The organism is Corallococcus sicarius, from assembly GCF_003611735.1.
In the GTDB taxonomy this organism is placed as follows: Bacteria; Myxococcota; Myxococcia; order Myxococcales; family Myxococcaceae; genus Corallococcus; species Corallococcus sicarius.
In genome coordinates, this window is the sequence record NZ_RAWG01000026.1 from 1 (window position 1) to 52,725 (window position 52,725).

Genomic DNA, 52,725 nt, shown 5'->3' on the forward strand with positions numbered 1-52,725 from the left:
GCAGGGCCCGTGGGCGCGGGGGGGACCGCGGCCGGTGCCCGGCCGGCGAGGGCGCCTCCTTCAATCCACTTGAGCAGCGTCGCGTACTCCGCGGACTCCGCCGCGAAGGCCTTCTTGCCTCCGTGAAACGTCGCTCCGGTGCCCTTCTTGAGCAGCGGGCTCTGCGCCGCGTCGGCGGTCTTCACGAAGCGCAGGGTGGACTCGTAGTCCTCCGGTCCGCCCCGCAGCACCCACTTGGACCTGCCCGCGTTGCCCTCGGGGCGGTGGCAGGAGGCGCACTGCTTCTCGAGGACCGGCCGTGCGTCCTCCGTGAAGGTCAGCGCGCGCGGCCTGGCCGTGCCGGGCACGGGTCTGGACGGCGGCGGGGCGGGAGCCCGGGGCGTCCCCGGGGGCGCGGCGGTGGCTTCGGCCGGCTCGGTGACGCCCGCGTCGGGAGCCGCCTCCACGCGGGCCGGTGGCGCCGCGGGCTTCTTGACCCCCAGCCGTTCCTGGAGCTGTCGCCGCTTCTCCTCCTGCGACTGCGCCTGCGCGGGACGGGGCACGGCCAGCAGCAGCGCGCAGAGGCACAGCGTCCAGCGGCCCAGGTCAGCGAGGCGCATGGCAGGCCTCGCAGCTCAGGGTGCGCACGGCCTTGGCGGCCTGTCCGTCGTGGCAGCTCCCACAGTAGCGGCCCTCCCGCATGTCCTGATGGGTGAAGCCCAGCGGCGCCTGGGGAAACGCACCGGGGTGGCAGCTGTAGCAGTGCTGGGCGTTGTGGGCCCAATGCGAGAACAGGGCCGGCGCGGGCGTGGTGCGCTCCTTGAGCGGAGGGATGCGGACGTCCTGGGGCGCGTTCACGGCGAAGATGGGCGTCGTGACCAGGAGGAGGGCGCAGAGCCCCACCTGCCACCGCCACCTTCGTAGGAGGACGAGGCTCATAGGGCCTTCTTCTCCTTCAGGACCCGCCAGACGGTGACCGCATAGAGCAGGACGCCCACCAGCACGAGCGGCACGCCCACCGCGGCGAACACCACGAAGGTCAGCGGGGTCCAGAACACGGTGGCGAACAACTGCACCAGCAGTCCCGCGAGGACGAAGAGTGCTGCGATCCGGATGCGTTTCGCGTGTCCCATGGTCACTCCGGCTGCCAGAAGTTCTGGGCCTTCACGCCCTCCAGGTCGTGCGCGAGGTCATGGCAGGTCAGGCACGAGCGTGCCCCGCTCTGGAGCTCCGCCCGGTGCTCCCGGTGCGGCTCCACCTCCAGGAAGGGACGCGCATCGTTGTGGCAGTGGAGGCAGTTGTAGTTGGGATACGGCTGGTAGAGCCGGGGCTGCGGAGGAATGGTCCCGAAGTAGTGGACCCAGACGTGGCGCAGGCCGTTGAGCTTGGCCTTCGCGTCTCCGAAGAGCGCGTAGTCGGTGTGGCAGGCGTAGCAGGTGGCGTCGCGGCTGATGAGCCGCTTCTGGTAGTGGACCGCCGCCAGCGCGTTGGCGTTGTCCACGAACAGGCTCTTCCCGTACGGCTCCATCTCATGACAGTCCATGCAGAACTGCGTCTGGCTGGATTCGCTCACGCCCACCGCGACGCCCGCGCCGCTGACGACCAGCGGGAGGAGGCCCAGCCCTCCGAGCAGCACGAGGTGACCCAGGCGGCTCTCGGTGAGGAACCCGGCGGAGTAGGCGATCAGCGCCACCAGCACGACCACCGCGATGACTATGGGAATCAGGATGGCGAGCAGGTGGGTCTCCTTGCGCAAAGCCTACTGCAATCCTCATGACGTACGGCTCCGAAATCAGGACTTCATGATCCCAGCGCAAGGATTGCGCGGCCCCGGGGGAAGACGCGCAAGGATTGCGCCCTCCGGTGTGCTCCAGGGGCTGCCGCGCCCGTCACCGGGTAACAGATGTGCCGGGCTCCGGTGCTTGGTGCGCACACCGCGAATCTTCCTGGAGGACTTCAGATGTTCACCCATCGCTTGGGTCGACGTGTGCTTGGCGCAACGCTGTTGCTGTGGTTTTCGGGTTGCGAGAAGGATGACGGCCCGCTCTGTGATCGGCTCGCGCCCCAGTTGCAGGACGCGCTCGAGGAGGCCGCCTCGGCCGGGGATCTCCCCGGGGTCACGGCATCACTGCGTCTCCAGGACTGTGCGTGGCGGGGCTCGGCGGGCGTCTCCAGGGTGGAGCCCGCCACCGGGATGAAGGTCGAGGACCGGTTGCGCGTGGGCAGCATCACCAAGAGCTTCGTCGCCGTGGTGGCACTGCAGCTCCAGGCCGAAGGGAGGCTGTCCCTGGATGCGCCGCTGGCGACCTGGGTGCCGGACTTTCCCCGCGCGGACCGCATCTCCGTGCGCCAGCTCCTCAACCACACGAGCGGTGCGTTCAACTACACCCAGAGCCAGGACTTCCTCGCCCAGGTCGAGGCGAGCCCCGGCAAGACGTGGACCTCCGAGGAGCTCATCGCCTACGGCGCCGCGAAGTCCCCCTCCTTCGAGCCAGGGGCGCGCTGGGAGTACTCCAATACCAACTACATCCTCCTCGGCCACATCCTCGAGTCGGTGACGGGGACGCCGCTGGCGCAGCAGCTTCGCGCGCGCATCCTCGAGCCCCTGGACCTGGACAGCACGGGGCTGGACGGCGCCGAGCCGCTGCCGCCCCTCGCCGCGCGGGGCTATTCGCGGGACCCGGGCGATGGCGCCTGGAGGGACTTCACGGACTTCATCCATCCGTCCGCGGCCGGCGGGGCCGGTGCCCTGGTCTCCAGCGCCGACGACCTCAGCGCCTTCTACCAGGCCCTCTTCGAGCGCTCGCTGCTCGCCCCGGCGCAGCTCGCGGAGATGACGGACTGGGTGGCGACACCCATCCCCACCCTGCCCGGGTATGGCCTGGGCCTGGTGCGGGCCGTCACTCCCGTGGGGGCTGGCCATGGCCATGACGGCGAAATCCCCGGGTTCTCCGCCCTGGCCTTCTACCTGCCCGAGCGCAAGGCCTCCCTCGCGGTGCTGACCAACCGCGAGAGGGCCGACGTGTCGGCTGTCACCGGGAGGCTGCTGGAGGTGCTCGCCAGGGAGTGAGGCGCGGCGCTCGCCACGGCTCTTCCTCCCGGTGGAGGAATCGGGTCCACTTGGTGCCCCTCCACGAACGGGTGCCTGCTCCATGACGAAGAAGACGGCTGCTTCCGATGTGAACCCGATGGGCCTCTCCCGCCGCACGCTCCTCGGGGCCGCGGCGGCCGTGACGGGAGTGCTGTCCGCCCGGGATGCGCGCGCCGCCGCGCCGACCGCCGCCGCGCCCGGGGCCTTCGCGCTCGAGGAGGCGACGGTGGCGGAGCTGCGCGCGGGCCTGGAGTCCGGCAAGCACACCGCGCGTGGGCTGACGGAGGCCTACCTCGCGCGCATCCGTGCGCTCGACCGCACCGGGGAGCTGCCGCTGTGCTCGGTCATCGAACTGAACCCCGAAGCGCTCACGCTGGCCGACGCGCTGGATGCCGAGCGCAAGGCGAAGGGTTCGCGCGGGCCGCTGCACGGCATCCCCGTGCTCATCAAGGACAACATCGCCACGGCGGACAAGATGCAGACCACCGCGGGTTCGCTCGCGCTGGTGGGTGCCGTGCCCTCGCGCGACGCCTTCATCGTGGAGCGGCTGCGCGCCGCGGGCGCCGTCCTCCTGGGCAAGACGAACCTCAGCGAGTGGGCCAACTTCCGCTCCACGCACTCGACCAGCGGCTGGAGCGGGCGTGGCGGTCTGTGCCGCAACCCCTACGCACTCGACCGGACCCCTTCCGGTTCCAGCTCCGGCTCGGGCGCGGCCACCGCGGCCAACTTCTGCGCCGTGTCGGTGGGCACGGAGACGGACGGCTCCATTGTCTCGCCCGCGTCCGCGTGTTCGCTGGTGGGCTTGAAGCCCACGGTGGGGCTCGTCAGCCGCGCGGGCATCATCCCCATCTCTTCGACCCAGGACACCGCGGGCCCCATGACGCGCACCGTGGCGGACGCCGCGGCGCTGCTCAGCGTGCTCGCGGGCGAGGACCCACGCGACGCGGCCACCGCCGCGGGCAGGGGCCGCGCCCATCCGGACTACACGAAGTTCCTCGACCCCAAGGGGCTCGCGGGTGCGCGCATCGGTGTGCCGCGTGAGCGCTTCTTCGGCTACCACCCGGCCACGGACGCCGTCGTGGAGCGCGCGCTCGAACTGATGAAGGCGCAGGGGGCCGTGCTGGTGGACCCCGTGATGATGCCCAACGCGGCGAAGCTCGACGAGCCGGAGCTGGAGGTGCTGCTGTATGAGTTCAAGGCGGGCCTGGAGGCCTGGCTCGCACAGCTGGGGGAGGGCGCCCCCGTGCGGACGCTCGCGGACCTCATCGCCTTCAACGAGAAGAACCGCGAGCGCGAGATGCCCTACTTCGGCCAGGAGCTGCTGCTCCAGGCGCAGAAGAAGGGCCCGCTCACCGACGCCGCCTACAAGAAGGCGCTCGCCGCATGCCGCCGCTACTCCCGCGCCGAGGGCCTGGACGCGGTGATGGACAAGCACAAGCTGGATGCGCTCGTGGCCCCGACCCAGGCCCCGGCGGGTCCCATCGACCTGGTGCTGGGCGACCACTGGCTGGGCAGCAGCTCCACGCCCGCCGCCGTGTCCGGCTACCCGACCCTCACCGTGCCCGCGGGCGACGTGCACGGGCTGCCGGTGGGCGTGTCCTTCATTGGCCGCGCCTGGAGCGAGCCCGTGTTGCTCAAGCTCGCGTACTCCTATGAGCAGGCCTCGCACGCGCGGCGCAAGCCGACGTTCGCCCGGAGCGTGGACCTGCGCGGCGCGTAGCGGAAGGGGGCCGGCCCGTGTCGCGCGGATGCAAGGCCTGCGCGGCCCTGGCTCGGGAGCGCAACGGTTGCGGCCCTTGAGGAGGGCGCCCAGGCGGGGGAGGGCGCGGCATGAGCGTTGCTTTTGCCCCGGCGCAAGATGGACGCGCTCTTCCTTCACCGCCTGCAGTTCGCCAGCACCACGCTGTACCACTTCCTCTTCGTCCCGCTGACCCTCGGGCTGTCGCTGCTGGTCGCGGTGATGCAGACGCTCTGGTTCCGGACCGGAGATGACACCTACCGGCAGATGGTGAAGTTCTGGGGGAAGCTCTTCCTCCTCAACTTCGCGATGGGAGTGGTCACCGGCATCGTCCAGGAGTTCCAGTTCGGGATGAACTGGTCGGAGTACTCGCGCTTCGTCGGCGACATCTTCGGGGGACCGCTGGCCATCGAAGCGCTGATGGCCTTCTTCGTGGAGTCCACGTTCATCGGGCTGTGGATCTTCGGCTGGGAGCGGCTGTCCAGGCGCGTGCACCTCGCGTGCATCTGGATGGTCGCCATCGCGTCGAACATCTCCGCGTTCTGGATCCTCACGGCGAACTCCTTCATGCAGGAGCCCACGGGCTACGTGCTGCGCAACGGCCGCGCGGAGATGGTGGACTTCTTCGCGCTGGTGACCAACCCGCACCTCTGGGTGCAGGTGCCCCACGTCTTCTTCTCCGGCCTCTGCACCGGGGCGTTCGTCGTGATGGGCGTGAGCGCCTTCCACCTGGCGCGGAGGACGGAGCGGCACGACGTCTTTGCCCGCTCGCTGCGGATGGGCGTGGTGGCAGGGTGCGTGGGCACCGTGATGGTGATGATGGCGGGCCACACGCAGGCGCAGCACATGGTGAAGGCACAGCCGATGAAGATGGCGGCGGCCGAAGCGCTGTGGACGAGCGAGGACCCGGCGTCCTTCTCCCTCTTCACCGTGGGCAACGAGCGCGAGCAGCGGGACGTCTTCTCCGTGCGCATCCCGTCGCTGTTGAGCGTCCTCGCCTACAACCGGACCGACGGGCGGGTGGAGGGGCTGCATGAACTCCAGGCGCAGTACGTCGCGAAGTATGGCCCGGGGGACTACGTGCCGCCGGTGGCCATCACCTACTGGAGCTTCCGCGCCATGGTCGGAGGCGGCGTGGCGATGCTGGCGCTGGCCTTCCTGGGGCTCTTCCGGTTCTACCGGGGCCGGCTGGACGAGCCCGGGCGCTACCTGCGCCTGCTGCCCTGGTGCATCCCGCTGCCCTTCATCGCGAACAGCGCGGGCTGGCTGATGACGGAGGTGGGCCGTCAGCCGTGGATCGTCTTCGGCCTGCTGCGCGTGGAGCAGGGGATGTCGCCCACGGTGTCCTCCGGGATGGTGCTCACGTCGCTCATCGCGTTCACGGCGCTCTACACGGCCCTGCTCGTGCCCTTCTTGTTCCTGATGCGGAAGTTCGCGTTCGGCCCGGCCGCTCCAGCCCATGAGCCCGCGACCGGGCCCGTGCTTGCCCCCTTCTGAAGTCCTCCCTCCGCCTTCCGCAGAGACCTCCGCCTCATGGACCTCAACACCCTCTGGTTCGTCCTCATCGCCGTGCTCTTCGTCGGGTTCCTCGTGCTCGAGGGCTTCGACTACGGCGTCGGCATCCTCCTGCCCATCCTGGGGCGGACCGATGACGAGCGCCGCGGCATCATCAACACGATTGGCCCCTTCTGGGATGGCAACGAGGTCTGGCTGCTCACCGCCGGAGGCGCGCTCTTCGCGGCCTTCCCGCACTGGTACGCCACCCTGTTCAGCGGCTTCTACCTGGCGCTGCTGGTCATCCTCGTCGCGCTCATCCTCCGGGGCGTGGCGTTCGAGTTCCGCAGCAAGCACGAGTCGACGCGCTGGCGGTCCTTCTGGGACGGCGCGCTCTTCTTCGGAAGCGTCGTGCCCGCGCTGCTCTTCGGGGTGGCCCTGAGCAACCTCGCGCGTGGGGTGCCCATCGACGCGAGCAAGAACTTCGTCGGGAGCTTCTTCGACCTGGTGAGCCCGTACGCGCTGCTCTCCGGCGTCACCGCGGTGGCGGTCTTCACGCTGCACGGCGCCCTGTTCCTCTGCCTGAAGTCCGAAGCGCCGCTCCAGGAGCGCGCCCACGCGCTGAGCTTGCGCCTGTGGCCCGTCACGGTCGGGCTCGTGCTGGCCTTCGTGGGGGCAAGCTACGTGAGCACGGACCTCTTCCAGCGGCTGGGCGTCAACCCGGGCGTGGCGCCGGTGGGCGCGGCGGCGGCGCTGCTGTCGGTGGGGTGGCTGCTCCGCGCAGGGCGGCACGGCTGGGCGTTCCTCATGTCCGCCGCGACCATCACCCTGTCGGTCGCCACCCTCTTCGCCGGGCTCTACCCGCGCGTGATGGTGTCCAGCATCGACCCGGCCTTCAGCCTCACCATCTACACGGCCTCCTCGAGCCCCTACACGCTGAAGGTGATGAGCTTCGTCGCGCTGACGTTCGTGCCGCTCGTGCTCGTCTACCAGGCCTGGAGCTACTGGGTGTTCCGTGCGCGGGTCACCCGCGCCCACCTGGAGTACTGAGTGCGCCCCGAACGCCGCCTGGGGGCCCTGGCCCGGGCCCACCGGGGCGCCTTCCTGGCCGCGCTGTCGGTGAGCGCGGTGACGGGCGTGTTCGCGGTGGTGCAGGCCGCGGTCCTGGCCCACCTGCTGGCCCGTGCGTTCCTTGAACGCCCGGAGTGGGAGGCGCTGGGGCCCGGGGTCGGGGCCTTCGCGGCGCTCGTCGTCGCCCGGGCGGTGCTCACGTGGGCCGGGCGGCGGCTGTCGCATCACCTGGCGGCGCGTGTGAAGGCGGCGCTGCATGGGGAACTCCACGCGAAGCTGCTTGCCCTGGGGCCGGCCTTCACGCGGGGCGAGCGCAGCGGGGAGTTGATCGCCACCGCCACGGAGGGCATCGAGCAGCTTGACGCCTTCTTCAGCCGGGTGCTCCCCCAGCGGGTGGTCGCGGGGCTCGTGCCGCTCGGGGTCATCGTGGCGGTGGCGCTGAAGGACGGCGCCTCGGGTGCGCTGCTGGCGGTGGCGGCTCCGTGGGTGCCCGTCTTCATGATCTTGATTGGCAAGCAGGCCCAGGCTCGCAACGAGCGGCAGTGGGTGGAGCTGCGTCGCATGGCGGCGCACTTCCTGGATGTCATCCAGGGCCTGCCGACGCTGAAGCTCGTGGGCCGGAGCAGGTACCAGCTGGAGGTCATCGGACGGATGACGGAGCGCTTCGCGAGCACGACGCTGGGCGTGCTGCGGGTGGCGTTCCTCTCCGCGCTCGTGCTGGAGCTGGTCGCGACGCTGAGCACGGCGCTGCTCGCGGTGACGCTGGGCGTGCGGCTGGTGTCCGGCACGGTGGGCTTCGAGGTGGCGCTGCTCGTCCTGTTGCTCGCGCCGGAGCTCTTCGCGCCGCTGCGGGCGCTGGGAGCGCAGCATCACGCCGGGATGGCGGCGGCCACGGCGGCGGAGCGCATCTTCGCGCTCCTGGACGAACCGTTGACGCGCGCGGAGCGGGCGGCTCCGAGGGCCGTGCCTTCGCGCATGCAGGTCCGCTTCGAGGACGTGACCTGCCAGCCTCCGGGCAGCCCGGTGCCCACGCTCGAAGGCTTCGAACTCACCGTGAGCCCGGGTGAGCGCGTGGCGCTCGTGGGGCCGAGCGGGGTGGGGAAGTCGACCGTCCTCGACCTGCTCCTCGGCTTCCGCGAGCCCAGCCGGGGGCGCATCCTCGTGGACGGCGTGCCGCTCGCGGCGCTGCCGCTGGAGGCCTGGCGCAAGCAGGTGGCCTGGGTCTCACAGTGCCCGTACTTCTTCGACACGACGCTGCGAGACAACCTCCTGCTTGCGCAACCGGGCGCAGCCGATGCGGAGCTGATGCGCATCCTGCGAGAGGTCGAGCTGGGGCCGGTGATTGCACGGCTCCCCCAGGGACTCGATACGCCGCTCGGCGAGCGGGGGCTGCGACTGAGTGGTGGCCAGCGCCAGCGGCTCGCCCTGGCGCGGGCGCTGCTCCAGGACGCGCCGCTGCTGCTGCTGGATGAGCCGACCTCACAGCTCGACGACGTCACCGAGGCGGCGGTGTTGCAGGGCGTGAAGCGGCTCCTTGGCCGTGAGAAGACCCTCTTGCTGGTGACCCACCGGCCCGCGCCGCTGCGGCTCGCGGACCGGGTGGTGGTGCTGTCAGGCAGGGCGCCACGGACCCCGGCGCACACGGCTTCGGCGCTGCTGCACCGCGCTCCGCTCGTGGGGCATTCGTGATGCAAGACACGGGTTCCGGCATGGGCTTGCTCTGGAGCTGGATGCGGGTGACGTGGCCCCGACTCGCGGTCGCGGCGCTGCTCGGGACGCTGACGATTGCCAGCAGCGTGGCGTTGACGGCGGTCTCCGCGGGGTTGATCTGCCACGCGGCCTTGCGGGTGCCGCTCGCGGAGTTGCAGCTCGCCATCGTGGGCGTGCGCTTCTTCGGTCTCTGCCGGGCCGGGCTTCGCTACCTGGAGCGGCTCGTCTCGCATTCGGCCACGTTCGCCCTGCTCGCGAAGATGCGGACGGGCTGCTACCGGGCGCTCGAAGCCATGAGGCCCGCGCAGCTGCGTTCACTCGGACGCGGCGACGTGCTGTCGCGGGTCGTGTCCGACGTGGAGACACTCGAGCACTTCTACCTGCGTGTCGTGGCGCCTCCCGTCATCGCGCTCGCCATCACGCTGCTGACCTCCGCGTTGCTCGCGGGCTGGAGCCCGGCGCTCGGGCTCCGGTCGCTGGCCGTGCTGGGCGTGGGACTCGTGCTCGCGCCGCTCTTGACCTGGCGCTTGAGCCGGGGCGCGGGCGCCGCCGAAGTGCAGGCCCGCGCGAGCCTCAAGGCGGCGTGGGTCGACACGCTTCAGGGGGCCGGGGACCTCCTCCTGCTCGGAGCCCAGGAGCGCATGCGCGCCCGCACCGGCCAGGAGCTGAAGCGGGTCCAGGCCGCCCAGTCCCGGATCGCGAGCGCGGAAGGGGCCGGCAACGCGGTGGGGGTCCTCGTCGGCGGGCTCATCCCCCTGGTGCTCCTGCCCGTCGCGCTGGACCTGGTGCGACGCGGCGACCTGGGCGTCGCGGACCTGGTGATGATGGTGCTCGTGCCCATCGCCGCGCTCGAAGCCCTCGCGGGCCTCCCGCTCGCGGTGCAGTCGCTGGGACACAGCCTGGCTGCCGCGCGCCGGCTCCAGGCGCTCGGACTCGGCGCCGGGGGAGCAGAGGCGGAGCGGACGCTGACGCATGCGGAGGGCGCACCCGGGCCCTTCGCGCTCGAGGCCTGCGAGCTCCGCTTCCGCTACGACGCGGAGCAGCCGTGGGTCCTGGAGGGCACGTCGTTCGCCGTGCGCACCGGCACGTTCGCGGTCCTCACGGGCGAGAGCGGAGCGGGGAAGTCCACCCTGCTGCACCTGCTCGCCGAAGCCCAGGCGGGCCATGAGGGCGAACTCCAGCTCGCGGGCCAGGACGTGCGCGACCTGGACGAGGAGACGCGGCGCCGCAAGGTCGCGCTCGTCACGCAGTCCCCCCACCTCTTCAATGCGACCCTGCGCGACAACCTCCGCCTGGCGCGGCCCGGCGCGACGGACGCGGAGCTTCACCGTGCTGCGGACGCGGCGTGCCTCACCGGATGGATCGCCTCCCTGCCGGACGGGCTCGATTCGTGGATGGGAGAGGAGGGGCTGCGGCTGAGCGGGGGAGAGCGTCAGCGCGTGGCCCTCGCGCGTGCGCTGCTGCAGGACACGCCGCTGCTGCTCCTGGATGAGCCCACCGCGGAGCTCGACACGGAGACGGAGCAGCACGTCCTCGCGCACCTCAAGGCCCTGTGCCCCCAGCGGACCGTGTTGATGGTGACGCACCGTCCAGCGGCCCTGGCCTGCGCGGACGTGACCTTCCGGATGGAGCTGGGCGGCGGCGTCCGCATGGACTGCCTCCCGGTTGAATCCCACCGGCCCCTTGAAGACCCGCCTGGACGCCACGAAGGCGCGACGCCCAGGCAGTCGCCGCGGACCTTCTACTCGTAGGTCGGGCTGCAGCGGTTGTAGGCCCAGACACACCGGCGCAGCTGCGCCGTGCGACACGTGTCGGCAGTCTTGAACGTGGCGCAGTAACACGCCCAGCTGTCCCCCGAAGTACACGTGGGCGTCGCGCTCTGCGCTTCCGGACCGGTCTCCTCGGCCATCGGGGGCTGCTCGACGGGAGCCTCCGCTTCGGTCGGCTGACCACCACAGGCGCTCAGGGCCACCAGCGACATCATCACGAAGAAACGACGCATGTTTGACTCCAGGTCAGGGGGAAATGCCATGCGAGACATGGCGCCCTGACGCTGCGACAGGGACTCCTTGAATGTCCAGGAGCCCACGGGTCTCCAACCCTCCGGGATGTGCGCCCGCGCCCCTCCTGGCCGCGGTGACTTGAATCTTGCGAGCGCGCCGGAACGACAGTGTTTTCATGCGACATCGGCCGGCGGGGCGGCCGTCCCTCCCGTCACCTGCCGTGGGATGTGGCCGCATGGCCTCCGGCGGAGCACCTTGCGAGGGATGCGATGCCAATAGCCCCGGGCTTGCGCGGTTGTGATTTCAAGAATCGCAGTGGTCAAACGCAAGCCTTCCGAAGGGAGAGCGTGGTGCCAGCGAGCCCACCTGACATGACGAGCCCTCCGTCGCCCGGGGGCGCCCAGGCTGCGCCCCTGCTCTGGATTGGCGAGCCAGAGCCCGCCCGGCTGCGCTGGGTGAGCCCTCGGCTCGCCACGTCCTTCGGGCATCCGCCAGGCGTGTGGCGGGAGCCGGACTTCCTCCGCCGTCTGGTGGACTCGAGGGACTTCCCGAGCCTGCAGCGGGCCTGGCGGGGCGTCGCCAGCACGGGCGCCCCGGAGTCCGTGGACTTTCGCGCGGTCTCCGCCAGGGGAGGCCTGGTCCGCTGGACGGTCGACCTGAGTGCCATGGAGTCCTCGGAAGGGGCCTGGCAGGTGCTCGGCACCCTCCACACCCGCACCCATCACGAGCGGGAAGAGCTCATCAACAGCATCGACGGCATCGTCTGGGAGGCGGACTGCCTGGTCCGCTTCCGCTTTGTCAGCAAGCAGGGGGAGCGGCTGCTCGGGTACCCGTTGCGACAGTGGTACGAGGAGCCGGACTTCTGGGTCCAGCACGTCCACCCGGAGGACCGGGGCTGGGCCGCCGAATACTGCCGCGCCGCCGTGGAGCAGGGCCAGTCCCACGAGTTCGAGTACCGGATGGTCGCCGCCGACGGGCGCGTGGTGTGGCTGCGGGACATCGTGACGGTGGTGCTCCAGGATGGGCAGGCCCAGGGGCTGCGCGGCATCATGGTGGACGTCACCGCCCAGCATGGCGTCCAGGAGCACCTGGAGCGCACCATCTCCCTGCTGGAGGCCTCGTTCGACTCGACGGCGGACGGCCTGCTGGTGGTGGGCCGCGACGGGCGCGTGACGGCGTGCAACCGCCGCTTCCAGCAGATCTGGGGCATCCCGGACGCGCTGGTGGAGCAGCACCTGGACGCACCGCTGCTCGAGGCGGTGCGCGAGCGGCTCGTGGATCCGGAGCAGTTCAACGCGCGGGTGCGCGAGCTGTACATGAAGCCGGAGGAGGAGAGCTTCGAGACCATCGAGCTGCGCGATGGGCGCGTCCTGGAGCGCTACTCCCTGCCCCAGCGCCTGGGCGGCGCCATCATCGGGCGCGTGTGGAGCTTCCGGGATGTCTCCCAGCGCGTGCGCGCGGAGCGCGAGCGGGAGCGACTGCTGCGCGAGGCCCACGAGGCCATCCAGGTGCGCGACGACTTCCTCTCCATCGCGTCGCACGAGCTGAAGACGCCGTTGACGCCGCTGCGGCTCTCCCTGCAGCTGCTGCGGCACGTGTTGGAGTCGCGTCAGCCCGGCACGCTCGGGCAGGTGGACCGCGCGCTCGGCCAGGTGCGGCGCCTGTCCTCGCTCGTCAATGATCTGCTGGACGCGTCCTGCGTGGGCATGTGCCGGCTGCAGCTGCAGCGCGCGCCGGTGTCACTCCGGGAGCTGGCGCTCGAGGTGTCCTCGGACTTCCACGCCGTCAGCGAGCGGCACCCCATCACCGTCGAGGCCCCGGACGAAGAGCTCTTCATCCTGGGTGACAGCGGCCGGCTGTCGCAGGTGCTGACGAACCTGGTGGAGAACGCCCTCAAGTACAGCCCGCAGGGCGGCGCGGTGCGCATGTCACTCGCCCGGAGCGGGGCGGCGGCCGTCCTGTCGGTGACGGACTCCGGCATCGGCATTCCCAAGGAGGAGCAGGAGCACCTCTTCGAGCGGTTCTTCCGCGCGCGCAACGCCCCCGTCTCGGGCTTTGGCGGACTGGGCCTGGGCCTCTACATCTGCCGCGACATCGTCGAGCGGCACGGCGGCCACATCTGGGTGGAGAGCGAGCAGGGACGGGGCTCCACCTTCCACGTCTCGCTGCCGCTCCTGGCCGCGCACACACGCCAGGAACAGCCCGCGGCCCCGGGGTGATGGTCCGCGCCCACCCACCGCGCGCTACATGCTGCTCGCGGGGGGCCGGGCCCGCGGCGCCACCTGACGTCAGGCGGCGCCGGGAGGCTCAGGGCTTCGCGCCGAGCTTCTGGAGCATCTCCACCGCGCGGGTGTTGCTCGGGTTCAGCGCGAGCGACTTCTGGTAGTGGAGGATGGCCTCCGCCTTCTGCCCGGCCTCCATGTAGCCCTCGCCCAGGCTGTCATGGGCATTGGCGTCCGTGGGGTAGAACTCCACGTTCGCCTTGAAGACCTTCACGGCGTCCGCCTTCTGGCCCTCCCCGAGCAACCGGTAGCCCAGGTTGTTCAGGTCGTTGAGGAAGAACGTCCCCTTGTCGTCCTTCCTCATCGACCGGTACCAGGCGAGCGCGGCGTCCGTTCCCTTGAGCCGCGCGAGCAGGTCCACCTGGACGAACGCCGGCGAGGGGCGGGGGACATACGACTTCCAGCCGTACTCGGCGGCGATGCTGTCGGCGATGCGGTCGATCAGCAGAAAGCCGGCATCCGAGTTGGTCATGATGACGACGCCGCTGCCCGTGTCGGCGAACGCCGTCAGCGAGCACTGGAAGCCCTCATTCGAGCCGCCATGCCCGAAGCGGTGCTTGTCCGCCTCCAGCGCGAACCCGAGCCCGAAGCCGTCCGACTGCTTCGTGAACACCTGCTTCGCCATGGCCTGGGAGATGACCCGCGAGGACTTGCCTGCCCGCGCCTTCGACACCTCGATGGCGATGCGCGACAGGTCAGACGGCGTCGTCCACAGCCCCGCGGCCGCCTGCTCCGGGTAGACGTGCCACCTGCCCTCCACGCTCTTGCCCGCGAAGGACGTGCCGGAGGCCGCCACGGGCGCGAAGGAGGCGGGCAGGGGCTGCTCGTACGTGCTGTGCTTCAGGCCCAGCGGCGTCAGCACCGTCTCCTGCATGATCCGCGCGAAGGGCTTCTGGAGCTGGTCCTCCATCATCAACTGGACCACCGTGATGCCGCCGCCGCTGTAGCGCGTCTTCGTCCCGGGGACGATGTCCACCCGCACCGGCCCGGTGTTGGCGGGCTTCGCTCCATCGAGGATCTGCGCCAGCGTCGGGAGCGGCGCGGTGACGGCATAGCCGGGGAAGCCGTGCACGGTGGTGCCCGCGCTGTGGCTGATCAGCCGGCGCAGCGTCACCTTCTCCGTCTTCGTGAACTCATTCTCCGGCAGCTTCCATGAGACGAGCTTGTCGTTGATGTTCGCGTCCAGCGACCACTTCCCGGCCTCCACGTGGTGCAGCGCCGCGAGCGCCGCCACCGGCTTGCTGATGGACGCGGCCTGGAACAGCGTGTCCGGTGTGACGGGGTCCGTGCCACCGGCCTGCTTCACGCCATAGCCCTTGGCCCAGACGAGCGCGTGCTTGTCGAACACGGCGATGCTGACGCCGGGGACCTTGTACAGCTCCATCCAGCGCTGGATCGACATGCGCTGCGGCTCCTCGCCGGGAATCGTGACGGGAGCCAGGCCCGCCTCCACCCGCGCGATCCGCGCCGCTTCGGACGGACGGGCCACCCACTCGGTCGTGGGCTTTCGCGTGTCCGCCGCGGTGAGCAGGGTCACGGCGCTACAGCCCGCGAGGGCGACGAGGGCGAAGCGGCGAAGCGGCGGATGCATGGCGTTCTCCAGGAAAGGACGGTGGGGCTCGTACGCACGAGGCCCGCACCGATTGCATCTTCCGCATTCCCCCTGAAGTTTCTAGTCCTTGAGGGGCACGGCGCTGAACTGCCCCAGCTCCGCCTGGATGCCATGTCGCGCCAGCAGCGCGGGCATGTCGATGCCGTTCTCCTTGTAGAAGGCGCCGACCTGGGTGACGGCCTTGTCGATGGCGTCCTGGCTCTCCCACACCGCGATCGTGGCGATGTTGAAGCGGCCGGGCCCTCCTGTCTTCTCGAACACCACGTGCCCCTGGAATCCGGGCAGCGTCTGGATGAAGGCGAAGTTGCGCCTCATCGCGGCTTCGAACGGCTCGCGGGCGGCGTCGGGCACCGTGAAGCTGTCGATGCGGAAGCGCAGGTCGGGGTTCTTCTCCAGGTTGATTGAGATCATCTGCGGATGCTCCTGCTGGGGCGGGCCCACCGTCGCGCAACCGGTGAAGACGGCGAGGAGTGCGACGGCCACGGTCATTCGGGACATGGGCGCAAGGTAGCGGGGCACCGCCGGGCGGACTTGGACGAATTCAGTGTCCTGCACGGCCGCATGGAAACCGGCGTGTTAGAACCGCCGCCTCGAAAAGCGGCAGACCTTCTGAGGGCCGTCCCATGGATGTGAAGCGGATTGCCGTGAGCGGACGGCTCGCCCCCTACGTGCGAGCCTTCACCCTCGTCGAGGCGCACGAGGAGACGACGCGCACGTTGGTCCCTGAGACGGGGCTGGTGCTCGGGATCCGCTATCGCGGTTCGGCGACGCAGCTGGATGGCTCCGAGGAGCGCCTGCTTCCCGGACACACGCTCACGGGGATGCGGACGTCCGCGCGCCGGATGCGGACCTCGGCCGGGGGCGGTGCGGTGCTCGTCGCGTTCCGGGAGGCCGGCGCCGCGAGGTTCTTCGCCGAGCCGCTTCATGAGCTGTTCGGGCAGACCCTGTCGCTCGCGGACCTGCTTCCGCACAGGGTGCTCGACCGCGTCTCATCCCAGGTGGCGGAGGCGGGGACGGACGCCCTCCGCATGGGCCTCATCGAGCAGTTCCTCCTTGCGCGACTGCGCCCTCGCGAACCGGACGCGATTGTCGCCGCCGCGGTGGAGGCCATCCAGGCGGCGCGCGGCTCCGTGCGCATGGGCGCACTCGCGCGTCAGCTCCACCTCAGTCAGGACGCCTTCGAGAAGCGCTTTCGCGCGCAAGTGGGCTCGACGCCGAAGCAGCTGGCGAGCCTCGTGCGCGTGCGCCACGCGATGGCCTCGTATCGCCCCGGCAGCAGCCTGTCGCGGCTGGCGCTCGACGCGGGCTACTTCGACCAGTCCCACTTCATTCGCGAGTTCCGCGCCGTCACCGGAGAGGCGCCCCGGCGTTTCTTCCACCGCGCGGAACACTGCTGACGCCAGCGTGCCCTCCGCCCGGGGCTCACCGTGCCCGCGCGTCGCGTGCCACCACGGAGGGCGTCACGCCGAGGACCCGCCGCATGCACCGCGCCATGTGGCTCTGGTGTGAGAAGCCCGCTTCGAGTGCCACCTCCCCGGCGGACATTCCACCCTGCTGCAGCAGCGTCCTGGCGCGCTCCACCCGCCGCTGCACCACGTACTCGTGCACTGGCAGCCCCATGGAGCGCTTGAACAGGGTCTTCAGGTGCGACGCGCTGACCCCGGCGACGCCGGCCAGCCGCGCCAGGGAGAGGTTCTGGTCCAGGTGCTCCTCGATGTACTCCGTCACACGCCGCAGCTGCGGCTTCGACAGGCCGCGCTCGCGTCCGAAGGCCGCCGGGTAGCGGCCCAGCAGGTGGACCGAGAGCGCCAGGCCCAGACACTCGGTATAGAGCAGCCCGCCGGGATGACCGGCCCTGCGGTCCGCGTCGAGCGCCCAGGCGATGTGTTCAATCTGCGGGTCCCTGAACTGATGGCGCTGCTCCAGCACGGCGCGGTCGGGGTCCCGCCCCATGTCCTCCGCGGCGCGCCGCAACAGGGCCGGGGAGAGCCGCACGAGCACGGAGGCGCTCGCGTCCTGGTTCTCCCAGACATCCGACACGCCGGCCGGGAACAGGTCGATGTCGCCCTGCGTGTAGACGAAGCGGTGGACGCGGCACGCACCGCGAAGCGGCGTCCCGGCGTGAATCTTGAGCCGGTGGTCGGGCACGGACTCCAGCTCCACCCTCCCGGCCTCGGCCGTGTGGAAGTCCACGTGCAGCCCGAGCCGGGGGCGTACCGCGTCAAGGGACTCCCGCGCGCCCGTCGCCTGCATCTGCCTGTCCATGCCTCGCGCTCCTCGTCCCGGTGCCCTGCGTGCCACGCCCTGCGTCCCTGACATAGCGTCGGGAGGCCGCGTCCGCAGCCGTCCGAACGTGCTCCGCGCGCGTCCGAACGTGTGCGACCTCCGGAGGCTTCTTCCCTATTCATTGCCGCGTCAACCCGGAGAAGTCCATGGACAGGGGCCGGGCTGCCCGTGGATGGGGGCCTCACGCAGGTCGCCACGCCGCACCGCTAGCACTTCCCGCACAGAGGAGCACCGACATGAAGCCAGCAATCGCAGTCATCGGGGTAGGGCGCATGGGCTCCGCGCTCGTGAGTGCCTTCCTGAAGCAGGGGTACATGGTCGACATCTGGAACCGCACGCGGGCGAAGTGCGAGCCCCTCGCTGCCCAGGGAGCCCGCATCGCGGCGACGGTGCGGGACGCCGTGGCCGCCGCGGACCTCGTGGTGGTGAATGTGAGTGATTACGGCGTGAGTGACGCGTTGCTCCGGCCGGACGAGGTGACCCACGCGCTGCGAGGGAAGTTGCTCGTGCAGCTGACGTCCGGCTCCCCGAGCCAGGCGCGGGAGCAGGCCACCTGGGCCCGGCAACACGGCATCCCCTACCTGGATGGCGCCATCATGGGGACGCCGGACTTCATCGGGCAGCCTGGGGGGACCCTCCTGTACTCGGGCCCGAGCGAACTGTTCGAGCAGGCCCGCCCCGTCCTCCTCGCACTCGGCGGCAATACGCAGCACGTGGGCAGCGACGTGGGGCATGCGGCCGCGCTCGACAGCGCGCTGCTCGTGACCCTGTGGGGACAGCTGTTCGGTGTCCTCCAGGGCGTGGCCGTCTGCGAGGCGGAGGGCATCCCGCTCGACACCTTCCTGGGCTACGTCAAGGCGACCGCCCCGGTGGTGGAGGCAGGCGTCACGGACCTCGTCACGCGCGTCCAGCAGCGCCGCTTCGCCGCCGACGCGACGACGCTCGCCACCCTCGAGGTCCATGCCGGGGCGCTGCACCACCTGCTGGAGCTGTGCAAGGAGCGCGGGCTCCACCGCATGGTGCCCGAGGCCTTCGACCAGCTCTTCCAGTCAGCCATCCGGGCGGGGCATGGCCAGGATGACTTCGCCGCGCTGACGCGGTTCATGCGCTGAGCGGCGCTGTCCCGCCGCGCCCCGGTTCAGGGCGCGGTGGGGCGGATGAGCCCCTTCACGATGCGCCCGGTCTCGACGTCGGAGAGGGCCTGGTTGACCTCGTCGAGCCCGTAGGTGCGGCTGACCATGTGCTCCCAGCCCCTGCCACCGGCGACCTTCGCGCCGTGACGGTCGAGGATGCGGAGCATGCGGTGGAAGTGGCTGAAGTCCACGCCCCACACGCCACGGATCTCCAGGTGCTTCCGGTTGATTTCGGTGTGCGGGTTGATGCCCACCTCACCGTGGTCGGTGTAGTGCCCCACGATGACGTAGCGCCCACCGTCGCGGGTCATGTGGATGCCGTCCTTGACGGCCTCGGGCACGCCGGTGGCTTCAATCGTCACGTCCACACCGCGTCCCTCGGTCAACGCGAGGACGCGCTCCACGTGGCCGTTGGAACCCGACGAGTCGAGCCGGATGGCCTCATCGACCCCGAACTCACGCGCCATCGCGAGCCGGACCTCGTGCCGCTCGACGATGTAGACCGCGCCCGCGCCAGAGAGCAGCGCGAGGACGGCCGCGCTCAGCCCGACGGGCCCCGCGCCCTGGACCAGCACCCGGTCCCCCAGCCGGATGCGCGCCGTGTCGACCGCGTGGATCGCGGTCGGCAATGCACAGCCGCCCGCGATCACGCGCTCCGGCGTCAGCGTCGCGGGAAGCTCGAGGATGGAGACGCCCGGCTTGAGGTAGATGAGCTGCGACCAGCCCCCATACAGGCCCTCGTTCGCCGAATAGGTGACGCCGTAGACGCGCCGTGAAGGGCAGCGGTTCGGCATCTTGGCGACCAGGCAGAACCAGCAGGCATTGCAGGTGCCCACGACGTCGAGGAACGTGACCATGGCCCCGACACGCACGGGCCGGCCGTCGACATCGTGCGGCTCACCGCGCACGTCCACGACCCTGCCGACGGACACGTGGCCGGGGATGATGGGGTAGGGCACCCCGGCGAGCCGGCCGTGCGACAGGTGGACGTCCGTCCCGCAGACCTCGGAGAAGACCGTCTCGAGCAGGACGCCACCCGGCTCGAGCTCGGGGGCGGAGAAGCGCTGGAGCTCGACGGGGCGGTTGGCGCCGGGCATGACCGCCGCGGTGCACATGGGGGGCGCACTCAAGACCAAAGAACGATCCTCTCGTCGGGGAGGGTGCCGATCGCGGAGGTCACGGTGGTGCGACGCCCCCCGCTCGGGTCGACCTGGTGGAAGTTCCGCGTGTTGAAGATGTACACGTCGCCCAGCGTGGGCCGCAGTTCGTACTTCTTCACGCCCTCGACGAGCGAGGGCTCATACCCGTACGTGCCCGGAATCTTGCGCAGCTGATCCTCGGGCCTCCAGGGGCGCTCATACACGTACGTCTTGCCCGGGTTCTCCGGGTCCAGCTCCAGGTACAGGTTCCAGGCAAGCTGGGCCTCGACCTGGGCCACCCACCACGCCGGTTGCTCCGCGGGTGCGAAGTCGATGTGGAGCAGGGTCCCATTCTCGATGCGGCGGATGAGCCCGGCGCCGTACGTCCCGTGCTTTGGATCCGCGGCGATCTGGACCGGCACACCCACGGACTCGCGCAACCGGCTCATCAGGCGCTCAAGCGGAGAGAACGACTGTGAGAAGATCGCGCTCTGGAGCCCCCGGAAGTGCTCCGCCTTCCCGAAATAGGTCGAGACATCCGGCCCTTCGTGCTCGAACACCGTCGCGCCAATCCGGTCGATGGGCGGATCCACCTTCTCGTACGCTTCAAAGCCAATCGCCTGGGCCCGCTCGACAAGCCGACTGCATTCTTCTGCCGTGGCGAAACCGCGAATGACAACCGCGGGAATTTCATTGCGAGTGAGTTGCCGCCAGGAGTTGCGATCAAGCTCCCGGGCAGCGAGGCCATCCCAGGAGGAGCAGTGTGCGGTCTGTGAGTGAGTGCTCATGCTCGGAGGGGACCTCACGGCTGCGCAGGGGGGCGCGAGGAGCTGGCGTTGGATACTGAAGCTTAAGGTAAGACCGCAAAGACTGAAGGTCAAGGCTTCCCGGTATGGCCTGCGCGGCCGCTGCGTCATGGATTGACGTCCTGCGCGAGCGGCCTACGCTTCCCCTGCAATATACCGCTCGCCAAGGAACACCCTCCGCATGTCGTTCGCTCCGATGAAGGCCTTGAACCCGGCCCTGTCATTTCCCATGACGCGACGCGATCCGGCGACGGGCTACACGTTGCACGGCCGGTTGTTTGAAGATCCCTATTCCTGGCTGGAGCAGCTCACCGCCCCGGAGCCCCAGGCGTGGGTCACCGCGCAGGAAGCAATCACGCACTCGGTGCTGCACGCCGTGCCCGGGCGCGAATGGCTGCGGGACACGGTGGCGCGCTCGGCGCGCTTCGCGCGGCTCTCCCCGCCGATTCCCGCCGGGCCGCCCGGACGTGAGTTCGTCTGGCAGGCGGACGCGAGCGACGACAAGCTCAAGCTCCTGCTCCGGCGTGGCAGGGGCGCGCCGCTGGAGACGGTGCTCGATCCCAACACGTGGGCGAGCGACGAGACGCTGGTGTTCGCCGTGCCGTCACCGGACGGCGCGCGGGTCGCCTTCGGGAAGGCGGTGGGCGGGACGCATTCCCCGGTGATTCATGTACTCGACGTGGAGACAGGACGGCTGCTCGGGGACCGGCCGTACGGGACGAGCCACGCGTCGGTGGTCTGGCGGCCTGACGCTTCAGGGTTCTTCTACGCGGCGTGCCCCGACCCGAGCGAGGTCGCCCCGGGTGACGAGGATCATTGGAACGCCATCTACGAGCACCGGCTGGGGTCGGACGTGCCGGCCCGCCGCATCTTCGGCGACGACCAGGTGAAGGAGTACTGGTGCACCGTGAGGCTCAGCGAGTGCAAGCGCTTCGCCGTGCTCTCCAAGTGGGACTACGTGCACGCCAACGTCGTGTACCTCCTGCGTCTGGCCGATGACGTCCTGGTGCCGGTGGCTCCCGCCATGCGGTCCCTCAATCAGGTGCAGGTGGTGGAGGGGTCGCTGCTCATCCAGACCGACCTCGACGCCCCCCGTGGCCGTCTCTGCGTCGCGTCACTGGAGGCGCCGACGGAGTGGCGGACGCTCATCCCGGAGGGCGCGGACACGCTGCAGACGGTGACTGGCATTGGCGGCAGGCTCTACGCCGTCTACTCGCATGCGGCGTCGCACCACGTGCGCATCCACGCCAGGGACGGGACCTGGCTGCGGGACCTGGTGCTGCCGGCCCTCGGCTCGGTGAATCGCAACGAGGGGGAGGGCATCGTCAGCGGCGTCAGCGGCGCCTGGAACGGCGACGAGGTGTGGGTCCAGTTCACGTCGTATGTGCAGCCGCCGTCGGTCTACCGGTATGACTTCGCGACGGACCGCCTGTCGCCGTACCACGTCCCCGACGTCGGGCTCGACGCGTCCCGGTATGTGACGAAGCAGGTCTGGTACGCGTCGCCCGACGGGACGCGGGTCTCCATGTTCATCATCCACCGCGAGGGCCTGCCGCTCGATGGGCGTCAGGCCGTGCGCCTGAACGGCTACGGTGGCTTCAACATCTCACTGGAGCCGCGCTATTCGGCGCTCAACGCCGCGTGGTTGAAGCTGGGCGGCGTCCTCGCCTTCGCCAACGTGCGAGGGGGAGGCGAATACGGCCGTGCCTGGCACGAGGCGGCCTGCAAGACGCGCCGGCAGAATGCCTTTGACGACTACATCGCGGCGGCGCGGTGGCTCGTCGCGGCGGGCTACACGACGCCCGCCAGGCTCGCCTCGCGTGGCAACAGCAACGGCGGTCTGCTTGTCGCAGTCACCGCGTTGCAGGCGCCTGACGCCTTCGGGGCCGTCTACTGCCGCGCGCCCATCCTGGACATGTTGCGCTTCCCGAGCTTCAGCCACCTGAGCTCGGCGACCGTCGAATACGGCTCGCCGGAGGATCCCGTCGAGGGCGCGTACCTCGCCGCGTACTCGCCGTACCACAACGTCCGGTCGGATCGCCGCTACCCCGTGATGACCTTCGTGTCGGCGTTGAATGACCGGATCGCCCCTCCGTACGACCCCATCAAGATGGTCGCCAGGCTCCAGGCGGAGGCCCCGCAGGGGGGACCGTATCTCCTGCTGCCGCTGCGCGCCTCGGGGCACGGCGGAGGGACCACGCTGACCGCGCTGGTCGAACAGGATGTCGACGAACTCAGCTTCTACTGCTGGGCGCTTGATGTCGCGCCGCCCGTGCGCTGACGCTCGCCCCACCTGGCGGCGATGAGCGCCTGGGAGTGCAATCCGGATGAGTGGTGTCGCGTGGCGACATCCTCCGTGCCGTGCGGCCCGAACACCCAGCTCTGCAGCGGGCCCATCGATCCCTGAGTGACACAAGGAATCAGGTCCCCCACAAGGGGCCTGGCCTTCACGCGGGCTTCAGAAGTACCAGGGCCAGCACGACCGCTGGCTTCCTTGCGTGCTCACAGGACGCCATCCGCGCACGGTGTCCAGGCGGCCGGGCAGCGCAAATTCATACATGAAACACGGGAATCGCCGGATACCGCGCCAATTGAACGGCAGGCGTCCGAGGGTTGTATCAGACCCTGTTTACACGGGTGTCACTGAGGCCGGAGCATCACGGCCACATGGGTCCCTCCCGCGTCTCCCCCTTCGTCTCCACGGCCTTCGTCGTTCCCGCCGTGTCCTCCGCGAGTACGCGTCCAGGCCTTGTCAGGAGCTCACGCCTCGCGGCGCTGGGCACCGCGCTGCTGCTCGTCCTGATGTCGGCTCCCCTGGCGCACGCGGCGCCAGCGCAGGCTCCCGTGCCCGCGGTGGACGGGTGGCGCTTCCGCTGGGGTGACTCGCCGCTCGGGCCGGAGGGCGTCCCCACCTGGGCGAAGGAGACGGGCACGGAGCAGGGCTGGCAGCCGGTGGAAGCCCTGAAGGAGCCGCCGGGCCGTGGCTCGAACACGCTGCTCTGGCTGAGCATCCCCATCCCCGAGGGGGCGTGGCTGGAGCCGGCGCTCTTCCTGCGCAGCGTCGCCAGCGCCTTCGAGGCGTACGCCGGTGGCGAGCGCATCTACTCGAGCGGGACGTTGAACCCTTCCGGTCGCGAGAGCATGGACAACATGGGCTGGCACCTGGTGCCGCTCCCGCTCGAACTCAAGGGCCAGCGCATCCTGCTGCGCATCCAGGGAACCGGGCCCGCCATCGGAGTGACCCGGGCCGCGCTGGTCGGCCCGCGGCACCAACTGCTCACGGATGTGGCGCGCACGGGGCTGGCGCCGTTCGTCATGGGCGTGCTGCTGCTCGCCATCGCCGCGGTCTCCGCGGGCGCCGCGGTGCTGCGCCGCCAGGTGCGGATGCTGGTGGGGCTGACCGTCTTCGCCGCTGGCTCGGGCATGCTGATGATCGGCATGAGCGGCCTGCTCTCCGTGTTCTGGGACACGCCCGTCACCGGCAGCAAGCTCACGATGCTGGGCGGGTACTTCCTCCTGCCGGGCCTCGCGTGGTTCATCTCGGACACGATTGGCGAGGGGCGGATGCGGTGGTTCCGCATCGGCGCGGCCGTGGTCTCCGTGCCGGCCTCGCTCCTGAGCGGCCTCGTCCTCGTGGACCTGGGCTCCGCCGTGTCGCTCATGTCGCTCTTCATCCTCTACTCGCTCCCCGGGATCCTGACCTGTTTCGGCGTCGCGGCCGTCGAGGCCTGGCGCGGCAACAGCGACGCGCGCATCTTCGTCGCCGGCCTGGGCATCCTCTGCTTCTCCTTCGTCCTCAGCACGTTGCCCATGTTCGGCCTGATGGAGTCGATGGACGACCTCATGCACTGGGGCTTCCTCGCGCTCACGGTGTCGCTCGTGTGCATCGTGGGAGCCCGCTCGTCGCGGGTGGTGCACGCCCTCTCGCAGCACACGCGCAGGCTGGAGGACCGGCGCAAGGAGGTGCGCCAGCTCGCCGACAGCATGGGCAGCGGCGCCGGAGAGCTGGCCGCGGTGGTGCAGCAGCTGCGCGCGACCAGCGAGGAGCAGACCACCGGCATCAGCCGCCAGGCGACGGCGCTCCAGCAGCTGGAGCACACGGTGGAGGAGATCCGCCAGAGCTCGCACCTGACGGCCGACAAGGCCCGCCTGATGGCCGCCTCCGCGGAGACGGCCGAGCTGGTGGGGCGGGACGGCGGCGCGGCCCTGGATCGCACGCTGACGGACCTCTCCGCCATCCGTACCGAGGTGTCGGACATGGCCCGCCACATCCTCGCGCTCGATGCGCGCACGCGTGAGATTGCCGGCATCGTGGACGCGGTGAAGGCGCTGGCGGACCAGTCCAACATGCTGGCCATCAACGCGGCCATCGAGGCGGTGCGCAGCGGCGACAGCGGCAAGGGCTTCGGGGTGGTGGCGCGGGAGATGCGCAGCCTCGCGGACCAGTCCATCCAGGCCACCCAGCGCATCCGCGACGTGCTCGACGGCGTGAGCGCGAGCATGCGCGAGGCCGCGAAGGTGAGCGAGCAGGGCGAGCAGCGGGTCATCGGCAGCCTCGAAGCGGTGCGCTCCTCCGGCGTGCAGCTGCAGAAGCTGGCCTCCATCATCAGCGACACCAGCTCCAGCGTGCGTCAGATCACCGCCGCCGTGGCCCAGCAGGACACCGGCACGGTCCAGATTGCCCAGGCCATCCAGGAGCTGTCCGGTCAGATGCAGCGCACCCTGAAGGTGGTGGACGAGACGCGCAACGTCACCCACTCCGTGCAGTCGCTGGCCCAGCGCCTGTCGGGCGTCGCCGACCACGCCCTGCGCTCCGGCTCGCTGGACGCGCAGGACGCACCCGCCTCGTAGATTTCGCGCAACTTCCGGACGCCTCCCGGGTTCACAGGGCCATTTCCCGGAGGCATCACCCCATGAAGCGATACGGAAGAATGGCTTTCATCTCGGCGTACGGGCTGCTGGCCCTGGGCCTCATCGGTTGTGGAAGCGCCGAGGACGCCCCGGAACCCCTCCCCCTCGGGGACGCGCCCCCGGGCACGTCCCGCGCGGCCCTCACGGTGTATGAACAAGCCGCGCTGGACACGGCCCAGGACTCGGCGAGCTGCACGCCGCTGGGGAACTTCTACTGGGAGCTTGGCAATGGCGCGGGGCCGCTCCACGGGCTCACGCGAGGCAGCGGCGTGTCCGCCACGACGGTGATGCCCATCGCCTCCGCGAGCAAGTGGCTGTACGCGGGGGCCTACGTGCAGGCGAAGGGGTACGCGAACCTCACCCCGGACGAGAAGAAGCGGCTCAACTTCACCAGCGGCTACATCGACGAGCACTCCAACCTGTGTGGGGATGCCGGGACGACTGTCTCGGATTGCTACGGCCCCGCCTACAAGAACGTCTCCTATCGCCCGCTGCAGAACGGCCGGTTCTTCTACAACGGGGGCCACATGCAGAAGCTGGCCCTGGACGACATCGGCGCCAGGAGCGGCACGGGGTTGGTGAGCGTCATGGACTGGCTCAACAACCGGCTGGGCACCACCCTGCCGGAGTCCGACAGCGACGTGGCGACGGCCGGGGGCTTCACGGGCAGCGCGGCGCACTACCGCGTCTTCCTGATGAAGCTCCTCAACAACCAGTACGAGCTGTCCTCCAGGCTGACCGTGGACTCCGTTCCGGCCTGGGAGGGGGGCCCCAACGTGTCCTCCACGCCGTGGACGGGAGGCCCGGCGTATTACGGGCTCGGGCACTGGATCGAGGGAGAGACGGTCAACGGCGTGTGGACCGTGACGGGCCACTCCTCGCCGGGAGCGTTCGGCTTCTATCCCTGGGTCAACGCCGCCAGGACCCAGTACATGCTCCTGGCGCGCCATCGCCAGTTCGGCGGGGGCGAAGGCGAGAAGTCCCGCGTCTGTGCCCAGGCCATCCGCAAGGCCTACGAATCGGGCGTGCCGCAGCCGTAGCCGGAAACGCCGGAGACGGGTCGCACATGCCTCACAGGCGGGGCGGACGAGACACTGGGTCTGCCTTGAATTCTCATAAGTCGATTTGACCGGCGCTCGCCAGGATTCCTACCGTCTCGTTCCGTTGCGCCCAACCCGACGCGCGGAACCGAGGCGGAAGATGAGAAAGCTCCTGTTGTGTGGACTCACGATGGTGCTGGCACTGGGCTGTTCCGATGGACCGGCGGAGCAGGGGGACGCGGCGGAAGGCTTCGCGCTGCTCCAGCGCGACGCCACCACGCTCGAGGCCACCTACCGCGCGGGCGGCGCGTCCGTTCGCGCGCTGGTGGTCGAGACCTCCCGGGACGTCGTCGAGGTGACCTACGACTTCGGTGAGACGGTCATCGGCTTCCACATCGACTACAACCAGGGCGTCGGGAACTTCTCGCCGAGCGGCAACCCGCTCGATGCGGCGCAGGCCCAGCTGCTGACCCCGCTGCTCGAGGGGATCTCCAAGGTCATCCCGGAGGAGGACGGCGGGCAGCGCACGCGGGTGGAGAACGCGGCGATGCGCCAGACGAGCTTCATGCAGATCGTGCCGGTGGGCGAGCTGCTCACGCCGTACCAGTTCGTCTCCGAGCGCGGCTGGACCCACATCTCCTGCTCCTGCGGCAACCAGTACATCGGGTCCGGCTACTACCGTCAGGCCGGCATGGGCTGCGGCTGCAACGGCGGCGACAATGGCTGCAAGGGCCGCTGTGGTCAGGGCTGCGGCGTCACCAGCACCCCCCGGTGCGTGGGCACGACGGCGTACACGCAGGACTGCGCCAAGCACGACTACGGCCTCGGCAGCTTCGCGGCGGCCTCGGACGACTATTCGTTCGCGTCCAACAACTGCAGCTGCAGCGGGGTCGGCACCTGCTACTAGCCTCCCTTCCCAGACTCCTCGTCGCGTGGGCCCTCGTCGCGGGTGCGGTCCTCGGATGCAGTCGCGCCTCCGGCCCCTGTCCGGAGGGCGCGCGGCTGCATGGCCACGCGCCGCCGGAGGGGACCCTTCAATGGTGCGCCAGACCCGACGGCACGAAGCATGGCCGCTGGGCGGAGTGGCATCCCAACGGCAAGGCCAAGACCGAAGGGAGCTACGTCAACGGCAAGATGGAAGGCCGCTGGGTGAGCTCCTTCGAGACGGGCGTGAAGCAGTCCGAGGGCGAGTACCGCGGCGGCCTCAAGCAGGGCCTCTGGACCCTCTACTACGAAGAGGGACAGAAGAACCGCGAGGAACTCCACTCCGCCGGCTCGCGCGAGGTGAAGTGGAGCGCGTGGCGCTCGGACGGGACGAAGTGGGCTGAAGGGACCCTGCTCGGGCACCGCGCGCAGGGCCTCTACTCGGAGTGGCACCCGAACGGCGTGCTGGCCGTGCAGGGCCACTACGAGAATGGCGGGAAGACCGGCGAGTGGAAGTACTGGAGCGTCGAGGGCAAGGCCTCGGACGCGCCGCAGGGCGACTTCGCGAGGGACTGAAAGCGCATGAGGCTCCATCGCCCGCTCGGGCCCGCCGTCGCGCTGCTCCTCGCGGCGGCGGGTGCGTGTGGTGGACCGCCCGCGCCCGTTCCCGCGGTGCAGCGGCAGGCCGTGGTGGGCGGTGTGCCCGAGCCGGGCTCTCCGGCCGTGGGAGCCATCCTCCCGGTGGCGCCGACCTGCGGCGAGCCGGCCGAGGCCTCGCCCGTCCTCTGCACGGGGACGTTGATCGCGCCCCGGGTCGTCCTGACCGCGGCGCATTGCGTGGAGAACGTGGACGCGCCGCAGCTGCTCTCCGTGGTGTTCGCGCCCGAGCCGGCACATGCGCTCCCCAGCGAGCGTGTGCGAGCTGTCGAGGGCCGGCTGCACCCCGACTGGCATGCGGGAGCGCATGACCTGGGGGTGTTGATCCTCGCCGAGGATGCGCCTGTCGCGCCGGTGGCGCCAGGCATGGCCGCGCTGCCGGCGGACGTGGTGGGGCGGACCACGCGGGTGGTGGGATTCGGTGTCGACGACCAGGGCCGGATGGGCAGCCGGCGCAGCGGCACGGCCCGGGTGACAGCGGTCCAGGCGGAGACCTTCTCCCTCTCGGCCGCGCCCGGGATGTCGTGCGGCGGAGACAGCGGCGGTCCGTCGTTCCTCGAACTCGACGGCGCCGAGCGCCTCGTCGGCGTCACCTCGTATGGCGACCTTGCTTGCACGACGGGCACCAACATGCGCGTCGACGCGCATGCGGCCTTCGTTCAGGCGATCCTCGACGAGGTCGCGGTGGCGCCGCCCACGCGGCCTGCGTTCGACCCGGGGGTGGACGCGTGCACCGCGCCGTGCCGGAGTCACGCCGATTGCCCCCTGGGAATGGCATGCGTCACCGGGACGGGAGGAGGCAAGAGCTGCGCGGTGGCGGGCCTCGAGGCCGGTCGCTTCGGCGCGGTCTGCACCGGGCCTGACGCAGGGCGGCTGTGCGTGAAGGCGGGCGAGGCGTGCCGGCTGTGGCTGCCCTGTTCCGAGGAGGAGGTGAGCGGGGGCGGCTGCGGGGTCGCGAGGGGCAGCGGAGCGGGGACGTGCGCGGCGCTGCTCGCGCTGACGGTGTTCCTGTCCGGCCGGGGCCCACGCGCGGGAGCACGGCGCGGTTCTACTGCCGCCCACCGACAGGCCACCGGAGCGGCCTGTCGGTGCGGAGGGGGAAACGGTCAGCGCACCTCGAAGTCGTAGATGCGCGTCGCCGGGTCGCCGTTCTGGGTCGGGGTGGTGACGTTGAGCTTGATGTAGCGCGCCGAGGTGGCGCTGATGGCGTGGGTGGAGGTGCTGGCGGTGTTGTTGGTCACCGTCACGGGCGTGCTCCAGGTCGTGCCGTTGCTGGAGGTCTGGACGGTGAAGGCCCGGGTGTTCCAGGTGCTCGCCTCGCCGCCCGCGCCGGCATGCTTGACGACGAAGCTGCTGACGGTCTGCACCGAGCCGAGATCCACCTGCAGCCACGCCGCGGAGGCCAACGAGCAGAACTTGTCGGTGGTGCCGCCGGAGACGCTCCCGTTGACCGCCTTGGCCGGCGTCTCGCTGCTGTTGCAGGCGGTGGAGCCCGTCGCCGGTTTGTTGAGCGCCAGGTTGATGTTGCCCGTGCCCACCGAGACGGTCTGGGTCTTGGTATGGCTGGCGCCGCCGTTGTCCGTCACCGTCAGGCTGACGTTGTAGTTGCCGGCGCTGGCATAGACACGGCTGGGGTGGGTGGCGGTGGAGCCGCTGCCGTCGCCGAAGTTCCAGCTGCGCGAGGCGATGGTGCCGTCGCTGTCGGTGGAGGCGTCGCTGAAGGTCGCGGTCAGTCCGCTCACGGTGACGCCGAAGTTGGCAACTGGCGGGGTGTTGCCGCTGACCGCGGTGTTGATCGCCGCCGCGTACTGCGCGGTGGTGCCCTGCGCCCCGCACTTCTGGATGTCGTCGTAGAGCCACATGAAGCCGCCGCCAATGCCCGCGGTGCTCTTCCAGTTGCTCATCTTGCTCTGCACGGTGGCCGGACTGTCACCGCTGGTGCAGCCGGTGCCATGGCGCGACCACAGGCCGGGTTTGACGGTCATGCCCATGGCGGTGTTCCAGCTCGCCGGATTGTTGCCGGCGCCGCCGTCGTACACCTGGAGGTAGATGCCATCCACCGCGCTGCCGAGGTTGTCCTTGAGGTTCCTCCAGAAGGTCTGCTGGGTGTAGGGCGCGAAGGTGATCTTGTAGCCCAGGCCGATGAGCATCTGCCCGAACTGGGTGGTCGGGGCGAGGTCGTAGGCGCTCTCGTCGTCGAAGTTGACCGCGGCGGCGCCGGTGGCTGTCTTCAGCGCCTGGAAGTTGCGGTACAGGATGCTGTTGCTGCCGGTGCCGCAGACGAGGGTGCTGCCGCAGCCCGCGGCGGTGCCGTTGACCAGCCGGGCCATGCGCTCGAAGTCGGGAACGCTCCAGGCGCCAATCGACACTTCAATGCGATTGACCGAGGTCGGCGCGGCCTTGAGCGTGGCCAGACGCGTGGGCCAGGCCGGGTCGCCCATGTAGGCGCCGTTCTTGACCACCGGGATGTCGTTGTAGACGAGGTCGCCGTTGTCCTCGATGTGGAAGCTCCAGAGAATCACGGTGGTGAAGCCCGAGCTGCGCAGGTCGTCCATCACCGCGGTGCCGCCGGAATAGAACGGGCCACCGCCGTAGATGGCCGAATCGGCGTCGGCCACCGGCGCGAATGCGGCCAGGGCGAGGGCGGCCAGCGCCGGCCAGGCTCGGCGGGCGGGAAGGAGGCAGGACGAGGGTGGCTTCGACTTCGGCATGGTTCGATCTCCTGTCGCGGGCCTTGGCGACAGGCAGACCTTGCGAATGCCGAAATCGGAATGTCAATATCATTCAGATATACTTGAATAATCCGAAAATCGTCTGAATGCTGGCGCTGGACCTCACCCGGAGAGCAGGGGCAGGAGCAGCTCCCGGAGGTGGTCGGCGAGGAAGCGGTAGCTCACCCCGAGGCGGCCGGCCTCCGCGCGCAGGTCCGCGCCCTGGAGCACCTTGAACGCGGACTGCCGCGTGGAATTGAAGAGCCGGTCGTCGGTGCCTCCCGGGTTCAGCGAGGGTCCCCACTCCGCCAGGGGAAACCGTGCCCGCATCCGCTCGCGCTCCAGGTAGTCCAGGTGCTCCGTCGGGCCGGGCTCGGGGGCCTGGTCGACTTCGTTGCTCCAGTCGATGGCGTGGAGGAACTCCGGGTAGGGCATCAGTCCGCTGGAGGCCAGGGAGCCTCCAGCGAGCGCCGTGAGCGTCGCGTTGATGACCTCTGGCAGGTTGACCAGGTCGCCGTGGGAGTCCTCGCGGACCGGGGGCACGTAGGCGTAGTAGCAGGAGGTGGGCAGCCCTGGCAGGACCGAGGACTGGAAGAGCACGGTGCCATCCCCGTTGGAGAGCTTGCCTGGCGCGGGCGTCGGCTGCGAGTGGAGGGTCCAGCCTCCTGGCCCCATGCGCGCCGCGTAGTCCGTCTTCCCGTTCAGGCCGACGATGACCACGGTGCGCGACGCGAAGCGCTGGGCCACGTCCTGCGCCTGCAGGCGGGTGAACTGGTAGCCGCTGTAGGAGAAGCGCAGCAGCGGGTCACGCAGCTGGCGGTGGTAGGAATTGGTCCAGGACTCGGCGCGGTAGAGGTCCTGTCCGGTGCGCACGGGGTACTTCAGCACCGCGTCCAGCTCGGGCAGGCGCGAGGGCCAATACTCGCGGGGAGCCACGAGGAGGTTGAAGAGACCCGGCATGCTCGCCGCGGACTGGCGCAGGGTGGCATTGCTCACGAGCCAGTCCGCGGGCGTACCGGTGCCATCCTCGATGACCCGGATGGGCTTGAGGGCGCCCCAGAAGGGCGGCGCGCAGAACACGATGTGCTCGATGGCATCATCGAACTCGCGTGTGGAGGCCAGCATCCGCAGCAGCACGCAACCGCCCATGCTGTGGGTGACGAAGCGCAGCGGCTGCCCGTCCGTGCGCAGGCTTCGCAGGAAGAGCGCCAGCCGCTGTGCCTCGATGCCGATGCCGTCGCGCCAGTCGAAGTTGAAGCGACCCCACCCGATGTCCGCGAGACAGTCGGCGTAGTGATCGCCGATGACGGGCAGGGTGATCGTGGAGCGTGCGTAGATGAACTGCCCGGGGCTGTCGACTCCGCCCTGGGGCGTGACATTCAAGAAGGCGAGGTTGTCCACCTCGTGCCAGATGCCCGTGTCCAGCCAGAGGGTGTCACGGCGTTGCCGGTCGTACAGCTCACTGCCCATCACCCCGTGCAGGAAGATGGCGTGATGGGGCGAGTTGCGGATGTCATTGAGCCATCCGGGCCAGACCTCGTTGGCGTAATAGTCTTGCTTGAGCAGCATGGGCCCCCCGGGAGCTTGAAGCTAGGGAGCCCCCGCGGCCGGGCACAATCACCCTGGGGGGACGGGCGGGAGCGCGAAGGCTCCGTCACCGGCCGGCAGCGCGTCCCCAGCGGAGCGCGAACCCCAGATGGCCCGTCAGCGGCCGGCGGCCTCCTCCCAGGTCGAGCGGAAGCTCGAGGCCGCCCTCCGCTCGCAGTTCGAGGGACGGACCCAGCCGGTACGCGACGCCCAGCGAACCGCCCGGTGAGGCGAGCAGGTGCGCGCCGTTGAACCTGCCTTGAAAGACGGTGAGCGGTCCCGCGAAGGCCCCCATCAGCGAGGCTCCCCCGGTGACGGTCCACGTTCGATTGATGCGGTAGTCGAGCAGCGCCTGCGCCCCGAGGCGCAAGTTGACGGGCTCCGTGGAGTTGTTGGTGACGGGCACGTACCAGGCACCCGCGCTCGGGGCGACCGACAACGTCCAGGGAGACCGGTTGACGAGCCGATGCCGGGTCCCGAGTTCGAGGCCCAGCAAGGTGAGGCGACCGCCCCAATCCCAGTTCTCGCCGGCCCCCTTGCGGAAGGTGAGTTCGGGATTGGGCAGATACGCCCGCTCCCGGCCGCGCTCGAAGGCGAGCGCGTTGAGTGAAACGCCGACCTCCGTCGTCCCCACGGGGGTCGTCGCCGCGCCGAGGTTGCGCGCTCCGCTCAGACAACCGGGGATGAAGAGGAGCATCCCACCCAACCCCAGGGCCCGCGCGGCGTGCCGCGGCGTCATTGCGGCCATGCGAAGCGCACCCAGAGCGGATGGTGGTCGCTCCCGGCAGGGCTCCTGTCCACGCCGCGCTCCACCGGAGTGAGGCCCCGGACGAAGACGGAGTCGAGCGGCAAGCCGCCGATGATGGAGTCCACGGTGTCCCCCACTCCTTCCGAGGCCCATTCGAATCCCCGCCCCGAGAACAGCTTCACGGTCTGTTCGAGGCTCCCCGGGTCGGAGGTGTTGAAGTCGCCCGCAATGACTTGCACCGGCCCCATTCCGTCGACCGCGTCGATGATCGTCTCCGACTGATCGAGCCGTGCACTGAGCCCGACGATGGGGGTCGCGTTGTGCACGGAGACCACCTGGACCGGGGTGCCTCGGAGGTCCAGCGTCGCGACGACGGCGATGCGATGCTGCTGGTGATACGGGTCGTCATGGGGAAGGTTGATCTTCCGGTCCTCGGTGATGGGCCACCGGCTCAACAGCGCGTTCCCGAAGTCATCGCCATCCTTCTGGTGGACGGAGGCGGGGTAGTAGACGTAGGCCAGCCCGAGCTCCCTCGCGATCCTGTCCACGGCGCTCGCGTCCATCTCCTGCATCGCGATGACGTCCGCCCCCGCGAGCGGAGGCCTCGTGAGGGCGGAGATCGCCTCGGTGACGTTCTCGGCGAAGGCCAGGTTGAACGTCACGACGGTGAGCGAGGAGGGCTCCTGCTCCGCGGAGACGGCGCCAGCAGTCCGATGATCTCCGCTGTATCTCGGTCCGGCCTCGTCGGGGTAGTTCACCGCGAGCGGGCACGCGGTCAGGAGCGTGAGCAGGAGGATCGCCCACGGCGCGACGAGCAGGCCCTTGCTTCGCGGGAGGACCTGTCGCAGGGACGCGACCCTCCCATGCGCGACTCGGCCTGCTGTGTCGGGCGGCAATGGCTGACTCATTGCGTACATGAACGGTGCGGGGGACCAAAGATTCCGTTTCGCCATGGCCCTGGGGGGTGCCCCATGCGCTCCTCGGGGTGGCCGTTCCCCATCCGACGCACCCTCCGGCCCCAGGGCCGATGGCCGGCGGGGCAGGCCAGTCCCACCCTCAATCCCCACATGCTTGCCGGCGAGGAGGGACGGGGCTGCTCCTCCCGACCTACAAGAGGCGGAGCCGCGCATTGGGGAGAATGGCCGTGAGGTCCGAGGGGACCAACTCCGCAGCCCTCGTGCACTTCACCCTGGTGCTGCTGCTGGCCGCTGCCTTCCCGGCCCATGCGGAAGAGCTCCCCGCGGATGCGCCCGTCGCCCCGGCGCCTGCGCGCCGGCATGTCTGGCTGGCGCTGGGCGAGGTGACGTTGGCGAACACGGCGATATGGTCGGTGAACCGGTTCATCAGGAAGACCGACTGGTCGGACGTGAACCCGGAGGTGTGGAAGCGCAACCTGACGGGCAGCTTCGAGTGGGACGCGGACAAGTTCACCGCCAACCAGCTCGACCACCCGTACCACGGTGGCATCTACTACAACATCGGGCGCGACAACGGCTTCACCTACTGGGAGTCCGGCGTCCTCACCTTCCTCGGCAGCCTCCAGTGGGAGGTGTTCGGCGAGAACAACCCGCCGTCCACCAACGACATCATCAACACCAGCCTCGGAGGTCTCGCCATCGGCGAGGTGCTGTACCGGCTGTCCTCGATGATCCTGGACAACGGCGCCACGGGCTGGAAGCGGGGCGGCCTTGAGGCGGCGGCGGGCCTGCTCAATCCCGGACGTGGCCTCAGCCGGGTCGTCCGGGGCGAGGCGTGGCGGGTCGGTCCCACACCGCGCGAGTGGACGCCGCGCCACTTCTCCAGCTTCGCGCGGGCGGGCTACCTCCAGGAGGGGGATGCCGTGACAGGGCAGGCGGGCCAGGGCCAGCTCCTCGTCGGGTTGAGCCTGCGCTACGGCGACCCGTTCCTCGACGAGTTCCACAAGCCGTTCGACAGCTTCGCGATGGACGCCTCCTTCATCACCCGCCAGGCCCACTTCCTCAGCCAGGCCGAGGTGCAGGGGCTGCTCGCGGTCACCCCGCTGGTGCGGCGCCCCCAGTGGCAGGTCTTGCTGGGCGCGTACCAGTTCTACGACTACGTGGACATCGGCAACTACCAGGTGGGCTCTCAGTCCTTCAGCGGGAGCCTGCTCTACCGCCATGTGCTGAATGGATCGCTGGATGTGCGGGCGACCCTGGACCTGCGGGGAGTGGCGCTCGCGGCCCTCTCCTCCGACCCCTCCGAGACCAACGAGCGGGGCTACGACTACGGGCCCGGGTTGGGCGCCACGCTGCGGGCCGCGTTGGGCTCCTGGCCCTGGGAGTACGTCGGCCTGGAGTTCAAGGCGTCGTGGATCCGCACCCTGGACGGGGCGCCGAACGACCACCTGATCCAGGAGGGGCGCCTGCACGCGGACATCCCGGTGTTCCGCGAACTGGGGCTGGGGCTGGGCGGCAGCATCCAGCTCTTCCGGCGTGACAGCCTCATTCTCGACGAGAACATCGGCCCCCAGGCGAACCCGCGGTTCCAGGTGTTCGTGTCGTGGCACTGAAGTGTTGGATGAACCACGCGGGGCCAGGGGGGCCACTGCTCCGCGTAGGCCTGCGCCGGTAGCCGCGCCGCAAATCCGTGGCGCCTACTCGAGCCGGAGGAAGTAGAGCGGCTGCCGGGCGTCGGGCATGGCCACGATGCCACGCAGCTCCGGCACGTAGCGGAAGCGGCTGTTGATCCCGGCGCCCACGGTCGCAGGCGGGGTGGACGAACCGGGGCCCAGGTCCAGCAGGCTCACCGAGTACGGCGCGTCGTCCGTGGCGCCCGGGGTGACCACGAAGACTTCTCCCGGGGCCGCGCGCCCGTCGTAGAACAGGAACCGGTCGTTGCCGGTGTCATAGACCATCGCCGCGTACACCGGAATGAGCCCCTGCAGCCGGGTGAGCGCCGCACTTGGAGCCAGGGTGACCTTGTACTGGGTCTTCCCTCCCACTGGGATGCGAGAGGAGTTGAACCCCGGGGTGCCGTAGCCCTGCCCGTCGGCCCACATCAAGGAGAAGAGCTGGTTTCGCCGCGAATCGTAGGCGACCGGGAAGCGGATCGGGATCGGGTGGGAGGTGAGCGGCTCCGACCAGGTGTTCGTCTCCGGTGCGAAGACCGTGAAGCCGTTGGTCCAGATGTGCCCGTTCCCGTCGCGCACCATGCCCGTGAAGGCGGCTGCCTCGTCGGCCCAGGTGCCCGCGGGATCCCAGTTGTTGGTGTCAGGGTTGAAGCCATCCACCTTGGGGTAGTGATAGGCATTGGGATATCCGCCGCGGTTGCCGACCAGCATCACCCGGTGGACCGAGGGCACCCAGTGGATCGTCTGGTAGAGGTGCCGCGACGCCGGAGTGCCGTCCGGGTAGTGCGGCACGTCGTTGGCGATGGAGGTGCTGGCGGCCTTCCGGAGGACCCAGGTCGGAGCGTCGAGCCGCAGATCGAGGGAGACCACGCGATTGTCGGCGCTGTCCGAGTGGCCGCCCGCGGCGGCGATCCACAGCTCGCTGGTGTCCTCGCGGAGGGCCATTCCCGAGTAGGCGTTGACCGCGGAGCCGCCAGCGCCCTGGGTGCCAGGGATGACGAACCATTCATTCAGGGCATGGCCGCTGAACCAGGCGGGATTCAGCGGACCGCCGTCGGCGACGCCCGCGTCAGCAGCACCTGCGTCCGGGGCGTCTGGGCTCCCTGGACCGCCAGGGCTGACCCCGTCTGTGCATCCCAACGCCGCGCTCAGCAGGAACAGCAGGGGCAACATCGGCCGACGCAACGCCATGGAAGACTCCAGATCGAGGTGGGCGCTCACCCTGGCTGAGGCCCCGCTGATGCGCCAGCACCCCCGGGGTAGATCCATTTCGAGAACATCCCTACACTGCGGGTGAATCTGCGCACGCACGGCCGGATGCTGCCCAGCCATGGAGCTTCTCGATGATTTGTCTTTCGCGCCCGATGCGAGCGCTGCTGCTCGCCTGCCCCGTGCTCCTGATGGCCTGCTCTGACGCGAAGGGGACACCGGATGCCGGCACGCCCCCTGTCGTGGCGTGGGACGGCACCTATACCCCCATCGAAGAGAAGGGCGACTGGATTGACCGCGGCGTCTTCGCCCCCTGCGCGTTCACACCCCCCGTCGGAACCAAACTCGACTGCGACACCCCGGCCCTCTTCGACCTGTCGCAATGCAACCTGGGCGCGCTGAGCAAGGCCGAACGGCATGGCATCTACCAGACCGAACTGCGCTGGGATTCCGGCGAGTATCCGTGGGGGGGCATCGGGTTCCGGCTCCCGGAGGGCGGCGGCGCCGGAAGCATGATCAACAGGCCCCTCATCCGGCAGCAGTTCGACGACCAGGGCATGTTCCTCACCGGCGGCTACACCACGACCCGGGGCGCGGTCGTGAGGTATGCGCTGGCGGGCTGTGACGTGCCCGAACGCCACCACATCACCGGCTGCTATGCGCTCTGCACCAACAACGTGCTCACGGAGAAGGGGACGTTCGACGCGGACCGCATGGTCTTTGGCCGCGGTGAGGCCGAGTCCTCCGGGGGCATGAACCTCGTGTCCGAATCCTTCGTCGGGCTTGGCTTTCCGGTGGATGTCTATGTCACGAAGAACCACGCCTACGTGGTGTCCATCCAGTACAAGGCCGACATGCCCGCGGGAGGCCTGACGGTCTTCGACGTCAGTGACCGCAGCCGTCCCGTGTTGAAGAAGGTCATCTCCCTGCCGGGCGACGGGTACTGGAACGCCGCGTGGGCCAAGGACGACGTCCTCTACGTCGCCACCCGCGCCTCGGGCGTCATCCTGTTTGACATCTCGAACCCGGCGGATCCGACCTACATCCGCAGCGTGCCCAGCGGCGCGCCCCTGGATGTGCACACCCTGTTCGTGGATGGCAACCGGCTCTACGCCATGGCGCTGCGGCCCGGGCAGACGCTCATCTTCGACATCACGTCGCCGCAAGAGCCTGTCCTGCTCAACCGCGTCACCTTCAAGTCAGAGGAGTTCGTCACCAGCTATCCGCACGACGCCTTCGCCTACGAGGGCCGCCTCTACATCAACCATACGGACATCGGCTTCCTGGTCACCGACCCGAGCGACCCGATGCAGGTCAAGGAGCTGGGCAAGTACTCCTACAACCGGCAATACAGCCATGCCACCGCGGTGGGGACCTTCGCGGGCCGCACCATCGCGTTCGAGGGCAGTGAGCAGGAGGGCGCGCACCTTCGCGTGCTGGATGTCACCGACCCGGCCCACATCCAGCTCCTCGCGGAGCACCGGATGCGCCCCGGCACCTCCATCCACAACATGATCCTGAAGGGCACCCGGCTGTACGTCGCCTGGTACCATGAAGGCGTCCGCGTGTTCGACGTGGCCAATCCCACGCGCCCCAAGGAGATTGCCCATTTCAACACGTACCGGGAGAGCGACCCGAACCGGCTGGGCACCCTCTACGAGGGCGCCATCGGCATGCGCGTCCCGGGCGACGGGTATGTCTACGCGGTGGACACCTCGCGCGGGCTGCTCATCTTCAACGAGCTTTGATCCACGCCTGCCCGGGGGGCGGGCGGGGCCCCTTGGATCAAGCGTCCGGATTGTCGCCCACCGGGAGCGCTTGAGCTTTATGCACTGCAGCGCTCCTCCGACTCTCCGATACTACGAAGGTGAGGATGGACGAGAAGATGGACGTGCTCCCCGGGTACACCCTGGACGCGGTCGTGCGTCAGGGGGAGAGCGCGGTCGTCTACCGGGGAGCATCCGCCGCCGGCCGCCGGGTCATCGTGAAGATGCTGCGCTCCCAGCAGCCCTCCCCGAGAGAGCTCGCGGAGCTCCGCCACGCGTTCGAGTTCGGGCGCGAACTCGACTCTCCGGCCGCGGTGCGCACGCTGTCCCTGGAAGCGTCCGGTGATCGCTTCGCGCTCGTGTTCGAGGATGCCGGAGGACGATTCCTCGACGAGTTGCTCGAAGGCCCGATGGAGGTCGGCCGCGCGCTCCACCTGGCCGTCGGCATCGCCCAGGCGCTCGCCGACCTCCACGGCCACGGCGTCATCCACAAGGACGTCTGCCCGGAGAACCTGGTCGTCGATGCTGAAAAGGGCCACGTCCAGCTGACCGACTTCGCCCTGGCCTCTCGTGTCGGGAGCGAGCCCTCGTCGCCCCTCCCCGTGCCCAGGCAGGTGGTGGGGAGCCTTCCGTACCTTTCGCCCGAGCAGACCGGTCGCATGGACCGTCCCCTCGACGCGCGCACGGACCTCTATTCGGCGGGCGTCGTGCTGTACCAGATGCTCACCGGGCAGCTGCCCTTCCAGGCCGAGGATCCGCTCGGGTGGATCCACAGCCACCTTGCCCGCACGCCCCGGCCGCTCGTGGAGCTCCAGCCCCACCTCCCGGCCGTGGTGTCGGACCTGGTGCTGCGCCTGCTGGCGAAGGCGCCCGAGGACCGCTACCCGACAGCACAAGCGCTGCTCACGGACCTGCTGAACTGCCGCCAGCAATGGACCTCGAACCAGCGGATCGAACCGTTCGCGCTCGGCACCAGCGACGGGCTCGGACAGCTGCGAACACCGCAGCTGATCCCGCTGCGGGAGGCCGAACTCGGGCAGCTGCGCGCCGCCTTCGAGCGGGTGGTGGCCACGAAGCTCCCGGAGTTGTTCCTGGTGATGGGGGAGGGTGGCGTCGGCAAGTCGTCCCTCGTGGCACAGCTGAGGTCCACGGTCCTCGATCAGGGCGGCCTCTTCCTGACGGGCAAGTTCGACCAGCAGCAGGAGGCTCCCTACGCGGCCTTCGCCCACGCGTTCCAACCCCTCTTCCGGCAGCTCGCCGCGGAGGAGGCCTCCCCCAGGGCTCGCTGGCGGGAGCGGCTGGATGCGGCGCTCGGCGCGAGCGGGCAGTTGATCGCCGACCTCATCCCCGAATTGCTCCTGGTGACCGGGCGGCTGCCGGAGGTCGCGTCGCTGCCTCCCGTCGAAGCCCAGAGCCGCTTCCTCCTGGTGTTCCGACAGCTCCTGGAGGCACTCACCGGGGAGCACCCGGTGACGCTCTTCCTCGATGATCTGCAGTGGGCCGACGAGGCCAGCTTGCGGCTGCTCCAGCACCTGGTGTCGCACCCCGCTCCCCACCCCCTCCTCATCGTCGGGGCCTGCCGCGACCGCGACAGGGCACCGTCCGACCCGCTGGCGGTCACCGTGGGCCAGCTCAAGAAGGGCCCGACCCGGGTGACGGAGCTCTCCTTGCTCCCGCTGTCGCTCGAGGGCTGCGCGCAGCTCATCGGAGACACGCTCGGCGCCGACCCACGGACCCTCGCTCCGCTGACGGCGTTGGTCTACGAGAAGACCCACGGCAACCCCTTCTTCACCGTCCAACTGCTCTTCGCGCTCCATCGCGACGGCCTGATCTCATTCGACCGGGGGCGCGGCACCTGGCGGTGGAGCGCCTACCGGATCCGCGCGCTGGAGCTGAGCGAAGACGTCATCGGGCTGATGCTCGACAAGCTGCGGCGCCTCCCCGCCGTCACGCAGGAAGCGCTCAAGCTCGCGGCGTGCCTGGGCGCGACCGTCGAACCTGGACCGCTCCTCGTGACGGGGGGCTTCTCGTCGGAGGAGGCCCTGCGCGCCGCGCTGGACCTGGCGGTGCGCGAGGGGCTGCTTCTCTCCCTCGACGGCACCTATCGGTTCCTGCACGACCGCGTCCAGCAGGCCGCCTACGCGCTCCTCGAGCCCGAGGCGCGCGCGGCCACGCACCTGCGCATCGGTCGCCAGCTGCTCGCGCACACCCCACCGCAGCTGTTGCCCGAGCGGGTGTTCACCCTGGTGAGCCAGCTCAACCAGGGCGCGCATCTCATCGAAGCGCTGGACGAGCGCATCGCGACCGCCCGGCTCAACCTGCTCGCCGGCAGGCGGGCCAAGGCTGCCTCCGCCTTTGGCGCGGCGATCCAGAACCTCCAGGCGGGCCTGGCGCTGCTGGCTCCCGAGCCCTGGCGCGCTGATCATGATCTCGCCCAGGGCCTCCACCTGGAAGAGGCCGAGAGCGAGCTGTGCGCTGGCAATCTGGACAAGGCCGAGCGCCTCCTGGCCGTCCTGCTGGCCCATGCGAGGACTCCCGCCGAGCGCGCCAGCGCCTACCGGGCGCAGATCGACCTTCACACCACGCGGGGCGCGCTGAGCCTGGCCATCGACAGCGCCAGTGCCTGCCTCCGTCAGTACGGCATCGAGCTGAGCCCGCAACCGACGCTGGCGCAATTGGAGGAGGCGGATCGCACCGTGGCGCAGCTGCTCGGAGCGGAAGCCATCGAAGCGCTGCTCGGCCTGACCCCCATGCGGGATCCCGACATGGAGGCCGCCATGAGCGTGCTGGCCACCTTCCTGCCGACGGCCTACTTCTGGAACCCCCAGCTGCACCACCTGGTGGCGTGCCAGATGGTGATCCTCACGCTCCGGCATGGACTGACCTCCGCCTCCACGGTGGGGCTCACCGCCTACGGCTTCGAGCTGGTCATCACCCAGCAGCAGTACGCCAGGGCCGCCCGCTTCGCCCGCGTGGCGCTCGCGTTGGTGGAGCGACACGGCTTCCTCGCGGATGAGGCGAAGGTGTGCCTGGTCGCGGGCGTTGCCCTCCTCCCCTGGGTCGAGTCGGTGCGCTCCCTCTTCCCCTTCCTCGACCGGGTCCTGCGCGCCGGAAGGCGGGCGGGAGACGTGGTCTTCGTCTGCCTCGGGCTCACCCACCGCTGCCTGCTGTCGCTCGCGGCGGGTGAACGGCTCGAAGAGGTGGAGCGCGCGGCGCGGGACGCCGCGGATTTCAACCGCGGCGTCGGGAACGAGCCGCTGGCCATGTGTGTGGAGATCGTCCAGCGCTTCGCCCAGTCGCTGCGCGGTCGTCCTCCGGCCTTCCCCCTCGACCGGCTCGAGGAGGCGGCCTTCGCCGAGCGGGTAGGCCTCCACCCGTTGTTCGTCAGCTTCTGGTACCGCTTCCACCGCCTCGAGCTCCAGCTCCTCCTGGGCAACCGCGCGGCCGCGCTCGCCGAAGCGCGACAGCTCTCCGGCCTCATCGTCTGCCAGCGGGGCCAGTACGGGGAGGCCCATGCCGTCTTCATGGTCGCGCTGGCCCTGGCGGCCCATGGCGAGGAGGCCCCCGCGGAGGAGCAGGCGAAGTGGAGGGGCGAGCTCGACGGCCATCACGCCTTCCTCAAGAACCTGGCGGCGGTCTGTCCCGCCAACTTCCTCGCCTTCGAGGCGCTGGTGTCGGCCGAGGTCGCGCGGCAGCAGGGACGTGCCGAGGAGGCCATGGAGCACTACGAGCGGGCGCTCCGGGCCGCGCGCGCGAGCGGCTTCCTCCAATATGCGGCGCTGGCGGGAGAGCTGGCCGCGAGCTTCTACCGCTCCCGTGGCCTGCGCACCATCGCCGAGGCCTACCTCGAGGAGGCCTGGCGCGCCTACCAGGAGTGGGGTGCCCAGGCCAAGCTGCGCCAGTTGGAGCAGCTGCACCCCCACCTGGAGCAGCGCCTGTCGCGCGTGCTTCCCTTCCACCGGTCCGCGGAGCCCGCGCAGCTCGACGCGCGGGCGATGGCGCACGCGTCACAGGTCATCTCCCAGGAGATCGTCCTGCCGCGGCTGCTGGAGAAGCTCCTGCGAAGCGCGCTGGAGCAGGCCGGCGCGGAGCGCGGATACCTGATGACGCTCGAAGGAGGCCATCCCCTGGTGCGGGTGGCGGCCCAGCTGACGGAGTCCGGGATCCAGGCCTCCGTCTTCGGCGAACCCGTCGCCCCCGGTGCCGAGCTTCCGGGTTCGCTCCTGACGCATGTGCGGAGGATGCGGCAGCCCGTGTTGCTCGACGATGCCTCCCAGCCAAACCCCTTCTCCTCGGATCGCTACTTCGCCTCGCTGCGCGTGCACTCGGTGCTGTGCATTCCCCTCGTCCGGCAGGCCGACCTCGCCGGCATGCTCTACCTGGAGAACAACCAGCTCGCGGGGGCGTTCACGTCCGAGCGGATCCTCACCCTGGAGGTGCTGGCCGCGCAGGCCGCCATCTCCCTGGAGAACGCGCGCCTCTACCAGGCCGCCCAGGACGCGGTCCGCGTGCGCGACGACTTCCTGGCCATTGCCTCCCACGAACTCAAGACCCCCATCACGGCCATGAAGCTCCAGGTGCAATCCATCCGACGGGTGATGGGCACGCGGACGAATGACGCGCACACGGAGGGCCGGCTCGTCGCCCTGCTCGGGACCTTCGAGCGCCAGGTCAGCCGCCTCGCCTATCTGGCCGACGAGATGCTCGATGTGTCCCGGTTCAAGGCGGGCGTGCTGGCGCTGGCGTTGGAGCTGGAGGAGTTCGACCTGTCCGGTCTGGTGCGGGAGCAGGTGGACGCCCTGACGGATCGTCTGAAGGCCGCGGGGTGTTCCGTGGCGCTCGAGTTCGAGCAGCCGGTGGTGGGGCGATGGGATCGCATCCGCGTGGGGCGGCTCGTCACCAGCCTGCTCCTCAATGCCATGAAGTTCGGCGCGGGCCATCCCGTGGCGGTGCGGACGCGAGTGATGGGCGACTTCGCGCGTCTCGAGGTGCAGGACCGGGGAGGCGGGGTGGACCGTGCGGACCAGGCGCGCATCTTCGAGCGGTTCGAGCAGGCCGCGCCTGCGTACAACTATGGCGGGCTGGGCCTGGGGCTCTATCTCGCGCGGGAGACGGTCCGCGCCCACGGCGGTACCATCACCGTGGAGAGCGCGCTCGGCGCCGGCGCCACCTTCGTGGTGGATCTGCCCCGTTTGAAGTGAAGCCCCCGTTGAGGGTGGCCCGCTCAGGCGGTGATGGGGCCTATCTTGAAGGGCAGGGGAGAAGGCCCCGGGGTCCCCTCCACCGTGTGCCAAGCGCCCTTGTCATGGTATCGCAGAGCGGCGTAGGGCGAGTCACCCAGGGGCTGGTAGCGGATGGAGTCAACGCCCAGGTTGTCGCGGGCGAACATCTTCGAGGGCTTGAAGTTGAAGAGGATCACCTTCTTGTAGAGCGGCTCGGTGAAGAGCCGGGTCTGCTCAAAGTCGCGTCGCGTGGCAGCGGGATCCTCCGCCCAGTCAAAGAGCATGATCCCCACGCTGCCATGCCCTTGCGGGTTGCTGCTGCTCAGGTTGGGCAGCGTGGGTTCGGGTGACAGCAGCTGGTCCAACAAGGCCCCTACCAGCGGATTGATGTGGGTCGCATTGGTGATGGGGTAATACCTCAGGGAATCCACGTCCTGACGGTCCGACGACGACTGGTAGATCGCCGCGATGTTCAGTTCGTTGACGCGATAGGAATCAAAACTCCGCGTCCCGGCTTTGCCCGTGTGGTCGTGCCAGGCCTCGTACAAGAGGTGTCGCACCACGTTCATCTTGTCAGCGTAGGTGAGCTTCTGGTGCGGGCCGCTGTATTTCCAGGTGTAGAGCGACTGCGCATGCAGCGTGTTGATCCGCTTCGTGCCATCAGCGGCGGGGGAGGTGATGCCAAAATAGGGATTGTTGTCAAACCGGGCTTCGTCCTTCAGTTGATACAGGTCCAACCCGAACGCCTTCCGCTTTCCATGGGGGACCTCTGGATCCTTGAAGACGCGCCACAGCAGCAACTTCCCCTTCGCTTGAGCGAGCGTCATCCGCAGGAAGTCCTCCGCGGTGTGCTGGGTGTTGAAGTCCAGGCTCTTCATCCCGTGACTGGCGTCATCCACGCTCTTCCAGATGTCGTGGATGCGGGTGTGGGTGTCGTAGTCAGCGGGCTCCGTGTCGAGGTGGGTGTGGTCGCAATCCACCACCTTCATGATCACGCACTCGTCGCGGTGCTCCGGCTTGTTCATCCACGCGTAGATGTGCGTCAGGACGGTCTGGAAGGACAGCCTGCCGCCAGCGGCGTAGTAATCCCCCACGTCCTCAATCCCATGCACGACCTTCAAGCCCGTGGGGCCGTCGGTCTTGATGCGCACGTCGAGGAAGCGGACCCCCGCATCCAGCTGCTGCTCGAGCGTCGCATACTGCGTCGTGGAGATGGGCTTGCACGCCTCCAGGCGGCTGCACGAGTCGTGCGTGCCGGGGATCGACAAGTCCTTCAACCGGACGTCGGGCTTGAGTCTGGCGAGCAGCGACATCCAATTGGAAGGATCGACAAGGTTGTCAATCAGGTTGTCAGTCAGTGGAATGCTCATCGGGCGTTCTCCGCAGGGGGCGTGCCGCACCCCATTCCAAGAACGGTGCCAATGCCTGTGGCCCCTGTCTGGCCGTCGCGCCCTGGGAGGGACGCGTTGGCCGCATGGGTTTTCTGCGTCGGGGCTACACGCGGCGCGTCCCGTGCGAACGCAAGCGGACGGTGACGGGAACTACAGCCCTTCGCCCAGAACCCCGGTGACCTCGTGGGCCAGACGCTCCGCCTGCTCGGCGGTGATGTCGCCGAGCAGTCCCTCGACGATCATGCGGGCCAGCCCGAAGGTGAGTGCCTGGGCCGCGAGGACGCCCGCCGTGCGGCGCACGAGCGTGGGAGTCGCATCTCCGCCCCGCCGTTTGCCGAGGATCAGGTCCATCGCCTCGATGTTCATCGCTGACATCCGCTGCAGGACGGGGGAGGCGGCGATCACCTCGGCCCGGCTGAGCACGGCGAAGTAGGCGGGCTCCTCCACCGCGAACCGGACGTAGGCCACGCCGCGCGCGCGGTGGGCCTCGGTCGGATCCTCGTGGGAGCGGGCTGCTGCCTCCATCCGCGCCTGCAGCCGCTGTGCGGCATCTTCCGCGAGCGCGACCAGCAGGGCCTGCCGGTTCGGAAAGTGCCGGAAGGGAGCCGCCACGGAGACACCCGTGAGGCGGGCGAGCTCGTTCATCTTCACGGCGTCCACGCCGCGCGCGGCGATCGTCTCCAGCGCCGCCTGCAGGAGCGCGGTCCGCAGATGCCCATGATGGTAGGCGTCGTCCGCCTTGCGCTCCGGCTCCGTCTTGCTGCTCCTGCGCGCCACCGCCAACCTCCTTCGTGCTTGCTCACCCAGAGGATCCGATGCTATCGATGTGAGTGACACTAACATGTGTCGTCGTGCCCGGGAGCGGAAGCTGCGTGCTGTCCGCTCTTTTTCATCCCTGGATGTTAGTCGTATTTACATTGCATGCCGGCGAGGCCGCTCGCGCCGGAAGAGGAGGCGGTCATGAGGTCAGCGTGGGTGTGGCTTTTCCTGTGCGTCAGCGTCGGCTGTTCCACGCGTGCCAGGGCGGAGGAGGGAAGAAGTGGGCTCGTGCTTGGAGCGGCGTTTGGTGTCTCGTCCATCCGGACGGCGGTGGGGGCGGTGCCAGCCCGGATGGAGCTCTCCGCGTCGTTTCCGAACTTGAAGATCGGGGCGATGCTCCGGCACGACACCGCGCTGGTCCTGCACCTTCCCGGCAGCATCTACCGGTACAAGGGGGCTGGCAGGGAGCGGGACCGGGGCTTCGAAGGCGTCGTTCCCTCCCTCCAGTTCTGGCCGTTGGACCGGTGGTGGGTGATGGGCGGGGTCGGGCTGACGCTCGATGCGCCCGCCTTCTACGATGTGAAGAGCAAGGACGAGGGCAAGTTCCACCTGGGCCCGTCCGTGACGCTGGGGACCGGCTTCGAGGTCATCAGGGCAGGGCGCTTCGTCGTGGACGTCCAGGGCCGGGGCCACTACGGCGCCGCGAGTGTCCCTGAGGGGACGCGCAAGGGCCTGGCCTTCAATCTGCTGGCCGGCATCAACTGGTACCAGGGGAGATGACGGTCACTCGTGGAGGCGGGGACACGCGCCTTCCGTTCTTCAGGGCTCCGTGCGTTGGAGCCACACCTCGCCCACTCTGGGAGAGGTCTTCTCGAGCACCTTGCCGTCGGGAGCCACCGTGGACGTCTGACACACCACGCCCACCAGACCGAGGCACGCGTCGGCGAGCACCACGGAGCACGAGGTGTGCGGCAGCGGCCCTTTGGCGCAGCTGTCGAAGGTCTGCTGTGCGAGTTGCTGTTCGGCGCGCACGGCGGGGGATGGGCTGCGCTCCGCCTCGGCGCAGGCCTCTTCACTGCAACGCAATGCCGAGGGGCAATCCCTCACGCCACCATCGCAGCCGCCCGCGCGTGCGAGGCAGGTATCCGCCGCGCCCCGCACGGTGACCGAGGAGTCACACGACCCTCCTTGATGCCTCGCACACGGGCCGGTGAAGACCTCCGCTTTCTCCTCCGTCAGCACCAGGCTGGAGGGCAACGCCTCTCGCGGGGGCGAGCCCTCGATGCCGAACAGGGAGCCATTCCGGGGGCGCAATACCGAGTCTTCCGTCCCCTGCGCGAGTTCGCCGAGCGCCGCCGCCTGCTCCGACAGGGCCAGGTTCACCGCCGTCCCGGAGCTGCCCCCTCCTGAGCCGTACTCGGTCCACTTCGCTCCACAGGCGTACACCGGCGCGTTGCAAGCGCTCGCCTTCGTGAGGCGAGCGCACTGGCCGGGGCCGGGCAGCGCCACGCTCACGCCCAGCGCATTCAGGTTGAAATAGGCGGCCTTGCGCGTGCGCTCCGCGTCTGGAGGCAGCTCCGCCTTGCCGGGGGCCGCCAGCCGCACGGCGCGCAGGTTGGCGCGCACCGCTTCGGCCTTCCGGCCCTGCTTCATCAGGCACAGCCCCAGGTCCGACTGCACTGCGGCGTGCTCGGGGCTCAGCCTCGCTGCCTGCGCGTAGAGGGCGCAAGCACGCCTGTAGTCATCGGCTTCATGGGCGGTGAGCGCACTCGCGCGCAGCGCATCGAAATCCGCCGGGGCAGCGGCAAGGACGAGCACGGTCAACAGGGAGAGCACCCGTGCATCCTGTCATGCCAGCCCTGGCGGAGGCGCGGAGGCCGAACCCTGAAGTGCCACCTGCCGGGCCTCCTCGGAGTCTTCGTCGTCGTCGTGGCCTCCTTCGAGGTGCTCCTCCCCGTGGCCGCCCTGCTGGCCTGCCCCGAAGACGGCATAGAGGACGGGCAGCACCAGGAGGGTGAGGAGGGTGGAGGAGAGGACGCCGCCGATGACAACGGTGGCGAGCGGTCGCTGCACCTCGGCGCCTACGCCCGTGTTGAGGGCCATGGGCACGAAGCCCAGCGCCGCCACCGCCGCGGTCATCAGCACGGGCCGCAGGCGCCCCAGGGCCGCCGTGCGGATGGCTTCGAGCAGGGGCAGGCCCCGCGCGAGCAACTGCCGCACGCGCGAGACGAGCACCATGTCGCCCAGCACCGACACCCCTGAGAGGGCGATGAAGCCCACCGCGGCGGAGATGGAGAAGGGCAGTCCGCGCACCAGCAGCGCGAGCACCCCGCCCACCAGGGCGAAGGGCACGCCCGCGAAGATGCGCAGCGCATCCCACACCCGCCGGTACGTGACGTAGAGGAGGGCGAAGATGAGGGCGAGCGCGATGGGCACCACGACGAGGAGCCGGTTGCGCGCCCGCTCCAGGTTCTCGAACTGGCCACCGAAGCGCAGGAAGTAGCCCTGCGGCAGCTCCACCTTCTCGTGGAGCGTCGTGCGCACCTCGTCCACGAAGCCGCCCAGGTCGCGGCCGCGCACGTTCGCCTGCACCACGATGCGGCGCTTGCCCCACTCGCGCTGGAGGGTGGTGGGGCCGGACACCTCGCGCACCTGGGCCAGGCGCCCCAGCGGCACCCGCTCCCCTCCGGGGGCCACCACCGGGAGGGTGGCGAGCTTCGCCGGGTCCTCGCGGAACTCGTCCGAGAGGCGCACGGCGAGGTCGAAGCGGCGCTCTCCCTCACGCACCTCGCCCACGACGCGCGTCCCCACGGCCTCCACCACGTCGAGCACGTCGCGGGCCGCGATGCCGAAGCGGGAGATGGCCGCCCGGTCCACCACCACCTCGATGACGGGCTGGCCCGTCACCTGCTCCACCGTGACGTCCGCCGCGCCCGGCACGGCGCGCACGTGCTCCTCCAACTCGCGCGCCTTCGCCTTGAGGATGTCCAGGTCATCGCCGAAGAGCTTGATGCCCACGTCGCTGCGCACCCCGGCCACCATCTCGTTGACGCGCATCTCGATGGGCTGGAGGAAGGCCATGCGCATGCCAGGCATGTCCGCGAGCTCCGCCTTCATCTCCGCCACCAGCGCGTCCTGGGTGTCCGCGCGCTTCCAAGCGTCGCGAGGCTTCAGGGTGATGAAGACGTCCGAGAGCTCCACGCCCATCGGATCCGTCGCCACCTCGGCCGTCCCGGTGCGCGTCCACACCCGCTGCACCTCGTCCGGAAAGCGCGCCTTGAGCACCTTTTCGATGCGCCCGCCGTAGCGCACGGATTCATCGAGCGACACCTCCGCGAGCCGCACGGTGTTGATGACGATGGTGCCCTCGGACAGGCGCGGCACGAACTCGCTGCCCAACTGCGTGGCCGCGAGCCCCGCCCCCACCACCAGCAGGCCCGCGCAGGTGAGCACCCCCCGGCTGTGCCCCAGCGCCCAGTCGAGCACGGGCCGGTAGCCGCGTTTGAGGAGGGACACGAGGCGCGGCTCGCGGTGGGGCGCGCCCGTGCCCTTGCGCAGCGCATAGGACGCGAGCACGGGCATGAGCGTCATGGAGAGCAGGGCGCTGCCCAGCAGGGCGAAGATGACGGTGAGGGCCATGGGGCGAAAGAGGCGCCCCTCCACGCCCTCCAGCGTGAGGATGGGCAGGTACACCACCAGGATGATGAGCTCGCCGAAGAGCGTGGGCTTGCGCACCTCGACCGCCGCGTCACGCACCACCTCGAGCACGCTCCGGCTGCCCCGGGCCGCGGACAGCCGTCGCTCCGCGTTCTCCACCAGGATGACCGAGGAGTCGACGACGAGGCCGAAGTCGATGGCCCCCAGCGACATGAGGGTGCCGGCGATGCCGAAGCGCAGCATCCCGGTGAAGGCGAAGAGGAGCGACAGGGGGATGGCGGCCGCGACGATGAGCCCGGCGCGCCAGTTGCCCAGGAAGACGAAGAGGATGGCGATGACGAGCAGTGCTCCCTCGAAGAGGTTGGTGCGCACGGTGCTGAGCACGTGCTCGACGAGTTCGGTGCGCGCGTAGACGACGTCCACCTGCACGTCCCCGGGCAGGCTCGCTTTCGCCTCCTCCAGCCGCGCCGCGAGCGCCCGCGTCACCGTGTCCGGATTCTCCCCCATCCGCATGAAGCCGAGGCCCAGCACCACCTCGCCCTCGCCGTCCGCCGTCGTCGCGCCCCGGCGCGTCTCCGCCCCCGTCTCCACGCGTGCCACGTCGCGGATCCGCACGGGGACGCCCTGGCGCGCGGCCACCACCACGTCGCGGATGGAGGCTGCGTCCTCCAGCACGGCCACGCCCAGCACCAACGCCGCGCTGCCTCCGCGCTGCACCACCCCTCCGCCCACGTTCGCGTTGTTGGCCTCGAGGGCGCGGTACACGTCGCCGAGCGAGACGTTGAACTGCTGCAGGCGGCGCGGGTCCACCACCACGTGCCACTGCTTCTCCTCGCCGCCCCAGGCGTTCACCTCCGCCACGCCCGGCACGCTGCGCAGTCGCGGCGCGAGCACCCAGTCGTGCAGGGTGCGCAGCTCCTCGATGCTCCGGCTCCTGCTCTTGACGAGGTAGTGGAAGACCTCGCCCAGGCCCGTCGCGACAGGGCCCAGCGTGGGGCGCTCGATGCCCACCGGCACCTTGACGCGGCCCAGGCGCTCACTCACCTGCTGGCGGGCAAACCAGAGGTCGGTGTCGTCCTCGAACTGGAGCGTCACCTGCGAGAGGCCGAACTTGGAGAGGGAGCGCATCTCCGCGAGGCGCGGCAGTCCCGCCAGCGCCTGTTCGACGGGCACCGTGAGCTGGCGCTCCACCTCGGTGGGCGTGAGGGCCGGGGCCACCGTGTTCACCTGCACCTGGGGCGGTGTGGTGTCCGGGTAGGCATCCAGCGGCAGCGCCCGGAAGGACAGCACGCCGGAGATGATGAGCGCGAGGGTGGCCGCGAGGACGACCCCGCGGTGCTTGAGCGACCAGTCGATGACGTGGGTGAGCATGGGGGCGGGCTATTCGCCCTCCTCGCAGCAGCCCGCGCCGATGGACTCCTTGAGGATCTCCGTCTTGAGCAGGAAGGCGCCGGTGGTGACGACGTCCTGTCCGGGCTTGAGCCCCCGCACCACCTCGACGTGCGCCCCGCTGGCCGCGCCCAGCTCGACGGCCACGGGGGAGTACAGCCCTGCCTCCCGCCGCACGAAGACGAGCGACCTGCCCTCCGCGCGCTGCACGGCCTCGCGCGGCACCAGGAGCGCGTCGTGCTCGCCTTCTACCTGGATGCGTCCGCGCACGAAGGTGCCCGCCTTGAGCCGGGCGCCGGGGTTGGGCAGCTCGACGCGGGCCCGCACGGTGCGCGTGGTTGGATCCACCGACGCGCCCACCCGGGTGAGGGTGGCCTCGCGCCGCTCGCCGCGCGTGCCCTCGAGGAGCAGCTCCACCTTCTGCCCCGCCTGCACGTCGCCCGCGTCGGCCTCGGGCACGTCGAGCTGTGCCCAGACGGTGGAGAGGTCCGCCACCTGGAGCAGCACCTGACCCGGAGCGGCGCTGCGGCCCGCGACGGCATCGCGCATCACCACCGTGCCGGCGAAGGGGGCGGTGAGCGTGTAGCGCCCGCCGCTGGCCGTCAGGGAGGCACCAGAGGCCCCCAGCGCCGCGCGGGCACCCGCCAACTGGCCTTCGGCCGCGGCAAGCTCCGCCTGCGCGGCCTCCAGGGCCTTGCGGGCCGTGATGCCATTCTGGACGAGTGTCTCCTGGCGCTGCGCGTTCGCGCGGGCCGCGCTCACGCGAGCCTGGGCTGCGGAGAGCTGGCCCTGCGTCTCGCCAACGGAGGCGGAGGCGAGGGTGGCGAGCGGCTGGCCCGCCGTCACGGTGTCACCCACGTCCACCTTCACCTCGAGGACCAGGGCTTCACCGCGCGCGGACAGCTGCGCCAGCCGGTTCTGGTTGAAGTCGAGCTGGCCCACCACCTCCAGGGTGCGGCCGAAGCGCCTCTTCTCCACGCGCTCGGTCTCGATGCCGGCCTCTTGCGCCGTCTGCGCGGAGGCCAGGCGCACGCGCAGGGTGGGCGGGGGGAAGACGGGCGCCTCGGCGCCCGCTGCCTTCACGAGGTCGGGGTGGTGCACGGGGCACACCGACAGGGGGAAGCCGTGCTCACGGCAGTAGTCCCCCGCCTCGATGAACCGGGCCACCAGCTTCGGGTTGCACTTGGTGCACTGGCTCTCCGGCACCGCGTGCTCCTTGCACCAGTCAGCGGGTGGGGCGGACGCCGCGGTGAAGGTGAGCGTGGGGTCGTGCACCTTGCAGTGCGAGAGGGGCAGCCCGTGCTCCTCGCACCAGTCGTCCTGCGCCTTGAAGACGTCGATGAGGTCGGGGTCGCACTTCGTGCACAGCTCCGCCGGGACCCCGTGCTCGCACAGCTTCATGGGCGCTGGAGCCTTGGCCTCCTCGGGCGCGGCAGCGCGCTGCGCCGCGGGGGCAGGTGTCTTGTCCCTGTTACAGCCCGCCGTCCCCCACAGGAGGAGGGCGGCGAGCGCCGAGGGGCCGAGGCGGGCGCGCATTACTCCTTCACGCCCTTCTTCTTCAGCTCGTCGTGGCAGATGGAGCACTGGCTCTCGGGACGCTCGTGCTCGCCGCACCAGTCGCCCTTGGCCTTGAAGACGGCCGCGAGCTTCGGGTTGCAGCGGGTGCACAGGGTCTTCTGCACGCCGTGTTCGCACTTGGGCTTCTCCGCCGGGGCGGAGGTGGGCGTTGCGCCGGTTGCCTCGCCCGCGTGGGCACTGAAGAGCGGGGTGACGGCGAGGGCCAGCGCGAGGAGGAGGGGACCTGTCTCCTATACACATCT

39 protein-coding genes and 1 pseudogene are annotated in these 52,725 nt (G+C 69.8%); 19 read left to right on the forward strand and 21 right to left on the reverse strand.

What is annotated here, in order from left to right; all coding sequences use genetic code 11:
* From D7X12_RS06040 to D7X12_RS06055, 4 genes and pseudogenes are all read right to left on the reverse strand, one after another.
* Nucleotides 1-599 (reverse strand): annotated as a pseudogene (locus D7X12_RS06040) (hypothetical protein); the annotation flags it as partial.
* Nucleotides 586-918: a c(7)-type cytochrome triheme domain-containing protein gene (locus D7X12_RS06045; protein WP_120624307.1), complete on the reverse strand. Its 333-nt coding sequence runs from the start codon at nucleotides 916-918 to the stop codon at nucleotides 586-588. The pseudogene D7X12_RS06040 and the gene D7X12_RS06045, both read right to left, overlap by 14 nt.
* Complete coding sequence (locus tag D7X12_RS06050) at nucleotides 915-1,112, reverse strand: hypothetical protein (protein WP_120624308.1); 198 nt, start codon at nucleotides 1,110-1,112, stop codon at nucleotides 915-917. Before D7X12_RS06050 ends, D7X12_RS06045 begins: the two co-directional genes overlap by 4 nt.
* Before the next feature lie 2 nt (nucleotides 1,113-1,114).
* Nucleotides 1,115-1,735 (reverse strand): NapC/NirT family cytochrome c, encoded by a 621-nt coding sequence (locus D7X12_RS06055; RefSeq protein ID WP_120624309.1) that lies wholly within the window; start codon nucleotides 1,733-1,735, stop codon nucleotides 1,115-1,117.
* 204 nt (nucleotides 1,736-1,939) lie between these two features.
* Here D7X12_RS06055 and D7X12_RS06060 point away from each other — a divergent pair, with 204 nt between their 5' ends.
* The 6 genes from D7X12_RS06060 (at nucleotide 1,940) to cydC (ending at nucleotide 10,834) form a co-directional block, all read left to right on the forward strand.
* The gene (locus D7X12_RS06060) at nucleotides 1,940-3,049 is read left to right on the forward strand and encodes a serine hydrolase domain-containing protein (protein ID WP_244224377.1); all 1,110 of its coding nucleotides are present in this window, start codon (nucleotides 1,940-1,942) and stop codon (nucleotides 3,047-3,049) included.
* Between the two features lie 82 nt (nucleotides 3,050-3,131).
* On the forward strand, nucleotides 3,132-4,790 hold the full coding sequence (locus D7X12_RS06065; RefSeq protein ID WP_244224378.1) for an amidase: 1,659 nt from the start codon (nucleotides 3,132-3,134) through the stop codon (nucleotides 4,788-4,790).
* Between the two features lie 123 nt (nucleotides 4,791-4,913).
* Entirely contained in the window at nucleotides 4,914-6,305 is a 1,392-nt protein-coding gene (locus D7X12_RS06070; RefSeq protein WP_208718845.1) for a cytochrome ubiquinol oxidase subunit I, read from the forward strand.
* A gap of 36 nt (nucleotides 6,306-6,341) precedes the next feature.
* Complete coding sequence (gene cydB / locus D7X12_RS06075; protein WP_120624312.1) at nucleotides 6,342-7,352, forward strand: cytochrome d ubiquinol oxidase subunit II; 1,011 nt, start codon at nucleotides 6,342-6,344, stop codon at nucleotides 7,350-7,352.
* Nucleotides 7,353-9,062, forward strand: a complete 1,710-nt coding sequence (cydD, locus tag D7X12_RS06080; protein ID WP_120624313.1) for a thiol reductant ABC exporter subunit CydD — start codon at nucleotides 7,353-7,355, stop codon at nucleotides 9,060-9,062. It begins immediately after the preceding gene.
* The gene (cydC, locus tag D7X12_RS06085; protein WP_120624314.1) at nucleotides 9,062-10,834 is read left to right on the forward strand and encodes a thiol reductant ABC exporter subunit CydC; all 1,773 of its coding nucleotides are present in this window, start codon (nucleotides 9,062-9,064) and stop codon (nucleotides 10,832-10,834) included. Before cydD ends, cydC begins: the two co-directional genes overlap by 1 nt.
* On the opposite strand, the gene D7X12_RS06090 is transcribed toward cydC, so the two are convergent.
* Nucleotides 10,825-11,085 (reverse strand): hypothetical protein, encoded by a 261-nt coding sequence (locus tag D7X12_RS06090; RefSeq protein ID WP_147443542.1) that lies wholly within the window; start codon nucleotides 11,083-11,085, stop codon nucleotides 10,825-10,827. The genes cydC and D7X12_RS06090 overlap by 10 nt on opposite strands.
* A gap of 372 nt (nucleotides 11,086-11,457) precedes the next feature.
* Here D7X12_RS06090 and D7X12_RS06095 point away from each other — a divergent pair, with 372 nt between their 5' ends.
* Nucleotides 11,458-13,305 carry a PAS domain-containing sensor histidine kinase gene (locus D7X12_RS06095; RefSeq protein ID WP_244224379.1) on the forward strand — a complete coding sequence of 616 codons (1,848 nt, stop codon included), beginning with the start codon at nucleotides 11,458-11,460 and terminating at the stop codon, nucleotides 13,303-13,305.
* 88 nt (nucleotides 13,306-13,393) lie between these two features.
* Here D7X12_RS06095 and D7X12_RS06100 read toward each other — a convergent pair whose 3' ends face one another.
* Together D7X12_RS06100 and D7X12_RS06105 are read right to left on the reverse strand one after the other, a co-directional pair.
* Nucleotides 13,394-14,959, reverse strand: a complete 1,566-nt coding sequence (locus D7X12_RS06100) for a serine hydrolase domain-containing protein (protein WP_120624316.1) — start codon at nucleotides 14,957-14,959, stop codon at nucleotides 13,394-13,396.
* 81 nt (nucleotides 14,960-15,040) lie between these two features.
* A complete protein-coding gene (locus D7X12_RS06105) occupies nucleotides 15,041-15,463 on the reverse strand; it encodes an antibiotic biosynthesis monooxygenase family protein (RefSeq protein WP_244224380.1) in 423 nt (140 codons plus the stop codon).
* A gap of 140 nt (nucleotides 15,464-15,603) precedes the next feature.
* Here D7X12_RS06105 and D7X12_RS06110 point away from each other — a divergent pair, with 140 nt between their 5' ends.
* Nucleotides 15,604-16,377, forward strand: coding sequence for an AraC family transcriptional regulator (locus D7X12_RS06110; protein WP_120624317.1), 774 nt, complete (start codon nucleotides 15,604-15,606; stop codon nucleotides 16,375-16,377).
* 25 nt (nucleotides 16,378-16,402) lie between these two features.
* On the opposite strand, the gene D7X12_RS06115 is transcribed toward D7X12_RS06110, so the two are convergent.
* Nucleotides 16,403-17,245, reverse strand: coding sequence for a helix-turn-helix domain-containing protein (locus D7X12_RS06115; RefSeq protein WP_244224381.1), 843 nt, complete (start codon nucleotides 17,243-17,245; stop codon nucleotides 16,403-16,405).
* A 257-nt stretch (nucleotides 17,246-17,502) separates the two neighbouring features.
* On the opposite strand from D7X12_RS06115, the gene D7X12_RS06120 reads away from it, so the two are divergent.
* Entirely contained in the window at nucleotides 17,503-18,378 is an 876-nt protein-coding gene (locus D7X12_RS06120) for an NAD(P)-dependent oxidoreductase (protein ID WP_120624318.1), read from the forward strand.
* Nucleotides 18,379-18,404: 26 nt separating this feature from the next.
* Here the strand turns inward: D7X12_RS06120 and D7X12_RS06125 are convergent, their stop codons facing one another.
* Both D7X12_RS06125 and D7X12_RS06130 read right to left on the reverse strand, forming a co-directional pair.
* Entirely contained in the window at nucleotides 18,405-19,529 is a 1,125-nt protein-coding gene (locus D7X12_RS06125) for a zinc-binding dehydrogenase (RefSeq protein WP_208718847.1), read from the reverse strand.
* Nucleotides 19,526-20,455 carry a 2OG-Fe(II)-dependent halogenase WelO5 family protein gene (locus tag D7X12_RS06130; RefSeq protein ID WP_439329352.1) on the reverse strand — a complete coding sequence of 310 codons (930 nt, stop codon included), beginning with the start codon at nucleotides 20,453-20,455 and terminating at the stop codon, nucleotides 19,526-19,528. Before D7X12_RS06130 ends, D7X12_RS06125 begins: the two co-directional genes overlap by 4 nt.
* 70 nt (nucleotides 20,456-20,525) lie before the next feature.
* On the opposite strand from D7X12_RS06130, the gene D7X12_RS06135 reads away from it, so the two are divergent.
* From D7X12_RS06135 to D7X12_RS06160, 6 genes are all read left to right on the forward strand, one after another.
* On the forward strand, nucleotides 20,526-22,625 hold the full coding sequence (locus D7X12_RS06135; protein ID WP_244224382.1) for a prolyl oligopeptidase family serine peptidase: 2,100 nt from the start codon (nucleotides 20,526-20,528) through the stop codon (nucleotides 22,623-22,625).
* Between the two features lie 386 nt (nucleotides 22,626-23,011).
* Nucleotides 23,012-25,195: a methyl-accepting chemotaxis protein gene (locus D7X12_RS06140; protein ID WP_120624321.1), complete on the forward strand. Its 2,184-nt coding sequence runs from the start codon at nucleotides 23,012-23,014 to the stop codon at nucleotides 25,193-25,195.
* Between the two features lie 80 nt (nucleotides 25,196-25,275).
* Nucleotides 25,276-26,295, forward strand: a complete 1,020-nt coding sequence (locus tag D7X12_RS06145; RefSeq protein ID WP_244224383.1) for a hypothetical protein — start codon at nucleotides 25,276-25,278, stop codon at nucleotides 26,293-26,295.
* A gap of 160 nt (nucleotides 26,296-26,455) precedes the next feature.
* Entirely contained in the window at nucleotides 26,456-27,202 is a 747-nt protein-coding gene (locus D7X12_RS06150) for a hypothetical protein (protein ID WP_120624323.1), read from the forward strand.
* A gap of 242 nt (nucleotides 27,203-27,444) precedes the next feature.
* Nucleotides 27,445-27,795 carry a toxin-antitoxin system YwqK family antitoxin gene (locus D7X12_RS44090; RefSeq protein ID WP_244224384.1) on the forward strand — a complete coding sequence of 117 codons (351 nt, stop codon included), beginning with the start codon at nucleotides 27,445-27,447 and terminating at the stop codon, nucleotides 27,793-27,795.
* Between the two features lie 6 nt (nucleotides 27,796-27,801).
* On the forward strand, nucleotides 27,802-29,004 hold the full coding sequence (locus tag D7X12_RS06160; protein ID WP_120624324.1) for a S1 family peptidase: 1,203 nt from the start codon (nucleotides 27,802-27,804) through the stop codon (nucleotides 29,002-29,004).
* On the opposite strand, the gene D7X12_RS06165 is transcribed toward D7X12_RS06160, so the two are convergent.
* The 4 genes from D7X12_RS06165 to D7X12_RS06180 form a co-directional block, all read right to left on the reverse strand.
* Entirely contained in the window at nucleotides 28,983-30,587 is a 1,605-nt protein-coding gene (locus D7X12_RS06165) for a PKD domain-containing protein (protein WP_120624325.1), read from the reverse strand. The two genes, D7X12_RS06160 and D7X12_RS06165, sit on opposite strands and share 22 nt — an antisense overlap.
* A 123-nt stretch (nucleotides 30,588-30,710) precedes the next feature.
* On the reverse strand, nucleotides 30,711-32,156 hold the full coding sequence (locus D7X12_RS06170) for a lipase/acyltransferase domain-containing protein (RefSeq protein ID WP_120624326.1): 1,446 nt from the start codon (nucleotides 32,154-32,156) through the stop codon (nucleotides 30,711-30,713).
* An 85-nt stretch (nucleotides 32,157-32,241) separates the two neighbouring features.
* Nucleotides 32,242-32,922, reverse strand: coding sequence for a hypothetical protein (locus tag D7X12_RS06175; protein ID WP_244224385.1), 681 nt, complete (start codon nucleotides 32,920-32,922; stop codon nucleotides 32,242-32,244).
* Nucleotides 32,910-33,818, reverse strand: coding sequence for an endonuclease/exonuclease/phosphatase family protein (locus D7X12_RS06180; RefSeq protein ID WP_244224386.1), 909 nt, complete (start codon nucleotides 33,816-33,818; stop codon nucleotides 32,910-32,912). The genes D7X12_RS06175 and D7X12_RS06180 overlap by 13 nt, the downstream gene beginning before the upstream one ends.
* Before the next feature lie 248 nt (nucleotides 33,819-34,066).
* Here D7X12_RS06180 and D7X12_RS06185 point away from each other — a divergent pair, with 248 nt between their 5' ends.
* Nucleotides 34,067-35,452 (forward strand): DUF3943 domain-containing protein, encoded by a 1,386-nt coding sequence (locus tag D7X12_RS06185; protein WP_158619978.1) that lies wholly within the window; start codon nucleotides 34,067-34,069, stop codon nucleotides 35,450-35,452.
* Nucleotides 35,453-35,536: 84 nt separating this feature from the next.
* On the opposite strand, the gene D7X12_RS06190 is transcribed toward D7X12_RS06185, so the two are convergent.
* Nucleotides 35,537-36,703 (reverse strand): hypothetical protein, encoded by a 1,167-nt coding sequence (locus D7X12_RS06190; protein ID WP_147443543.1) that lies wholly within the window; start codon nucleotides 36,701-36,703, stop codon nucleotides 35,537-35,539.
* A 152-nt stretch (nucleotides 36,704-36,855) separates the two neighbouring features.
* Between D7X12_RS06190 and D7X12_RS06195 the strand changes: the two genes are divergently transcribed.
* Both D7X12_RS06195 and D7X12_RS06200 read left to right on the forward strand, forming a co-directional pair.
* Nucleotides 36,856-38,469, forward strand: a complete 1,614-nt coding sequence (locus tag D7X12_RS06195; RefSeq protein WP_120624330.1) for an LVIVD repeat-containing protein — start codon at nucleotides 36,856-36,858, stop codon at nucleotides 38,467-38,469.
* Between the two features lie 125 nt (nucleotides 38,470-38,594).
* Nucleotides 38,595-43,688, forward strand: coding sequence for a GAF domain-containing sensor histidine kinase (locus tag D7X12_RS06200; RefSeq protein WP_120624331.1), 5,094 nt, complete (start codon nucleotides 38,595-38,597; stop codon nucleotides 43,686-43,688).
* 23 nt (nucleotides 43,689-43,711) lie between these two features.
* On the opposite strand, the gene D7X12_RS06205 is transcribed toward D7X12_RS06200, so the two are convergent.
* On the reverse strand, nucleotides 43,712-45,079 hold the full coding sequence (locus tag D7X12_RS06205) for a phosphoinositide-specific phospholipase C-related protein (RefSeq protein ID WP_120624332.1): 1,368 nt from the start codon (nucleotides 45,077-45,079) through the stop codon (nucleotides 43,712-43,714).
* 171 nt (nucleotides 45,080-45,250) lie between these two features.
* Nucleotides 45,251-45,877 (reverse strand): TetR/AcrR family transcriptional regulator, encoded by a 627-nt coding sequence (locus tag D7X12_RS06210; RefSeq protein ID WP_158619979.1) that lies wholly within the window; start codon nucleotides 45,875-45,877, stop codon nucleotides 45,251-45,253.
* A 270-nt stretch (nucleotides 45,878-46,147) separates the two neighbouring features.
* Here D7X12_RS06210 and D7X12_RS42285 point away from each other — a divergent pair, with 270 nt between their 5' ends.
* Nucleotides 46,148-46,639, forward strand: coding sequence for a hypothetical protein (locus tag D7X12_RS42285; RefSeq protein WP_158619980.1), 492 nt, complete (start codon nucleotides 46,148-46,150; stop codon nucleotides 46,637-46,639).
* A gap of 39 nt (nucleotides 46,640-46,678) precedes the next feature.
* Here the strand turns inward: D7X12_RS42285 and D7X12_RS06220 are convergent, their stop codons facing one another.
* The 4 genes from D7X12_RS06220 to D7X12_RS44095 are packed head-to-tail and all read right to left on the reverse strand — an operon-like array spanning nucleotide 46,679 to nucleotide 52,587.
* A complete protein-coding gene (locus D7X12_RS06220) occupies nucleotides 46,679-47,695 on the reverse strand; it encodes a tetratricopeptide repeat protein (RefSeq protein WP_120624335.1) in 1,017 nt (338 codons plus the stop codon).
* 12 nt (nucleotides 47,696-47,707) lie between these two features.
* On the reverse strand, nucleotides 47,708-50,887 hold the full coding sequence (locus D7X12_RS06225) for an efflux RND transporter permease subunit (RefSeq protein WP_120624336.1): 3,180 nt from the start codon (nucleotides 50,885-50,887) through the stop codon (nucleotides 47,708-47,710).
* A 9-nt stretch (nucleotides 50,888-50,896) separates the two neighbouring features.
* On the reverse strand, nucleotides 50,897-52,441 hold the full coding sequence (locus D7X12_RS06230) for an efflux RND transporter periplasmic adaptor subunit (RefSeq protein WP_120624337.1): 1,545 nt from the start codon (nucleotides 52,439-52,441) through the stop codon (nucleotides 50,897-50,899).
* On the reverse strand, nucleotides 52,441-52,587 hold the full coding sequence (locus D7X12_RS44095) for a hypothetical protein (protein WP_244224387.1): 147 nt from the start codon (nucleotides 52,585-52,587) through the stop codon (nucleotides 52,441-52,443). The genes D7X12_RS06230 and D7X12_RS44095 overlap by 1 nt, the downstream gene beginning before the upstream one ends.
* Nucleotides 52,588-52,725 lie beyond the last annotated feature (138 nt).

Excerpts from the sequence above, each read along its gene's own strand:
- D7X12_RS06165 (WP_120624325.1), bottom strand. The coding sequence starts at position 30,587 with ATGCCGAAGTCGAAGCCACCCTCGTCCTGCCTCCTTCCCGCCCGCCGA.
- D7X12_RS06205 (WP_120624332.1), bottom strand. The coding sequence starts at position 45,079 with ATGAGCATTCCACTGACTGACAACCTGATTGACAACCTTGTCGATCCT.
- D7X12_RS06120 (WP_120624318.1), top strand. The coding sequence starts at position 17,503 with ATGAAGCCAGCAATCGCAGTCATCGGGGTAGGGCGCATGGGCTCCGCG.
- D7X12_RS06130 (WP_439329352.1), bottom strand. The coding sequence starts at position 20,455 with ATGACGCAGCGGCCGCGCAGGCCATACCGGGAAGCCTTGACCTTCAGT.
- D7X12_RS06100 (WP_120624316.1), bottom strand. The coding sequence starts at position 14,959 with ATGCATCCGCCGCTTCGCCGCTTCGCCCTCGTCGCCCTCGCGGGCTGT.
- D7X12_RS06150 (WP_120624323.1), top strand. The coding sequence starts at position 26,456 with ATGAGAAAGCTCCTGTTGTGTGGACTCACGATGGTGCTGGCACTGGGC.
- D7X12_RS06095 (WP_244224379.1), top strand. The coding sequence starts at position 11,458 with ATGACGAGCCCTCCGTCGCCCGGGGGCGCCCAGGCTGCGCCCCTGCTC.
- cydC (WP_120624314.1), top strand. The coding sequence starts at position 9,062 with ATGCAAGACACGGGTTCCGGCATGGGCTTGCTCTGGAGCTGGATGCGG.
- D7X12_RS06065 (WP_244224378.1), top strand. The coding sequence starts at position 3,132 with ATGACGAAGAAGACGGCTGCTTCCGATGTGAACCCGATGGGCCTCTCC.
- D7X12_RS06230 (WP_120624337.1), bottom strand. The coding sequence starts at position 52,441 with ATGCGCGCCCGCCTCGGCCCCTCGGCGCTCGCCGCCCTCCTCCTGTGG.
- D7X12_RS06135 (WP_244224382.1), top strand. The coding sequence starts at position 20,526 with ATGTCGTTCGCTCCGATGAAGGCCTTGAACCCGGCCCTGTCATTTCCC.
- D7X12_RS06090 (WP_147443542.1), bottom strand. The coding sequence starts at position 11,085 with ATGCGTCGTTTCTTCGTGATGATGTCGCTGGTGGCCCTGAGCGCCTGT.
- D7X12_RS06175 (WP_244224385.1), bottom strand. The coding sequence starts at position 32,922 with ATGGCCGCAATGACGCCGCGGCACGCCGCGCGGGCCCTGGGGTTGGGT.
- D7X12_RS06110 (WP_120624317.1), top strand. The coding sequence starts at position 15,604 with ATGGATGTGAAGCGGATTGCCGTGAGCGGACGGCTCGCCCCCTACGTG.
- D7X12_RS06190 (WP_147443543.1), bottom strand. The coding sequence starts at position 36,703 with ATGGCGTTGCGTCGGCCGATGTTGCCCCTGCTGTTCCTGCTGAGCGCG.
- D7X12_RS06045 (WP_120624307.1), bottom strand. The coding sequence starts at position 918 with ATGAGCCTCGTCCTCCTACGAAGGTGGCGGTGGCAGGTGGGGCTCTGC.
- D7X12_RS06195 (WP_120624330.1), top strand. The coding sequence starts at position 36,856 with ATGATTTGTCTTTCGCGCCCGATGCGAGCGCTGCTGCTCGCCTGCCCC.
- D7X12_RS06225 (WP_120624336.1), bottom strand. The coding sequence starts at position 50,887 with ATGCTCACCCACGTCATCGACTGGTCGCTCAAGCACCGCGGGGTCGTC.
- D7X12_RS06140 (WP_120624321.1), top strand. The coding sequence starts at position 23,012 with ATGGGTCCCTCCCGCGTCTCCCCCTTCGTCTCCACGGCCTTCGTCGTT.
- D7X12_RS06050 (WP_120624308.1), bottom strand. The coding sequence starts at position 1,112 with ATGGGACACGCGAAACGCATCCGGATCGCAGCACTCTTCGTCCTCGCG.
- D7X12_RS06115 (WP_244224381.1), bottom strand. The coding sequence starts at position 17,245 with ATGGACAGGCAGATGCAGGCGACGGGCGCGCGGGAGTCCCTTGACGCG.
- D7X12_RS06060 (WP_244224377.1), top strand. The coding sequence starts at position 1,940 with ATGTTCACCCATCGCTTGGGTCGACGTGTGCTTGGCGCAACGCTGTTG.
- D7X12_RS06200 (WP_120624331.1), top strand. The coding sequence starts at position 38,595 with ATGGACGAGAAGATGGACGTGCTCCCCGGGTACACCCTGGACGCGGTC.
- D7X12_RS06160 (WP_120624324.1), top strand. The coding sequence starts at position 27,802 with ATGAGGCTCCATCGCCCGCTCGGGCCCGCCGTCGCGCTGCTCCTCGCG.
- cydB (WP_120624312.1), top strand. The coding sequence starts at position 6,342 with ATGGACCTCAACACCCTCTGGTTCGTCCTCATCGCCGTGCTCTTCGTC.
- D7X12_RS06170 (WP_120624326.1), bottom strand. The coding sequence starts at position 32,156 with ATGCTGCTCAAGCAAGACTATTACGCCAACGAGGTCTGGCCCGGATGG.
- D7X12_RS06145 (WP_244224383.1), top strand. The coding sequence starts at position 25,276 with ATGGCTTTCATCTCGGCGTACGGGCTGCTGGCCCTGGGCCTCATCGGT.